The following is a 55,990-nucleotide window of genomic DNA, read 5'->3' as shown; positions in this document are numbered from 1 at the left end:
CGCGTGCGCGGCGGCGGGGGCGACGGGCGGCGGGGGCATCATCGCCGGTGCCGTCGCTGTCAGAGGAGAAGCCGCCGATCTCGGCTGCGATCTGTTCCAGCGTCGGGACAGGGCCGCGCGGGGTGCTTTCCAGCGCCGCCTTCATCGCGCGCAGGTGGTCGGTCTGGGTGCCGCAGCAGCCGCCGATGATCTTGGCCCCGGCATCACGCGCCAGCACGGCATATTTCGCCATCAGCTCGGGCGTGCCGTCATAGTGGATATGGCCGTCGTGATACTTGGGAATGCCCGCATTGCCCTTGGCGATGAAGGGAATCTCGGTGCCCGAGGCGCGGAAGCCCAGAACCGTGCGCAGCAGGTCCGACGCGCCAACACCGCAATTGGCACCAAAGGCCAGAGGCTGCGGGTCGAGCTTTTCGGCCATTGCCGCCATGTCGGCAGAGGTGAAGCCCATCATCGTGCGCCCTGCGGTGTCAAAGCTCATGGTGCCGCACCAGGGCATGTCGGCCAGCTTCGCGGCCTCTGCGAAGGCCTTGAATTCCTCGGCGGCGGAAATGGTCTCGACCCAGAGCACATCGACGCCGCCGGCTTTCAGACCCTCGGCCTGCTCATGGAACATCTCGACCGCGCTTTCATGGGTCAGCGATCCCATGGGCACCATGATTTCGCCGGTTGGCCCGACAGAGCCCGCCACCACGACCGGGCGACCGGCTTTGTCCGCAACCTCGCGGCCGATCTCGGCGGCCAGTTTCGACAGCTCGAACGCCCGATCCTGCGCGTTGTGCAGTTTGAGCCGCGCGCGGGTGCCGCCGAAGGAATTGGTCAGGAAGATATCAGACCCCGCATCGACCGCACCCTGATAAAGCTTGGCGATCCGGTCGGGGTGATCGGCGTTCCACAGCTCGGGCGCGTCGCCAGAGGACAGCCCCATGTTGAAAAGGGTCGTCCCGGTGGCGCCGTCGGCCATCAGCCAGTCGCGGTCTGCCAGAAGCTTGGACAGAAGGTTGGTCATGTGAGTCGTCTTTCAGATATCTGCGCAGGGCCTAGATGCGCCGGGCAGGGGAGTTGAGGCAACTGCATAATCTGCATAAAGATTATGAATTGCCTTTTGTTCAAAAAGAAAAGACCGCCCGCAACACGCGCGGACGGCCCTTTTTCGTCTTGGCGCGTGCGATCAGGCTTCGTTGATCAGCTGGCCCTTGGCCACGATCAGCAGCTCGGCCATCTTGGCGCGGATTTCGTCGGCACTGGCCTTGCCGTCCAGATCGGCGGCAACCTTGCGCACCACATCCTCATGCCCGGCTTCCTCGAAATCCGATTTCACGACCTCGATCGCATAGGCATCGGCGTCGGACCCGGTCTTGCCGAGCAGTTCGGCAGCCCAGAGGCCAACCAGCTTGTTGCGGCGGGCTTCGGCGCGGAACACCATTTCGGCGTCATGTGCGAACTTGTTCTCGAACGCGGATTCGCGGTCATCGAAGGTGGTCATCTTGGGCTCTCCTGACTCAGATGCATTCGTCGCTGTTCAAATAGGCCGGTCCGGGCAGGTCGCACAAGGGTGGATTGTGCGGCTGGAGGACGCTGTGACGGGGAATTGCCGGGAATTCTGGACCGAATCGGGCCAACTGCCACATAGTGGACCTATTGAACGACCCGATTTCACAAATGATCAGACAGGAGCATATCGCATGTTCAGAACCGCCTTTGCCGCCCTTTCGACCGCAATCCTGCTATCGGCAACGCCCATTCTTGCCCAGGAAACGGTGGAACCTGTCCTTGGCGAATACCTTCAGCCGCTTGGCCTTGGACCGTTTCAGGATGCCACCTGGACCGGATATGAACAGGATGGCTGGTTCGTTCTGCAAAACACGACGCAGCCGACGGCAATCCGCTATTACGAAATGCCGCTGATGAATGCCGATGGCACCCTGACCCTGCGGGCCAATGTCTATGCCCGGAACGATGACGGCGAGGGCGTGGCAGCCACCGGCCTGCTCTATGATTTCGGGGATGAGCACAGCACCTATATCGCCTTCCTGCTGACCGCCGATAACCAGTTGATGGCGATCAATCGCGATGTCGAGGAGATGGACGTGATCTATGGCGACGCGGATGACCCTGTGGGCCGTGGCGACGGATCGGATGTGCTGGAAGTGCGGATTTCGGGAACGCAGGCGCGGATGTATCTCAATGATCAGCATTTCCGGAATTACGACCTGTCGCATCGCCCGTTCCACGACCGTGCCGGGATCATCGCCGTTGGAACCGGACGGCTCGGCTTCTGGGGTCTGAGCGCCCAGTAACGCCGCTTCCCTTTCGCGGTCCTTGGGCGTATACGCCCCTCAAACGGTGCCCCGGCGCCGCGTGATGGATTCGGAGAACACAGGCACATGGCACGGCGCAAGAAGGTCTACGAAGGCAAGGCGAAAATCCTGTATGAAGGCCCGGAACCGGGCACGCTCGTGCAGTATTTCAAGGATGACGCCACCGCCTTCAACGCTGAAAAGAAGGCGACCATCGAAGGCAAGGGCGTTCTGAACAACCGCCTGTCGGAATTCTTCATGACCGGGCTGAACAATATCGGCGTGCCGACCCATTTCATCCGCCGCATCAACATGCGCGAACAGCTGATCCGCGCGGTCGAGATCATTCCGCTGGAAGTGATCGTGCGGAACTTCGCCGCGGGGTCCATGGCCAAGCGGCTCGGGCTGGAGGAGGGCACGCAGCTGCCGCGGCCGATCATCGAGTTTTCCTACAAGAACGACGATTTGGGCGATCCGCTGGTGCCCGAGGAATACATCATCGCCTTCGGTTGGGCCTCGCAGCAGGATCTCGATGATATCGTGGCGCTGGCGCTTCGGGTCAACGATTTCATGTCCGGCATGATGATGGGCGTCGGCATTCGGCTGGTGGATTTCAAGATCGAGATCGGCCGGGTCTGGGACGGTGATTTCATGCGCCTGATCGTGGCCGACGAAATCAGCCCCGACAGCTGCCGCCTGTGGGATATCGAGACCGGCCAGAAGCTGGACAAGGACGTGTTCCGCCGTGACCTGGGCAACCTGACCGACGCCTATACAGAGGTGGCCCGCCGCCTTGGCGTGATGCCTGCGAATTCCGGTTTCGGCGGCAAGCCGACGCTGGTGAACTGAACCGATGCGCGCGCGGGTAGCGGGCGCAGATTGAGTATTTGGACCAAGAAGAAAAGGGCAGGTGCGATGCGCGCAACCGTGACCGTGATGCTGAAACAGGGCGTTCTGGACCCGCAGGGCGAGGCCGTGCGCCATGCGCTTGGCGCTTTGGGTTTTGACGGCGTCGAGGGCGTTCGTCAGGGCAAGGTGATCGAGCTCGATCTGGCCGATGGCACCTCCGAGGAGACGGTCAAGGCGATGTGCGAGAAGCTGCTCGCCAATACGGTGATCGAGAGCTACTCGATTTCCATGGGCTGACCCGATGCGGGCGGCGCTGCTGACTGGCCCCCGAGCGGAGTTGCAGATCACCGATCTGCCCGATCCTGACTGTCCGCCCGATGGCGTGGTTCTGGATGTACTGGCCTGCGGCATCTGCCGGTCGGACTGGCATCTGTGGACCGGGTCCGACCCCGACGCCGATCTGCCGATCATTCCGGGGCATGAGTTCTGCGGCGTGGTCCGGGCTGTGGGGCGGGACGTGACCCAGTGGCACGAGGGCGACCGGGTGATTGCGCCCTTCATCCTTGCCTGTGGCCAATGCCCCGATTGCAGCGCCGGTCATCAGACCGTCTGCGCCACGCAGATCGTTCCCGGCTTCACTGCCCCCGGCGCATTTGCCGAGCGTATCACGGTGCCGCGTGCCGATGCCAATCTGACGCGCCTGCCCGAGGGCATGGACCCCGCCCTTGCCGCGGCCCTCGGCTGCCGGGTGACAACCGCCTGGCATGCGCTGACGGGACGTGCGGCACTGCGTCCCGGTGAATGGCTGGCCGTTTGGGGGGCGGGGGGCATCGGTCTGGCCGCGGCACTGATCGGCAAGGCGCTTGGGGCGCGGGTCGTGATGGCCGATGTGGTGCAGGAGAAGCTGGACCATGCGCTGACACTCGGGATCGACGCGGTTGTGAATGCCACCAATGCCGACCCTGTGGGAGAGATGCGCGAGATCACCAAAGGCGGGGCCGATCTGGCCCTAGAGGCGCTTGGGTTCGAGGTCACAACGATCAACGCCATGAAAAGCTTGCGAAAACTGGGCCGGATGGTGCAGGTGGGCATGCCCGCAGGCGACCACGTCAACATGACCCTGCCCTGGGATGCGGTCTATTCCGGCCAATTGGCGATCTATGGCACGCGCGGCATGCCGTCGTGGCGCTATCCGTCGCTTCTGTCGCTGATTGAAGGCGGTACGCTGGACCTGACCCCGATGATTGCCCGCCGCGTGGCCCTGTCGGATGCCAGCGCGGAACTGGCGGCCTTCGACGGACCAACCCCGCCGGGCGTCGCCGTGATCACCGATTTCACCCGCTAGGCCCCTTTGCCCCCGGTCGCATTTGCGCTAAGTGGCTGGCCAAGATCGTCACCCAAGGAAAGGTGCCCCCATGAAAGCCGCTGTCATCGTCTTCCCCGGCTCCAACTGCGACCGTGATCTGGCCGTGGCCTTTCGCAAGGCGGGGTTCCAGGTCGATATGGTCTGGCACAAGGATCAGGGCCTGCCCGAGGGGGTGGATATCGTGGGCATTCCCGGCGGGTTTTCCTTCGGCGACTACCTGCGCTGCGGCGCCATCGCGGGCCAGTCCCCGGTGATGAAGGGGGTGGCGGCCCATGTGGAACGCGGGGGCTATGCGCTTGGCATCTGCAACGGGTTCCAGGTGCTGTGCGAAACCGGTCTGCTGCCCGGCGCGCTGATGCGCAATGCGGGGCTGAAATTCATCTGCCGGATGCAGACCCTGTCAGTTGAAACCACGAACAGCGTCTTTACCCAAAACTACGACAAGGGCCAGCAGATCGACATTCCGTTGGCGCATCACGATGGGAACTACGTAATTGGTGCCGAGGGGCTGGCCGCGCTGAAGGCCGAGGATCGCATCGCGTTCCGCTATGTGGGCAACCCCAATGGTGCGATTGACGATATCGCCGGGGTGCTGTCGGAAAACCGCCGGGTGCTTGGCATGATGCCGCATCCCGAGCGGGTGATCGACGCGAACCATGGCGGCACCGACGGGTGGGCGATGTTCACTGGGCTGACGCAGGCGCTTGTGGCGGCCTGACGGGCTTGAGGCGCTGCCGCCAAACCCCTAGAATTGTTTCATGAACAGGCCCACGCGCTCTGATGTGGCCCTGCGAGGATCGGCAGGGCGCCGTGCATGGATTTTGCGCGGTCTGCTGGTCGTGTTCCTGGCGGTTGCCGGGGTCGTGGTCTGGGTGTCCAACATCTGGCTGACCGACCGCTTCACCGAAACCACCCGCAACCGCGCGGAACTGCGGCTGGCGCTTTATTCCGGGTCAATCATATCCGAGCTTCAGCGCAATTCCGTGGTGCCGCTGTTGCTGTCGCGCGACCCGACGCTGGTGCGGGCGCTGTCGGTGGGGGAGTATTCCACCACATCGCAGCGGCTGATCTCCTACCGCGAAGAAATCGGCGCGGCCTCCATCGAATTGCTGGACCGCGACGGGCGCGTTGTGGCGGCAACGGACCGGCACCAGATCGGGGAACAGCACGCAAATCAGGCTTATTTCGTTGAGGCGCAGAGGTCGAACGACACGGTGTTCACCACCACGGAACTGGATACCGGGGCCTTCAACTTCACCTTCTCGCGCCGGGTTGAGGATGACTCGCTGCTGCTTGGGGTGATCCTTGTGCGCGTCGATCTGGGACGATTGGCGGATCGCTGGCGGGGGACATCCGAGGCGGTGTTCGTGGCCAATTCCGAAGGCCGTATCATCCTGTCGACGGAACCGCGGTGGCGGGGTCGGAACGAAGCGGATGCCGTCGCGGTGCAATCGCCCGACAGCGCCATCGAACGCGCCATCGAGGCGGCGGGGGACTGGGCCTTCGCCAATCCCGGCCCCTATTTCGGCGGCTCGTCCACCCTGCGGCTGGAATCGCGTATTCCGTTCCGGGGCTGGATGCTGGTGTCGTTCACCGCCTATGATTCCGTGCGCGAGCGGGTGAACGGCGTTCTGGCGCTCGAGATCATGGGATTCGCGCTGCTTCTGGCGGCGGCCTTCTATCTTCTGAGCCGCCGGGCCCGGCTGCAATCGGTTGTCTTTCAACGGGAATCGGCGGAGCTTCGCCGGTTGAACGACAGGCTACAGCGGGAAATCGCCGAACGTCAGAAGGTCGAAAAGACCCTCGAAGAGGCGGAACAAAGCCTTGCCCAAAGCTCCAAACTGGCGGCCCTGGGCGAGATGTCGGCCGCCGTCAGCCACGAGCTGAACCAGCCGCTGGCCGCGATGAAGACCTACCTCGCCGGGGCCAAGCTGCTGTTGCAACGCCGGCGCAGCGAAGAGGCGCTGTCCTCGTTCCAGCGGATCGACGATCTGATCGACCGGATGGGAGCCATCACGCGGCAGCTGAAATCCTATGCCAGAAAGGGCGGAGAGGCGTTCCAAGAGGTCGATATGCGCGAGGCGCTGAGCTCGGCCCTGACCATGATGGAACCGCAGCTGCGACAGATGACGGTCGAGATCGCGCAGAGCATCCCGCGCCAGCCGGTGCTGGTCATGGCCGACAGGCTGCGGCTGGAACAGGTGATCATCAACCTGCTTAGGAACGCGCTCGATGCGATGAAGGGCGAGGATCTGCGAGAGCTGGACCTGATCATTGCGGAAGGCGACGAGGTGGTGCTGACCGTGCGCGACAACGGGCGGGGGATTGACGATCTCGACGCTTTGTTCGAGCCATTCTACACGACAAAGAAACCCGGCGACGGGGTGGGCCTCGGGCTCGCCATTTCGTCGGGCATCGTCAAGGACCTGGGCGGGCGTCTGACCGCGCGCAACGGGGACCAGGGCGGTGCCGTGTTCGAGGTGCGCCTGCCACGGGCCGATCGGGGCAGCGCCGCCGCCGAATGAGTAAAGCAGAGGAAGAGCCATGCGGATTGCAATCGTCGATGACGAACAGGACATGCGCCAGTCGATCAGCCAATGGCTGGCGCTGTCGGGCTTTCAGACCGAGACCTATGGCAGCGCCGAAGAGGCCCTGAAGAATATCGGCCCGGATTTTTCCGGCGTGGTGGTGACCGACATCAAGATGCCGGGCATGGACGGCATGGCTTTCCTCAAACGTCTGATGGGCATGGATAGCAGCCTGCCGGTGATCATGATCACCGGTCATGGCGACGTGCCCATGGCGGTGGAGGCGATGCGCCTTGGCGCCTATGACTTCCTCGAAAAGCCGTTCAACCCCGACCGCATGACCGAACTGGCCAAGCGGGCAGGGCAGACGCGCCGCCTGACGCTGGACAACCGCGCGCTGCGCAAGGAACTGTCGGATGGCACCGTGCTTATGCGCAAGCTCATCGGCTCGTCGCCCGTCATGGAACGGCTGCGCGAGGATATCCTCGATCTGGGGCAGGCCGACGGGCATGTGCTGATCACCGGCGAAACCGGCACCGGCAAGACGCTGGTGGCCCATGCACTGCACGCGGTCGGGCCGCGCGCGGGCAAGCCTCTTGTCTCGGTTGCCTGCGCGGCCCATGACGAGACGGCTCTTGGCGCGATGTTGTTTGGCCCCGTGGGCGAGGGGCAGGATCTGCCGCTTATCGAACAGGCCCGCGGGGGGTCTTTGCTGCTGGAAGGGGTGGAGGCGCTGCCGCAGGCCCTGCAGGCGCGCTTGCTGAAAACCATCGAGGATATGGGCACGCCCGCCGAGACGCGGATCGTCGCGATCTGCAATGCGCCGGACCCGGATACCGGCTGCGAACAGGCGCTGCGCCCAGATCTGTTCTACCGGCTGGCCGCCATGCGCATCGACCTGCCGCCCTTGCGGGCGCGCGGCGAGGACATCCTGACGCTGTTCAACAGGTTCGGCGAACAGTTCGCCGAAGAATATGGCACTGACGCGCCGCAGGTCACGGCCCAGGAAGCGGCACAGCTGTTGCAGGCACCCTGGCCCGGGAATGTGCGCCAGCTGATCAACATCTCGGAACGCGCGATCCTGCAGCAACGGCGCGGCTCCGGCTCCATCGCCTCGCTTCTGATGAGCGAAGGCGAGGAAACAGGGTCGCAGATGAGCAGCGAGGGCAAGCCGCTGAAGGAATATGTGGAAGCCTTCGAGCGGATGCTGATCGACAACACCATGCGCCGCCATCGCGGATCCATCGCCAGCGTCATGGAAGAGCTGTGCCTGCCACGCCGGACCCTGAACGAGAAGATGGCCAAATACGGTCTGAGCCGGTCGGACTACCTCTGATTTGCGCCAGCAGGCTGGCGGACCGGGGGAGCGCCGGTCTCAACCGCCCCCGCAAGGGGGGCGGCCTCGTCCGGCGCTTGGGTGTCAAATGGCGAGGGCATGCGCAATCTCGGGGGTGGGGCTCTGTGTGGGCCGGTCGATGCCTCCGGCGGGAGTATTTGGCCCAAGAAGAAAAGGGGATCGCCGCGGCTTCACCCGCAAATGCCGCGCGCAGTGCAACCGTCAGGTGACGAATTGCCATTGTAATCCCCCCGGAAGTGCCCTTAATGTCACAATTGCAGGCTCTCAATTTCGGGGCCTTGCGAAAAGTTTCTCTGACCGATCTCCGGCGCGCGGGAAAGCGGCGCGGTTTTCGTGAAGATCACCGGGGCCGGGATGGCCCTGTTACAGGAATTGCCCGGGTTTCGGGCGACAGAACGGATGGCAGGCGCAGACCCGCCATCGGAGATAAACCGCGATGCAACGCGTGCGCAGAGTTGAGGGACGGCAAGGCAGGGCAGATGCCCGCGCCCCGTCCGGGTGCGCCGCCGCCGTCGCCCTTTCAGGACAGCTTGAATTCACGGAAAGCGCACCGCCTGGTGCGTCTGTTCGGGGTTCATGTGCAAGGAACACATGGCAAAGAAGATGCTTATCGACGCCACGCACGCGGAAGAAACCCGCGTCGTCGTGGCTGACGGAAACAAGGTCGAGGAATTCGATTTCGAGTCGCTGAACAAGCGGCAACTGGCAGGAAACATATATCTGGCAAAGGTCACGCGGGTCGAACCCTCGTTGCAGGCCGCGTTTGTCGATTACGGCGGCAACCGCCACGGCTTCCTCGCCTTCTCGGAAATTCACCCCGATTACTACCAGATCCCGACCGCCGATCGCGAAGCGCTGCTGGCCGAGGAACAGGAATATGCCCGCGCTCTGGCCGAGGCCGAGGCGGATGCGGAAAACAAGCCCAAGCGCTCTCGTCGCCGCCGTCGCAAGCCGTCGAACGGGTCCGAGACCCAGGCCGCAGACAGCCGCAGCGATGCGGTGATCTCTGGCGAGGTTGAAGGCGGCAAGCGCAATTCCCCCTCTGGCATGGATGTCGTCGACCTGACGCCGGAAGACGAGGACTCGACGCTTTTGGCATCGGGCATGGATGAAACCGAGGGCAACGACGCGGCAGCGGAGGCGGCGTCACCGGACAGCGACAGCGTCGCGGACGACGCGGGCGCGACCGTTGCCGAAGAGGAAGCCCCGGCTGTCGACGCGCCGCAAGCTGACAACCGGTCTGACGACGCTGCGTCCGAGGACGGGGAGGATGACGCATCGGATGCGGATGACGCGGATGATGAAGAGGATGCGGGCGATGACACCATCGCCGATGCAGCCGAGGTCGACCCCAATATCTCGACCGTCGCCGACGATGACGATCAGGAAGACATTCGTCCGGTGCGCAAGCCGCGCCCGCGCCGCTACAAGATTCAGGAAGTGGTCAAGGTGCGCCAGATCCTGCTGGTGCAGGTCGTCAAGGAAGAACGCGGCAACAAGGGCGCCGCGCTGACCACCTATCTGTCGCTGGCCGGTCGCTACTGCGTTCTGATGCCCAACACCGCCCGTGGCGGCGGCATTTCCCGCAAGATCACCAACGCGGTAGACCGCAAGAAGCTCAAGGAAATCGCGGTTTCGCTCGATGTGCCGCAAGGTGCCGGGCTGATCGTGCGGACCGCCGGGGCCAAGCGCACCAAATCCGAGATCAAGCGCGATTATGAATATCTGCAACGCCAGTGGGAACAGATCCGCGATCTGACCCTGCGCTCCACCGCGCCCGCGCCGATCTATCAGGAAGGCGACCTGATTCACCGGTCGATCCGCGATCTCTATAACCGCGACATCGACGAGGTTCTGGTCGAGGGCGAGCGTGGCTACCGCCATGCCAAGGACTTCATGAAGATGATCATGCCGTCCCACGCCAAGAACGTGAAACATTACAACGAGCCGATGCCGCTCTTTGCCCGTTTCCAGGTCGAGGGCTACCTGGCTGACATGTTCAACCCGGTGGTGCAGCTGCGTTCGGGCGGCTACATCGTTATCGGCGTGACCGAGGCGCTTGTGGCCATCGACGTGAACTCTGGCCGCGCCACCAAGGAAGGCTCGATCGAGGAAACCGCGACCAAGACCAACCTTGAAGCCGCCGAAGAGGTCGCTCGCCAATTGCGCCTGCGCGACCTGGCCGGCCTGATCGTGATCGACTTCATCGACATGGACGAACGGCGCAACAACGCCGCCGTGGAAAAGCGTCTGAAGGACAAGCTCAAGACCGACCGGGCGCGCATCCAGGTCGGTCGCATCTCGGGCTTTGGACTGATGGAGATGTCGCGCCAGCGCCTGCGCCCCGGCATGCTGGAGGCGACGACACAGCCTTGCCACGCCTGCCATGGCACCGGGCTTGTGCGCTCTGATGACAGCCTCGCGCTGTCGATCCTGCGCCAGTTGGAGGAGGAAGGCACCCGCCGCCGCAGCCGCGAGGTTCTGGTCACCGCGCCCGTGGGCATCGTGAACTTCATCATGAACGCCAAGCGCGAATACCTGGCCGAGATCGAGGCGCGTTATGGCATGTCGATCCGGATCGAGGCCGATCCGATGCTGGTCTCGCCCGATTTCAAGATCGAGAAGTTCAAGACCGCCACCCGTCGTGTGGCGGCGGTGACGCCGGTGATCTCGATGGACAGCGCGCTGATGGACAGCATTGTCGAGGAGGCCGAAGCCGAGGAAGCCGCCGAGAGCGCGCCGGAGGTGTCCGAAGCCACCGATGAGCAGCCGAAGAAGAAGCGCCGCCGCCGCAGGGGCGGGCGTGGCCGCCGCAAGTCGGAGAATGGCGAAAACGGCGAGAATGGCGATACGCAGGACACCAACGGCGAAGAGGGCAATTCCGAGGAGACCCCGTCGGACGCGCCTGCCGAGGGTTCCGCCGCGGTAGCAGAGGCCGCCCCGGAAGCCCCGACGGAAGAGGCAGCGCCGGAGACCGAGGAAAAACCCAAGCGCAAGACCCGCAGCCGCCGCAAGAAGAAGGTAGAGGAACCGGCAGAGACGGACGCCCCTGCCGCAGAGGCGGACGCAGTTGCAGAGGCCGAATCCGCCCCGGCGGAGGAGGCCCCGGCAGAGGTGGCTGTGACGGAAGAGCCGGAAGCGGCCCCCGTGGAAGCGCCGGCTGCCGAAGCAGAGCCGCAGGGCGCCCCGGCCGAGGAACCGGCGGCAGAGAGTGCCCCGGCCGAGGAACCGGTGGCGGAGGCGGAACCAGAAGCGCCCGTAGTGGAAGAGCCTGCCGCAGAGGGTGTCTCTGATCCAGAGCCCGCGCCAGAGGAAGAGACGGCAGAAGCACCCACGCCCGAGCCGGAACCGGCGGCCGCCGTGGCAGAGGAAGCGCCCGCCGACGATCGCCCGAAGAAACGCGGCTGGTGGTCGATGGGCTAAGCCCTGCTGCCTGATATCAAAAGAAAAAGCCCCGGAGACGATCCGGGGCTTTTTTGTTCCAGCAGCGAAGAGCTTAGTTGGTCTGTGCCCGGATCTCGGCTGCCAGTGCCGCCATGCCCTCATAGGGCAGGTAGCCGCGCAGCAGTTGGTCGTTCATCACGAATGTGGGCGTTCCCGAGATTTGCAGCACCCCGGCCAACGCGTGATTGGCGGCAATCACCTGATCCACTTCCGGCGCGTTCATGCCCGCGAGGATCACGTCGGCGTCAAGCTCCAGACCCTCGGCCAGGCGGCGCAGGCTGTCTTCGGTGACGTCCCCGCGCATCTGCATCAGCGCCACATGAACCAGTTCATAGGCATCGTCGCCGATATTCTGGCGGGTCGAGATGGCAAAGCGCGAGGCCATCACGGATTCGTCTCCGAGAATGGGGAATTCCTTGACGATGTAGCGGATATTGCCGTCCGAGGAGATCAGCCGCTCCACATCGGGCTGCGCGCGGCGGCAATACCCGCAACGGTAGTCCATGAACTCGACCAGCACGATATCGCCATCGGGGTTGCCGCCTTCCCAGTCGAACTGGCTGTTGAACAGCGCCTCGGCATTGGCCAGCACCATGGCCTGATCCTGAACGGTCTCGGCCTGCGCCTGGCGTTCTTCCAGAACGGCGATGGCTTCCAGCAGCACCTCGGGGTGTTCCAGCAGGTAATCGCGGATCTCGGCGCGGAAGGTGGCGCGCTCGGCATCGCTCATGTCGGCGATCCCGTCAGCGGCCAGCGGTGCGGCGGTCAGCGCCGCTGCAAAGGCAAGCGCGGCGGGGGCAAATCTCTTCATGTCTATCTCCGGTTCAAGACGGTTTGGGCAACACCTAGCACATCCTGCGCGCGCAGAAACCCCGGGCTGCCCTGCGGCAGAAGGCCCGAGGCGCGGTTGGCGTGGATCTGGGCATCTTCGAAACGCCCCTGAAGGGCATAGCGTTCGGCAGTGGCGACCGAGGCCATGCCGTTCTGGCCAAGACGGGCATGGGCAAGGCCGAGGTCGCGCAAGAGGCGCGGGTTGAACGGGTCGCGGGCGCGGGCGCGGTTCAGCACCTCCAGCGCCTGACGGTTGCCCGATGCGGTATCTGCGGCCAGCAGCGCCCGGCCATATCCGGCAAGGATCAGCGGTTCGCGCGGGGCCAGTTCCACCGCGCGGGCATAGGCGCTGACCGCATGGGCATAGAGCCGCGATTCATACAGGATCTGGCCCCGAAGCTCGTGGTAATAGGCGTCATCGGGGCGCATGGCGACCAGCGCATCCACCTCGGCCATCGCCCGGTCGGTATCGGGCTGGCGGTGATAGGCGATGGCCCGGCGCAGGCGGGCGATCTCGGAATTGTCATTGCGCCCCACTCGTCGCAGGGTCCAGCTTGGCGCGCGCAGGAAGGCGGTCAGCTTGCCCTGCATCCGTTGATACCAATAAAGGGTGCTGTTGTCGGGGTCGACGGCGTCCAGCCCGGCCACAAGCGCCCTGACGGAACGCAGGCGTTCCCGTGTCAGCGGGTGGGTCAGCAGGTAGGGGTCCTGGCGACCGACCGACAGCGCCTCCTGTCCGCGAAAGATGTCCAGAACGTCGAGCATCGCCGTGGCATCGACCCCGGCCGAGATCATGTATCGGATACCCGCGGTGTCGGCGCTGGCCTCCTCGGCGCGGGTATGGGCGAACAGCACCCGTTGAGCAGAGGAGGCCGTACCAGCCAGAACCCCGAACCCGGTAGAGGAATCCCCCGACGCAACGCCCGCCGCGACCCCAAGCAGCAACCCGATCCGTGCCACCGTGTTGGCATGACCCACATTTGCAGCGCGGCGGGTGAAATGGCCGCCGGCGATATGGGCGGCTTCATGGGCGATGACCGCCTGCACCTGGGCAGGGTCTTCCAGCCGCATCAGAAGGCCCGAGTGGATGAAGATGTGATTGGTGTCCACGACGAAGGCGTTCAGGGAACTGTCATCGACCACGATGATCCGCACCGAACTGGGCAGGCCCGCTGCCCGCAGGATCGGGGCGGCCAGCGCCTGCAAGCCGCGTTCGATCTCGGCGTCGCGAATGATTGTCTGCGCCTGCGCCGAAAATGTGGACAGGAGCAGGACAAGCGCCGTCAGGCGGGCGAGAAGTGACATTGACCTTCCTGTCTTTGACTGCTTCAACCGGGCACAGCTTAAGGAGAGGTCAATGCGATATTCAAGGCGCTCGGGCGTTGATCCCTTTATCGTGATGGATGTGATGGAGCAGGCGCGCGCGGCGGAAGAGGCCGGGCGCCATGTTATCCATATGGAAGTGGGTCAACCGGGGTCGGGCGCACCTGCTGCTGCCAGTGCGCGTCTTTCCGCCGAGATGGAGGCGGGGCCGCTCGGCTACACGGTGGCGCTTGGCAGGCCCGACCTGCGCGCGGGAATCGCGGCGCTTTATGACGAGTGGTATGGCGTCGATCTGGACCCGGCGCGCGTGGTGCTGACGGCGGGGGCTTCGGGGGCTTTCATCCTTGCCTTCACGGCGCTTTTCGACGCGGGTGAAAAGGTGGGCCTGGGCGAGCCGGGCTACCCCAGCTACCGCCAGATCCTCAAGGCGCTGAGCCTGGAGCCGGTCGGGTTCCAGACCACGCCCGAGAACCGCTATCAGCCGGTGCCGGGCGATCTGACCGATGACATGGCCGGGCTGATCGTGGCCTCGCCCGCCAACCCCTCGGGCACGATGCTGGACAAACCCGCGCTTGGGGCGCTGGTCGGGGCCTGCGCGGATCGCGGCATGGCGCTGATTTCCGACGAGATCTACCACGGGCTGCAATACGAGGGCCGGGCGGTCAGCGCGCTGGAATGTTCCGATGATCTTTACGTGGTCAATTCCTTTTCCAAGTATTTCTCGATGACCGGCTGGCGGCTTGGCTGGCTGGTGGTGCCCGAGGATCACGTGCGCATCGTCGAACGGCTGGCGCAGAACATGTTCATCTGCCCGCCCCATGCGGCGCAGGTCGCCGCGCTTGGCGCGCTCTCGCCCGAAGGCCGGGCGGAGCTTGACGCGCATCGCGACGTCTACACGGTCAATCGGCGGCTGATGCTGGAGGGGCTGGCGAAGGCCGGTTTCGACAAGGTCGCGCCCGCTGACGGGGCCTTCTACGTCTATGCGGACGTGTCAGAACATACGGATGACTCGCTGGCCTTCTGTGCCGAGATCCTGCGCGAGGCGGGGGTCGCGGTCACTCCGGGGCTGGATTTCGACCCGGTGCGCGGCGCGACGACGCTGCGCTTTTCCTATGCCCGCTCGACAGCGGATATCGAAGAAGGCATCAGTCGGCTTCAGGGCTTCATGGCGTCCCGGTCGTCTTGAACAGGCGCGACAGGATCGACAGGGGGCTGCGCTGGCGCTGATTGTAGATGGCCAGCGAGGGAACCCCCTCGGCGGCATCCAGATAGGCCAGCGCATGATCGGCGCCGAAATCGTTGATCCAGAAGCCGATCGCGGTCAGCAGGTTGAAATGGTCGTGCATCTCGACCAGGGTGTATAGTGTCCCGCCTTCAACCGGTTCGAGCCTTTCGAAGATTTCCGACCGGCTCTTGCGGCCTTCCAGCCGAACGACGGCCTCCGATTGCCGGGTCAGGCGGTCTTCGTGCAGGATGCGATAGCGATAGCTGTGGGCCTGCCGCGCGATGGCAAAGCTTTCGCCGCTGGGGGCATCTGCCTCGTAGCGAACCGGAAAGAACCCGTCCGCCTCCTCGGGTCCGCAGACCCGACCGGCAACCGAAGTGCCTGGAAGCGGGCACAGTGCCCGGCGCACCCGGTCTGGCGAGGCGGGGCAGAACACGCGCGTGTGGTGGGTGCGTTTGCCCATCGGCAGGTTCTGGCCCGCATAGACGAGCACGGCCATCACCAGCAACCAGACCATGAACCATGCCAGCGACATAAGCAGGATCGCCATGTGGTCGCTGATCCCGCCCGCGACGACGGACGCGCCCGTTACGGCAAGTTGCAGATAGGGCGTTGCCAACAATAGCAATGCGAATGCAATCGACGCGGTCAGCGTGTCGATCCAGCCACCGGGAAAGGCAACCGCCGCGCTGGACACGATTCCCCCCCAGACCAGCATCAGCAGGAACAGGTTCAGCGGATCCCGAAACAGGTTGTCCGCCGGAGAGACCACAAGAGACAGGCAGGCCCCCGCCACAACCACCAGAACTGACAGGGAAATCAGACGGCGCAGCCGGTAGATCCGGTAGGCGGCATGGTGCAGAAGTGTCGGTTTCATGAGGCTCTCGACAGTGGTGGGTTGAGGTTGAGACAAGCCTGCCGCCGCTTTGCGGGAAGAATATGGCAGGTCCCGCGCGATTTCATGAAACTTGCGGTCTTGCGTGGCTTGGGGCAGGCGCAGGGACCTGTTATCCTGCCCAGTACAATAACCTTCAGCAGGCCGCAGATGATCCGTTTAGTCCTTGTATTAATGTCATTTTTAATGGTTTCCCTACCCGCTGCGGCACAGGACTTGCGGGCGCTTGCGCGGGTTCTTGCCGAAGGCAGCCGTTTGGAAGATGACGGGCGCGAGGTGGTGCTTGACCTCGCGCTGACCCAGGCCGTGCCGTACCGGGTTTTCGTGCTGGATGACCCCGCCCGCGTCGTGCTGGATTTCCGGGAGGTCAACTGGGCCGCTCTTGGCCCCGAACTTGACGCCTCCAGCCATGTCACCGGCCTTGCCATGGGCCGCGGCGATGCGGGTTGGTCGCGCATGGTCCTGACGCTCGATCGCCCGATGGAAATCGCCCAGGCCGGGATGCAGACCGATGACACAGACGGCACGGCGCAGGTGCAATTGCGGCTTTCGCCGGTATCGCAGGCCGTGTTCACCGAGCTTGCCGCCCACACCCCGCCGGGTGTCCGCCTGCCGCCGGTTCCGGTGGCCGACAGCGCCTTGCCGGTCCGTGTCGAGGGTGGACCGATCATGATCGCACTCGATCCCGGCCATGGCGGTGTCGATCCCGGCGCGCAACGGCGCGGGCAGGACGAGGCGGATCTGATGCTGATCTTCGCCATAGAACTGCGCGAAGTGCTGTTGCGGTCCGGGCTCTTTGACGTGGTGCTGACGCGCGAGGGCGACTGGTTCGTGTCGCTGCCCGAGCGGGTCACAATCGCGCGCAGCGCCGGTGCTCGGGCCTTCCTGTCGCTGCATGCCGATGCGCTGGAAGCGGGCAGGGCGCGTGGGGCGACTGTCTATACCCTATCCGAAACCGCCTCCGACGCCGCGTCGGAAGCATTGGCCGAGGCCCATGACCGCGCTGACCTGCTGGCGGGGGTCGACCTTGCGGGCAGCGATGATGAGGTCGCAGGTGTGCTGCTGGACCTTGCAAGGCTGGAAACCGCCCCCCGGTCCGCGGCTTTGGCCGATCACATCGTTGCCGGGCTGGACCGGGCGGGCGCAAACCTGCACCGTCATCCTCGGCTGGAGGCGGGGTTTTCGGTGCTCAAGGCCGCCGATATCCCGTCGGTTCTGGTCGAGCTCGGGTTCATTTCCGACCCCGAGGATCTGGCGAATCTTCTGGATGCCGATTGGCGCGCGCGGGTACAGGAGGCGATCCGCGATGCGCTGGTGGCCTGGGCCGCGGAAGATCAGGCCCAGAACGCCCTCTTACGCCAGTAACCCCGCCCTGAAGGCCGGTGCTACGAGGGCGCAGACGCTTTCGCGATCAGTCTTTCAGGACCACCAGAGCGTGACGCTTCTTGCCCGCTGACAGCTTGATCGGCTGGCCGAGGTCGGATGCGCTGACGATCAGGCCGGTATCGGTGATCAGCTGGTCATTGAGCCGCGCACCATTGTCGGTGATCAGGCGCCGCGCCTCCTTGCCCGACCTGGTCAGGCCCGAGCGGGTGATCAGCTGCACCACCGGCAACCCTTCGCCCAGATCCGCCGCCGTCAGGGTCAGGGTGGGCAGGTCGTCGCCCATGCCGCCCTTCTCGAACACCTCGCGCGCGGTGGCTTCCGCCGCCCGGGCCGCTTCGGCCCCGTGCAGCAGCGTCGTCACCTCATTGGCCAGCGCGATCTTGGCTTCGTTGATCTCGGAGCCTTCCAGCGCGCCAAGCCGGTCGCACTCCTCCACGGGCAGCTCGGTATAGAGCTTCAGGAACCGGCCCACATCCGCATCGGTCGTGTTGCGCCAGAACTGCCAGAACTCGTAAGGGCTGCGCATCTCGGCATTGAGCCACACCGCGCCATCGGCTGTCTTGCCCATCTTCTTGCCGTCCGAGGTGGTCAGCAGCGGCGAGGTCAGCCCGTAGATTTCATGGTCCAGCACCCGGCGCGTCAGGTCGATGCCGTTCACGATATTGCCCCACTGGTCCGACCCGCCCATCTGCAACAGGCAGCCGTAGCGGCGGTTGAGTTCCAGGAAGTCGTAGGCCTGCAGGATCATGTAGTTGAATTCGAGGAAGCTGAGGCTTTGTTCCCGGTCGATCCGCGATTTCACGGACTCGAAAGACAGCATCCGATTGACCGAGAAATGCCGCCCGATGTCGCGCAGGAAATCGAGGTAGTTGAGCTCGGCCAGCCACTCGTCATTGTTCAGCATCAGCGCATCACTCGGCCCGTCCCCATAGGTGACGTATTGTGCAAAGACCTGCTTGATCCCGGCGATATTGTCGTCGATCTGGGCGGGGCTCAGCAGCGGGCGTTCATCGGCCCGGAAGCTGGGGTCGCCCACCTTCGTCGTTCCGCCGCCCATCAGGGTAATGGGCTTGTGGCCGGTCTTCTGCAGCCAGCGCAGCATCATGATCTGGATGAGCGAGCCCACATGCAGCGACTTCGCCGTCGCGTCAAAGCCGATATAGGCCGGCACCACGCCCTTGATCAGAGCTTCGTCAAGGCCCTGATAATCGGTGCAGTCGGCCAGGAAGCCGCGCTCGATCATCACGCGCATGAAGTCGGATTTGGGGTGGTAGGTCATGTCTCGTCCGTCCAATGATAGGAATGGCGGCGTGATAGCGGGAAGGACGCGATGATGGAAGGGCCGATATGGGTTGCGGGTGCAATGTCTGGCACGTCGCTTGACGGCGTCGACGCGGCGTTGCTGAAGACCGACGGGCGGCGCATCTTCGACTTCGGCGAGACGCGCTTTCGCCCCTACCGGGACGAGGAACGCGAGGTGATCCGCGCCGCCTTGGGCCGATGGCCGGGGGATGATGGCGTTGAAGCGGCGGCGGAGGTGGTCGAAACCGCCCATGCCGCCGTGCTGTCGCGGCTATCTGGGGCCGAGATGATCGGCTTTCACGGCCAGACGCTCGCCCATGACCCGCGCGGGCGGGGCACCCATCAGGCGGGCGACGGGCAGGTGCTGGCCGATGTGCTGGGGCTGCCGGTGGTCTGGGATTTCCGGTCGTCCGACGTGCAGCTTGGCGGCGAGGGTGCGCCTCTGGCACCCTATTACCACTTCGCCTGTGCGCAATGGATCGGGGCGGAGGAGCCGCTGGTGTTCCTCAACCTGGGCGGCGTAGGCAACCTGACCTGGGTCGATCCGCGCCTGGACGGGCCCGAAAAGGATGGCGCGGTTCTGGCCTTCGATACCGGGCCGGGGAATGCGCCGCTTGACGATCTCTTGCGTGCCCGGCGTGGTGCGGCGCGGGACGAGGGCGGCGCACTTGCGCTCTCCGGTGTGGTGGATGAGGGGATCGTCGCAGCGGCCCTGACGCGGCCGTTCCTGTCAAGAATGCCACCGAAGTCCTTCGACCGGAACGATTTTGCCGATCTGGCAGGCCGTGTGTCGGGCTTAAGCGACGCCGATGCCGCCGCGACCCTCGTGGCCGTGACGGTGGCTTGTGTTGCCGACGGGATCACGCTGTGCCCGACGCCGCCCGCGCGGGTACTGGTCTGCGGCGGCGGGCGGCACAATGCGGCGATGATGCAGGGGCTGTCGCGGTCGCTGTCCTGCCCGGTCGAATCCGTGGAAACGGTCGGCCTCGATGGCGACATGCTGGAGGCGCAGGCTTTCGCCTTCCTCGCCGTTCGCGTCGCGCGGAAGATGTCCACCTCTGGTCCGATGACGACAGGTGTCGCCGCGCAAGTGGGGGGCGGGCGGATCAGCAGGCCACGTTCAGCCCCGTAAACTCTCGGTGTAGTCCTTCGCGAAGGCCGGGTAGCCGGGCGATGTGCTTTTCAGCAGCGGTGCCAGATCGCGGTTCAGCTCCGGCAGCTTGTGGAAGGGCACGTTCGGGAAGCTGTGGTGTTCCGCATGGAAAGGCATGTTCCAGGCGATGAAGCGCACCGGCCAGCCCGCATAGGTGGTGCGGGAGTTCTCCAGCATGTTGGTGACGGCCGGGCAGCGGCCATGTTCCGCCAGCAGGTAGAGCCTGAGGAATGGCTGACCGATCAGCACCGGCAGGATCCAAAGCCAGAGCGCCAGCGGCGACCAGATCAGGCTGAGGGCGATCAGGGCATAGAGCGCCAGCAACACCCGCGCCTCGCGCCGCATCGCGCCATGCTGGCGGGCGGGCAGGTAGGGGGCGTCGATGGGGCCGAAGGCATTGCGCCAGATCGTCCCCGCCATTCCGCGCCAATAACCCCAGCCACTGAGGTAGATCAGGAATTGCGGCCATGTCTCGGGCCTCGGCCCGTGCTCCAGTTCCGGGTCGCGCTCGGGGTCGTTTGTGTGTTTGTGGTGGGCAAGGTGGAAATAGCGGAACCAGATGAAGGGCAGCATCAGGGGCAGGCTGGTGGCATGGCCCACGGCATCGTTCAGCAATCGTGTCCTGAACGGCGTGTAATGGGTGCATTCATGGCTGAGGGTGAAGAGAAACACCGTCAGAATGCCAAGCGGCAGCAGCGCCAGCCACCAGCCGGGCCAGCCCATGACGATTGGCCATGCGCAACTGCCCATAGCCGCAAGATGCCCGGCCAGATGCAGCAGGCCCCGAAGGTCTGATCGTTCCTGCAACGCCTCTTTCCGGGCGGCGGGCAGGGCGGCGAGGGCGGCTTTGTGATCCATCTCAGCCCCTCGGGATGTCGAAACCGGGGGCGGCGAGTTCGAAGCCTTCGAAGCGGAAGGCCGGTGAAACCGTGCAGCTGACCAGCGTGTAATCGCCCGTCGTCCGCGCCGCCTGCCAGTGATGCGGCGGCACGAGGATCTGCGGGCGGCCTTGGGTCAGATCGGGCGTCAGCAGGTGGTCGGTCGCGGGACCGTCATCGGTTTCGCTGATCGACAGGACCAAAGGCGCGCCCGAATGGTAAAGCCAGATCTCGGCGGCATCGACCTTGTGCCAGTGGCTCGCCTCACCCGCTTTCAGCAGGAAATAGATGCAGGTGCCGGTGGGGCGGCCCTCGGTTTCCGCCACCCAGGTCTGCCGGTAATGCCCGCCCTCGGGGTGCGGGTCCAGCGAAAGCGTGGCGATGATCTCGTCTGCGGTCATGGGGCCCCCTTGGTTTTGGGTGAGCCTATTCGAACGTCGCAAAGAGGCAAGGGGCAGGGGGGCGGAGGTGGGCAAACTGCCCACCCTACGCGGGGTGGCTCAGTCGAACCCCGGTGTCCCCCGATCCTCGGGGTGGCGTTGCAGGTGGCTCGCCTTGATCCCTTCGGAGGTCTGGCGGCTGCCATCATGGCTCCAGCCCGGGGGCGCGACGGCATACATGAGCCGCTCGCGCAAGGTCAGGCCGCGCTGCGTCATGTCCTTGAAGATGCCCACCCATTCGTGGAAGGCCACGCGCAGCGGGTTGAAGGTGCCCAAGTTGTGGACAAGGCCGTAATCCACGCGTTCCTCCTCCAGCTCTGGCACGAAAGTGCCGAACATGCGGTCCCAGATGATGAAGACGCCCGCGTAGTTGCAATCGAGATAGCGCGCGTTGCGGCCATGGTGGACGCGGTGGTGCGAGGGCGTGTTCATCACGGCCTCGACCCACCGGGGCAGTCTGCCGATCGCCTCGGTATGAATCCAGAACTGGTAGATCAGGTTCAGGCCACCGACGAAGAGCACCATGGCGGGGTGGAACCCCAGAAGGATCAGCGGCGCGCGGACGACCATCATGAAGGTGAAAGTATAGGTCCATGTCTGGCGCAGCGCCGTGGTCAGGTTGTAATGCTGGCTGGAATGATGGTTCACATGGCTCGCCCAGACCCACCGGATCCGGTGCCCGAACCGGTGCACCCAGTAATAGCGCAGGTCATCCAGCACGAAGCAGAGCGCCACGACCCACCAGGATGTGCCCAGGTCCAGCGGCGTGATCTGCCACAGCACCATGAAGAAGCCCCAGGCGATGAAGCCGAGCGCAATGCCGCTGGCCACATTGCCCGCCCCCATGATCAGCGAAGTTACCGCGTCGCGGGTTTCATAGCGCCCGCCCTTGCCCTTGAGGACGATCCACAGAAGCTCCACCAGAATGGCGGCGATGAAGAAGGGGACGGCGTATTGCACGACATCGGGATAGGTCAGTTGGTCGGTCATGGTTTCTCCGACAGGATCTGGTGCCAGTGGGCGCGCGCGGCGGGGTCGAGCGCCACATCGAGGCGCGGCGCGGCGAAATCGTGGAAGAGGATGCGCAGGCCGCCGGGGGTGTCTCGGATCTCGGCCCCCTGCAATCGGTGGGCGCAGCTATCGGCGCCAAGGGCGAAGACGATGCCGGGGCCGTGGTCGGTTTCAATGAGGGCTGCGGTGCCATCGGGGGAGAGATGCGCGGCGGTGACGGTATCCTCCGGCCAGATGCGCAGCCAGGCGGTTCTGGCCTCGGCGTCTGAAGTCAGGTGCAGCGGGCGCGAAAGGCCCAGAAGATGGGTCAGCAGGGCGATCAGGCCGATGCCGCCCACCACCAGAATGATCAAGATATGAAGGGGCATGGCCCGTCTCCTCCTGGCCCGTATCAAACCGGGCAGGGGGCGGGGCTGTCAAACATGGCGTGGCGTCAATTATCGGCGCTGAGGAAGCTGCGGATCTCGGAGAGCACGACCTCGGGCGCGTCATCGACGCTGTCGTGGCCCGTGTCGGGGATCACGGCAAGCCGGGCGTCCGAATAGAGCGCCAGGTGACCGCGCTGGTGATCCTCTCCGATCCACGTGCTGCACTCCCCCGCGATCAGCAGGACCGGCCCGGAAAAGCGGATCGCATTGCCGCCGAGCGCGTCGAAACCGGCCGGCCCGGCGCGGCTGGACACCGCCTGACCCGCGATCCCGCCCGCGCGCCAGCTGGGGCTGTCATAGCTTTCGCCGGGACAGGCATAGCCGGTCAGAGGATCGGAGGCGAAATAGCCCATCATCCGGCCAATCAGATAGTCCTGCGCGGCGGCCTCGTCCGGGCCATCCACATGGGCTGATTCAAACCCGGTGCGCAGCCCGTGCCACAGCATCAGGGGCTGGCGGATGATCTCTTGTGACCGCGCGCCCCAGGCTTCGGCTTCTACTGCCGACAGGAAGCCCGGTTCGATCAGCACGGCGGCGGCGACCCGATCAGGATGCGCGCCAAGGAAGGCGCTGGCCAGCATCGCGCCCCAGCTATGGCCAATGAGGATCGCGGGGGCGTCGGGGCTGACAAGGTCCAGGACGCCTGCCAGTTCCTCCAGATGGGTGTCCAGCGTCAGCGCCTCGGCGGGCACCCGTTCCGACAGGCCCGCGCCGCGCTGGTCGTAGAAGGTCACGTGATAGCTGTCAGCGAGCGCCTGCAGGGGCAGGAGGGACCGGTAATCCGCGCCCGGCCCCCCGTGCAGAACGACAATCGCCGGATTGGCCGGGTCGCCGAAGCTTTCGGAATGGAGCGTGACACCGCCCACCTCGATCCGGGGCAGGGCGGGGTCATCGGTGACGGTGGCGGGCACGGGGTAGTTCCCCATGGTCCCGACATAGAGCGCCCCCACTGCGAAAAGCAGGAGCGCGATCAGAAAGCCTATGCCGCGAAGAACCCGCCGCATCGGTCAGCGCAGGATGGAACGGCCTGCATATTCGGCCGTTTCCCCCAGCATTTCCTCGATACGGATCAGTTGGTTATACTTCGCCAGCCGGTCAGAGCGGGCCAGCGACCCGGTCTTGATCTGCCCGCAATTGGTGGCAACGGCGAGATCGGCGATGGTGGCGTCCTCGGTCTCGCCCGAACGGTGGCTCATGACATTGGTCATGCGGTTGCGATGCGCCAGATCGACGGCTTTCAGCGTCTCGGACAGGGTGCCGATCTGGTTGACCTTTACCAGCATGGAATTGGCACAGCCGCGCTCGATGCCCATGGCCAGACGCTTCGGGTTGGTGACGAAAAGGTCATCGCCCACCAGTTGCACACTGTCACCAAGCCGGTCGGTCAGCAGTTTCCAGCCCTCCCAGTCATCCTCGGAACAGCCGTCTTCGATGGAGAGGATCGGGTAATCGGCACAAAGCGCGGCGAGGTAGTCGACATTTTCGGCGGGGGTCAGGCTGATGCCTTCACCGGCCATCTCGTACTTGCCATCCTTGAAGTATTCCGTCGCGGCGCAATCCAGCGCCAGCATGATGTCATCGCCGGCCTTGTAGCCCGCTTTCTCAATGGATTTCAGAATGAAATCAAGCGCGTCGCGGGTCGAGGACAGGTTCGGCGCAAAGCCGCCCTCATCGCCCACGCCTGTTGCCAGCCCCGCTGCGGACAGCTCTTTCTTCAGCGTGTGGAACACTTCCGAGCCCATGCGCACCGCGTCGCGGATGTTGCCCGCGCTCACTGGCATGATCATGAATTCCTGGATGTCGATCGGGTTATCCGCATGCTCGCCGCCATTGATGATGTTCATCATCGGCACCGGCAGCACGCGGGCCGAGGTGCCGCCGACATAGCGGAAAAGCGGCTGGCCGGTATACTCGGCGGCGGCTTTGGCAACGGCCAGCGACACGCCCAGAATGGCGTTCGCCCCAAGACGGCCCTTGTTCTCGGTTCCGTCGATCTCGATCATAGCGGTGTCGATGGCGGCCTGTTCGGTGGCGTCGAAGCCCAGGAGGTTTTCAGCCAGTTCACCATTCACGGCGGCCACGGCCTCCAGCACGCCCTTGCCCATGTAGCGCGCCTTGTCGCCGTCGCGCTTTTCCACGGCCTCATGCACGCCGGTTGAGGCGCCGGAAGGCACGGCAGCGCGGCCCATGGTGCCGTCTTCCAGGGTCACGTCGACCTCAACGGTCGGGTTTCCGCGGCTGTCGAGGATTTCGCGGGCGTGGATGTCGATGATGGTGCTCATGGGGATCTATCCTCAAACGAACAGGAATGGGGTCGCGCAGAGCTATAGCAGGGGCGTGGCGAAAGTAAACCGTGTATGATAGCGCTAACGGTCCTTGTTTTGCGGGGTGTGCCGAGTGTTTGCGCCAACATGGCAAAAAAAACTTCATAGACACTGAGTGAACAGAAGATGCACTGCTTGATCAGCTTTCAGTGTTCTGGTTTTTGCAGGTTTGCGCCTGCTTGTCCTTGTCCGTCAGCAATTGCCAGATCGGCAGATACGGGTTGTCGCGCCCGCCGAGCGGGGTCAGGTCCGGCTCCAGGATGGCATGAAACGCCCTTGCGTTCTTGGTGCCAAAGCGCTCGTCGTCCAGTAGAATGATCCGGCGGCGGACCCGTCCGCAACCGGGATAGAGCTCCCACATCTTCAGACCGATCTTCGCGCCATGGGCATCGAGCAAATAGCCCGCAAGCACACCGGAATGGGTTGTGTTGTTTTTACTTATCCCGAGCCCTTCTCCACCGTCCCAACGGTCGCTCGGGCGACCATCGCGATGCATGAAACTGGCCACGGGCGTTCCCGGCGGCAAGGTGACGGACATGGCATTGTGGCCGCGACGCCAATTTCCCACCGTGCGCATAGCGTTTACCGCCACCTTGGGAAGCACCACGCATTCATAGCAGTTCCAATACGCCACATGCGCATCCAGCCAAGCCTGCAGGTCCGGGTCGAACCATCTGACAGGAGAGCCGGGCTTGGCCAATGGCGGACGGGGCGGGAAAGGATGATCGCTCATCGTTTTAGCGCTGCTGATCGATGCCGCCGATAAGCAGCGAAAGCTGTCGGACCTGATGCTCAAGCACACTCATGCCCAGGCCCTTGAGATGTGGATTTGCCGCCATATAGGCCTTGGAATCCATGCCGGGGGCCGGTTCTCTGCCCTCAAACGAACCATAGCGCAGGTAGTGGTCCAGCGGGTCCATCCGGGTTTTCCCGACATCGGGGTAGGTCAGCACATACCAATCCGGGTCGAAAAGCCCGGACTTGCGAATTGCCTCGCGCAGGTTCTCGGGTGACGGATCTTCAGCAAGCCCTTCGGTCATCCCGCTTTTGCGCAAGAGGAGTTCCAACAGTTCACGAACGCGACGTTCATTTGCGGCGGCTTCACGGTGCAGTCGGGCGTTTTCCTCGCGCAACCGTTCCAGTTCGGCGCTGTCTTCGTTCGACTGATGCCACATGGCGTCGGCATCCACCGCGAGGCCTTCAAGATAGCGATCAAGGCCGCAATCTGCCGGGGATGCCTGCGCGACGGCATCGGCATAGGTGCGAAGAAATGCGTCGATGGCGCGTGGCAGGTCGAATTCCCTGCGAACCTGATCTGTGACAGAGGTGATGTCCTCCTGGGACCACGCCTTCAGCTCGGACGCGAGCCATTCGCGATCGAACCGGTCACTTGACGTGAAATATCTGGGACTGAAATTGGCCGCGACCCAGTCTTTCAGGCTGCGCCTGGTGATCAGATGACCGGCCAGCTGAGGGACGATCGGGATCACGGCACACCCGGCGGCCATTGCCTCAAGCGCCGACCGCCCGACGGCAAACGCGATATCGTAGTCGGGCAGGAAGTATTCTGGCCGCGGCCGCGGGTTGTTGAACGCATAGCCAACCTTGGTAAGGCTGAGCCCGTTCGCGTCGCAGGCATCTTCTAGCGTTTTTAACTCTTCCGGGTAGAATCCGCCCTGTCCATAAAGCACGGCCCGCGTCGGCCGGCTGCTCACTTTACGGACAAACGAGAAGCGCTCGCAGTCAACGAAGTTGGGAATGACCACGACCCGTTCGACCGGGATGTCGCGTTCGCTTGCCAGACGCGGCGCCAGTCGCTGCGAGGTTACAACATAAGCCCGGATGCGATCATGCCGTGGAACCTGTTCCACCCAGGGGCGCGCGCCGTGCCAGCAATAGACCATCGGAACGCCGCTGAACTTGGCAAGGGCCGCCATTGCAGGCAGATGATGCTGGCCATGGATGACGTCGGGCCACCACGGCAGATCGTCAAGCTTGTCCTTGACCGGAATACCGCTCGGCGTGATCAGTTTAGCGATACGGCCTGGACGCGGACAATAGACCGCGACTTCGTGCCCGCGGGCGGCAAGAGACCGGGCAAGCTCTGCCGTGAAGAGTTCCGAGCCTCCGAAGCGTTCCAGGGCGCGTTGAGTTATGAGTATCTTCATAAAAAATTCCCCACTTCAGAATGAGAGTGGAAGCGGGTGAAAATGTAAACAAATTTTGTGTTTTGGGGCGACCGTGGCCGCTCAGGCCATGCGCGCGGCGCTGCCTATTTGCCGTTCGCGCAGGAAGGTGTAGATCCCGGTTGCGATGACCAGGGCCGCACCGGTCAGCGTCAGCGTGTCGGGCTGCTCGCCAAAAAACAGAACGCCCGCCAGGATTGAAAAGACCAGCCGCGTATAGCGAAAGGGTTGTACGGCCGAGGCATCGGCGACCCGCATCGCCTGCACGATGGCGTAGTAGCCGCCGACCGAGAACACCAGCGTCGCCGCGATCAGCGCATAGTGTCGGGGTTCCGGCGCAACCATCCTGTCGCCTTGCAGCCAAAGCAGCAGCAGGCCCGAGAAGATGACCGACGCGAAGCCCTGAAACGAAATGACCAGAGAGCTGACCTCGGGCACGATGAAACGGGTGGACAAATCCCGCACCGCGATGGCGGCCACCGCGACCAGAACGAAGAGCGAGGCAGGCTCGAACCCGTCGAGTCCGGGCCGGATGATCAGCAGCACACCGCAGAACCCGACCAGAATGGCGCTCCACCTCCGCCAGCCGACCTGTTCGCCCAAAAACAGGGCCGCCCCCATGGTGATGGCCAGCGGCGTGGCCTGAAAGACGGCGGCCACGGTCGAGATGTCGATCAGCGCCAATGCGGTGACGAAGGCGGTGGCGGCAATGGCTTCCGACAGGGCGCGGATCAGCGGAGCGGCCCGCCACGCCGCGCGCGCGAACAGCGACTGCCGGCGGGCGGTGGCCAGGGCGGCAAAGACCAGGCTGGCCGCGATCCCAAGCGCCATCAGGATCTGCCCGGTCGGAAACCAGGTGGACAGGTGCTTGATCAGCGCGTCTTCGGCGCTGAAGGCGGCCATGGCGGCGATGACCAGCAGAATGCCGTTGATGTTGTTCATGGGGTGCGGTCCGAATGGGGTGCAATCGCCTTCGCGCGTTCTGCACATCTTCGCAAGCCCGATCGCACCGGTTGGGCATGAATTTCCCTGATACCGGAATTCAGCGGCGGGAATGCAGCCTTTCGCGCCATGCGGAATAAAGCCCCGCCGCAAGGATCAATGCGGTCCCGACATAGGACAGGGCGTCGGGCCGTTCGTGAAAAATGATCAGGCCAAGCACCAGCCCGAAGACCAACCGCGAATAGCGAAACGGGGTCACGGCAGAGATGTCACCGACCCGCATGGCCGCCGTTATGGCGTAGTAGCCCGCGATGGTGGCGAAGATGGCAAGACCGAGGGTGGCCCAATCACCAATTGTGGGCCAGAGCGGAGGGGTTCCAAAGGCGATCAGCAAGGCGCCGGTGGGGACAAGTGCGAAAAAGCCGATGGTTGCCACTTGCAGATTGTCCAGTGAGGCCGGGGCCGCCCGTGTCGCCAGATCGCGGATTGAAAGCCCCATAAGCGCCACGATGATCCACAGCGCCTGCGGCGAAAAACCCTCGAATCCGGGGCGCAGGATGATCAGAACCCCGCTGAGCCCGACAAAGATCGACAGCCAGCGGCGCGGGCCGACCTGCTCGCCAAAGACATAGGCCGCGCCCATGGTCACCACCAGCGGCCCGGCCTGAAGGATCGCGGTGACCAGAGACAGGGGATTGAGCGTCAGCGACAGGACCATGCCGACACCGGCCATGATCTCGGCCACGAAGCGCAGGGCGATGGCGGGATGCCAGATGGCGCGCGGCAGAAGCGGCAATCCACGCGCCCGCGTCCAGATCGCAAAGACGATTGTTCCCACAATCCCCATGGTGCCCATGATCTGCCCCGGCGGCACTGCGCCCGACAGCAGTTTGATGCCCACATCACCCAGGGCAAAGGTGGCCATGGCCAGCAGCATCAGGGCAATGCCGCGCAGGTTGTCGGAGGCGAGGGGCATGGGGGCGTTTCCGTTGTGATGGCTCACTGGTTACGCGTCCTGCCGGGCGGGCACCAGCCGAAAGACACCACCTGGGAAGGATCGTCAGGTCCAGCGCCATGACAGGGAGTCCAACCGGTGCCCATGCCAGCAGCCCGACAGCGGCGCGCCCGAGAACCCGAGCAGCTGTTTCTGATTAGGGTTAAGCGGCGCGGGATACTTCTTGGACATCAGCCGTGGCGGATCGGCACGCCATAAAGCTCCAGCTTGTGGCCCTTCAGCCGATAGCCGAGCTTTTCCGCGATCTTTTCCTGAAGCGCCTCGATCTCGGGATCGACGAATTCGATCACCTCGCCCGAATGCATGTCGATCAGGTGGTCGTGGTGATCACGCTCTGCATCTTCATAGCGGGCCCGGCCATCGCCGAATTCCAGTTTCTCCAGAATGCCCGCCTCTTCGAACAGCTTGACCGTGCGATAGACCGTGGCGATGGAGATATTCGGATCCTGCCCGCTGGCGCGGTTATAAAGCTCTTCCACGTCTGGATGGTCCGAGGACTCCTCCAGCACCTGCGCGATCACCCGCCTTTGTCCGGTCATGCGCAGGCCCTTGGCCTCGCAGCGCTGTTCGATGGTCTCAGGCATCGGCGGTCCCTCTGGGTCGTCTTGGGGGTGGGGTCTATCCGATCCGGGCATGGGTCGGAAAGCCTTTTTGAAGGTGCTGCGTCAGGAAATCCTGTGCCAGCGCATCGTCTTGAGGGTCAGCGCAAAGCGGTCTGGGTTGGCGCGAAAGCCCGGCTCGGTACAACCGCCCGAGACGATGATCTGCCCGTCCACCAGTTCCGCCCGGTGGCGGTGAATCCAGCCGGGGTTGTCGCCTGTCGTGTCGACCGGCGTCACGCGCCAGGTTTCAAGGTCGAGCCGCAGGACGGGCGCCACACCGTCCTGCCGCTGCGTCCGGTAGCCAAGGCAGCCAATGATCAGGATGTGATCGTCCAGCAGCGTCGCGCTGTGAAAATCCGTCGGGGGGAAATCCTCAACCGGGTAAAGGAAATAGTCCACATTGCCGTCACCATCCAGCACGCAGACATCGTTGTAGATGCAGAAATCGCTGTCGTAGGAATCCTCGTGCTCTCCCGCGATCAGCACGAAGCGGCCATCGGGCAGGCGGGTAACGGTACGCCCGAAGCGATCGAAGCTGAAGATCGGGTGAATGCCACGCCGGTCGGCAGGGTCCCGGCCGGCGCTCTTTGCCCCCCAATAGGCGGTGTGAAACGTCCGGATCTGGTTAAGGAAAAAGGGGTTGTCGCAGGGTTGCGGATTGCGGGTGCCGCGCTGCGCCGTGAAATACCTGTCGGGCATGTCGGGGGGCACCGGCGTTTCGGGGATCCGGTCGGTGCCAAGCGCCGCCGGCAGGTCGTCGCGGTCGAAGAGCGTGGCGTCTGCGCCATGCTCCATCAGCAGGCGGATCATCTGAGGTTGATCGAAGGCTGCTTCGTAGGCACCGATGTGGCCGGTCAGCGGATCGGTCGGCGCGGCGCCATGGGCCAGCAGCAGTTTGGCGATATCATAGCACTGCCAGCCAATGGCACGCGCCAGCAGGCTGCCCGTCGAACCGTAGTCATCGGTAAGGACGCCGTTCACCTCGGCCCCTGCCGCAAGCCTGTCGTGAATCTCATCCCAGGCCAGTTGCAGGATCTCTCGATCCTCCGGGGAGGTGAATCTCTCATCGGTTTCCAGCACCACCAGAAGAGCGCTGGCCAGCATCGGGTCGGGGGCGGTCATGGATCCGGCTCAAGCTCCGCTTCGTGGGCTGTGCGAGAGGCCAGCGGGTGACTCTCCGCTCCGACGGACCCGGCCAGCAAGTCGAGGGGGCTGATCTGCAAGGGTGGCATGGCTACGTTTCCTGACGGTGCGAATGGCAACTTTGAATATCATGGGCAAGCGGCGCTTGACACTGACCATGGGTCGGGTCTTGTGGGCGGATGGTTCACTTGTGAAGGACAAGGCATGGAGCGCAAGACCTCGCTGGACATGTTCGGGATCCTGTCCCTGACCGGGTTCGCGGTGCTGCTGGGCGTCAATCAGGTGGCGATCAAGCTGGGCAATGGCGGGTTTCAACCGGTCTTCATGGCCGGGATCCGATCGCTTGGGGCGCTTTGCGTCCTGCTGCTGTGGATGCGTCTGCGCGGGGTGGAGTTCCGCATCCGCCCCGGCACCGTGCCGTCCGGGATTTTGCTGGGTGTTCTCTTTGCCATCGAGTTTTCCTGCATTTTCTTCGCGCTTGACCTGACAACGGTGGCGCGTACCTCGATCCTTTTCTACACCATGCCGGTCTGGCTGGGCTTCGCCGGGCATTTCCTGTTGGAGGGCGAACGCCTGTCCCCGATGAAGCTGGCCGGGCAGGTGTTGGCGGTGCTGGGTGTGGCCATTGCGGTGCTCGACCGGGGTGGCCCCGGCGAGGCGTCGCTGTTGGGGGACGCATTGGCCCTGTTGGCCGCAATGTGTTGGGCGGGGATTGCGCTGCTGGCCCGTGGGGCGCCGGTCAGCAAGACCCGGCCCGAAATGCAGCTGTTCTGGCAATTGGCGATCTCGGCCCCGCTGCTGCTGATCCTGTCGCTGTGGTTCGGGCCATTCATCCGCGATTTCGAGATCTATCACCTCGGGCTGCTGGTCTTTCAGATCGTCTGCATCGCCTCATTGGGGTTTCTGTTCTGGTTCTGGCTTTTGTCGATCTATCCGGCCTCCAGCGTTGCCTCGTTCAGCTTTCTGACACCCATTCTGGGGGTGATCCTGGGATGGGCGCTGCTGAGAGAGGAACTGGGGGCAAGCATCATCATGTCCCTGACGCTCGTCTGCCTTGGGCTGATCCTGATCAACCGTCCCGCGAAAGATCGGCCCAGATAGGCAGATGGTCCGAGGCACGCCCGGCCTCGCCAGACCGGCACACGCCCATATGTCGGACACGAAGCCCCGGTCCCGTTGCGATCCGGTCCAGCGCGGCGACGGGGCGGCGGGCGTGAAAGCTGCGGCCGGGATTGTGGACGGTGAAATAGGGGTCGAGCGGGGCAAAGCCTTCATGCGCGGCCCATTCGTTCAGATCGCCAAGCAGCACCGTTGGTCCGTGATGGCGGAGATTCAGAGCCGCCATGATCTGCGTCATCTGCCGCTGCCGGTCACGGCGGCGCAGGCCAAGATGGGTTGCCACCACACGCAGCGGCCCCGATGGCCCGGTCAGATCCGCAATCAGCGCGCCACGGGGTTCCAGCCCCGCAAGCGGCAGGCGATGCAGATGCACCATCCGCCAGGGAGGGGCCAACAACAGCCCATTGCCATGCCAGCCAAGGCTGACCCTCGTGTCCGCGACCGGGGCGGGAGACAAGCCCGCCTCTCGCTCGATCACCTCGCGGGGGAGGGAGGTGGGGCGCGGCGGCAGGCGCTTGTCGATTTCCTGCACTGCGATCACATCCGCTCCAAGCCCCGCCACTACCCGCGCCACCCGATGCGGATCGCGCCGCCGGTCGAGACCGACGCATTTATGCAGGTTGTAGCTGGCCACGCGGATCAGGCCGGGGGGTGTCTTGGGCGGATAGGGCATGTCCATAGTTTGCGCGGCTCATCGCCCTGTGCAAGCCCTGCCATTGCACCGGCGCGGCAAGCGTCTATCTTGAGACGCAAGAGGGGAGTGCACCCGATGCAGGCGTTCAGGAACCAAAGCCGGCTGACCTACCTGATCTGGGGCGGGCTGGCGCTGGAAATCATCGCGGCGCTGATCACCGGGCGCTGGACGGCGGCCTTTGTCGCGTTCGGAACGCTTGGTCTGTCGATGACGCCGCTCTTCCTGGCCTCGCGTCTGCACATCCACCTGCCGAAAAGCATCGTGGCCGTGGCGGTCGCCTTCGTCTTTGCGACACTCTTTCTGGGCGAGGTCTTCGATTTCTACGAACGGCTCTGGTGGTGGGACATTGCATTGCACGGGCTTTCCGCCGTGGGCTTCGGCATCGCCGGGTTTCTCTTCGTCTTCATCCTGTTCGAAGGCGACCGCTATGCCGCGCCGCCCTGGGCCATGGGGCTGCTGGCGGCCTCGATCGGGATCATGATCGGTGTCCTGTGGGAGATTTTCGAGTTCGCCATGGACCAGGCCTTTGGCCTCAACATGCAGAAATCCGGCCTGCCAGACACGATGGGCGACCTGATCGTAGACGTGATCGGCGCGAGTTTTGGCGGCACCATGGGCGGGCTTTACCTGCGCGGTCAGGCGCTCGGGTCCGTCTCGGCGCTGGTTGACGAATTCGTCGCGCTCAACAGCCGCTTCTTCAGCCGCTTCCGCCGCAAGCGCTAGGTGCCGCAGAACGTGGCCTGAACGACCTCTTCGGGGGCGGGGGCGGCCATCAGCTCGGCATGGTCGGGCTGATCGTCATAGGGCCGGGCGAGCACGGTTGTCAGCCGCTCGAACGGCGCGTAATCGCCGGACACCGCGGCTGCAATGGCTTCTTCCACCCGGTGATTGCGCGGGATGAAGGCGGGGTTCGCGGCCTTCATCCGCGCGACGCGCCCCTCTGCCATGGTGCGGGCCTGCCAGCGGGGCAGCCATGCGTCGAACTGGGTGGGATCGGTGAATTCTGTGCGTGCATCTTCCGGGGTGTCGCTGGATAACCCCCTGAAAAAACGCGTGAAATCGGCCTTGCCCTTGGCCATGCGCATCAGCAGGTCATAGGTCAGCGCGACATCTTCCTCCTCTCTCTGCGCGAGCCCGAGCTTGGCGGCAAACTCCGCCTCCCAGGCCGCGCCGAAAAGGTCGGCGAACCCCTCGATCACCCGCGTCGCGACTTCAATCGCCTCTTTATGGGCCATGCCCATGATCGGCAGCAGCGCCGTGGCGAATTGCGCAAGGTTCCAGACCGCAATCTCGGGCTGTTTGCGGTAGGCATAGCGCCCCATCCGGTCGATGGAGGAAAACACCCTATCGGGGTGATAGGCATCCATGAAAGCACAGGGGCCATAGTCGATGGTCTCGCCCGCGATGGACATATTGTCGGTATTCATCACCCCGTGGATGAAGCCAACGCCCATCCATTTCGCAATCAGCCGCGCTTGCGCCTCGACCACTGCCGCCAGCAGGTCGAGCGGTGTTTCCGCATCCGGGTAATGGCGGGCGATGACGTGATCGGTCAGCGCCCGCAGCGCTTCCTCATCGCCACGCGCGGCGAAGAACTGGAAGGTGCCCACGCGGATATGGGAACTGGCCACGCGGGTCAGAACGGCACCGGGCAGAACCCGTTCGCGGTGGACCTCTTCGCCCGTTTCCACCGCCGCCAGCGCCCGCGTAGTGGGGATGCCGAGCGCATGCATCGCCTCGCTGACGATATATTCCCGCAGCACGGGACCAAGCCAGGCGCGCCCGTCGCCCCGCCGGGAAAACGGAGTGGGGCCGGAGCCCTTGAGCTGAATATCGCGGCGAATGCCCGCGCGGTCGATCACCTCGCCAAGCAGCACCGCCCGCCCGTCACCCAGTTGCGGCACCCATCCGCCGAACTGGTGGCCCGCATAGGCTTGCGCCAATGGTGCGGCACCGTCCGGCACGGTGTTTCCGGCCAGAATTGCGACCCCTTCAGGCGTGGTTAACGTTGCCGGATCGAGACCGAGGTCGCGGGCCAGATCCTCATTAACCTTAATGAGAGATGGGGACCGCACCGGGGTGGGCGCAAGCGCCGCGAAGAAGCGGTCGGGCAGGCGGGCATAGGAGTTGTCGAAGGCGATCTGCATGGGCTGTCCTCTCCCCCCTCACCTAATCGTTCCGCGCGCCTTTGCCAGAGGTCACAGCCGTCCGATCCGTTCGGTCAGGAGGGCAAAGAACCCGTCGGCATCGAGATCGCCCATGAACATCGCATTCGGGGCGCGGTCGGTGACCCGCCACCAGTCCGCGACGGTCATGCCGCGGGTGAGGTTGGACTGGGTTTCGATCTCCACGTTGACGTGACGGCCTGTGAACAGCTCGGGCCGGATCAGGTAGGCGATCACCGTGGGGTCGTGCAGCGGCGCCCCGGCGGAGCCGTATTTTTCCTTGTCGAACCGTTCGAAGAAATCGGTCCATTCCGCGACCACGGTTCCCGGATGGGTGCCCAGGCTGCGGAAGGCCTCGTTTCGCGGTGCCGTGACCAGCGCCTTGTGGGTGACGTCCAGCGGCATCACCACGATGGGAATGCCGGATTTGAACACGATTTCAGCGGCTTCCGGGTCGACGTAAATGTTGAACTCCGCCGCCGGGGTGATGTTGCCCACCTCGAAATAGGCACCGCCCATGAGCACGATTTCCTGCACCTTCTCGGCGATATCTGGGGCCTTTTGCAGCGCCGTGGCAATGTTCGTCAACGGCCCGAGGGGGCAGAGCGTGACGGTGCCAGGGGGTTCCGCGCGTAACGTCTCGATGATGAAATCGACCCCGTGCTGGTCCTGCAGGGGCATCTGAGGCTCTGGCAGATCGGGGCCATCGAGACCGGTCTTGCCGTGCACATGCTCGGCCGTCACCAATGTGTGCGCCAAGGGCCGGTCGCAACCCGCGTAGACCTTGACGTCAGACCGCCCCGCGACCTCGCAGACCTTGCGGGCGTTCCTGGCGGTCAGTGCCAGCGGCACGTTGCCCGCGACGGCGGTGATGCCCAGAATTTCGATCTCCTCGGGGCTCGCCAGAGCCAGAAGGATGGCAACCGCGTCGTCCTGTCCGGGATCGGTGTCGATGATGATCTTGCGGGGCATGGAACCTCCTGTTCTGCGCATTGCGCCAGACTATCCACGGATGCGCGCATTGCAACGCCTCCGGCGGGAGTATTTGGGCCAAGAAGAAGGGGGCAGGGCGCGCGTTAAGGTTAACGGGGGATGATAATGGATTTGTTAACCCGTCAGAGCATGCCCAGTTGCCACAAGGTAAAGAGCGTCAGTGCCAGCGTGATCGCCCCGCGCAGGGCCAGTTCGCGCCAGTTCGGGCGGTGGAGGTCAGAGAGCCCCTTGTGAAAGCCGAAGGCAAGGCCGCCAGCGATCAGCAGGGTGGCCAGCGGGATGTAGTCGAACAGCCCCAGGAAACCGCCCGCGATCAGCAGGATCAGCCCGGCAACAGCCGGTGGGACAGCCCGACGCGCGAGGTTCAGCATCATCCCCTTGCGCCGCGCGGCCATGCGTTCGCCGATCAGGCGGCGAAGCCAGCTGAGGCCGGTGATGACGGCATAGAAGCTGAGCAGAGTGGCAAGCGGCAGAAGAAGGGCAAACACGTCCATGGGCGGCATCCTTGTGGCTGGCCTTGACCTATGCCCGATCCGGTCCAGCCGCCAGAGGTCAGGTCAGCGCACCGCCTCGATCGGGCCCTCGGCGGACCCGGTGATGAACTGGCTGAGGTACGGGTCATCGGCGCTGTCCATCTCGGCCACCGGGCCTTCCCACCGGATCACACCCCCGTGCAGCATGGCGACCCGGTCGGCGATGGCGCGCACGGAGGACATGTCGTGGGTGATGGTCATGGCGGTCGCGCCCATCTCGACCACAATCTCGCGGATCAGCTCGTTGATGACGCCCGCCATGATCGGGTCAAGCCCGGTCGTGGGTTCGTCGAAGAAGATCACCTGCGGTTCGGCGGCGATGGCGCGGGCGAGACCGACGCGTTTCTGCATCCCGCCCGACAGCTCCGCCGGGAATTTCTCGGCCACATCCGGCGTCAGCCCCACGCGGCGCAGCTTTTCGATGGCGATCTCTCGGGCTTCGGCAGCGGGCCGTTTCAGGGACCCGCGCAGCAGGCGAAAGGCCACGTTCTGCCAGACCGGCATGGAATCAAAGAGCGCGCCGCCCTGAAAGAGCATGCCGAACCGGGCAAGGAAGGCGTCGCGCTCGGCCTTGGCCACGTCCTCACCGTCCAGCAGGATCGTGCCGCTATCGGGTTTCACCAGCCCCAGAATGCATTTCAGCAGCACCGACTTGCCGGTGCCGGAACCGCCGATGATGACCGTGGATGTGCCGCTTTCTACATTCAGATCAACGCCTTGCAGGACGTTGTTCATGCCGAATGACTTGTGAAGGCTGCGGATCTCGATCATGACGTGAAGAACAGCCCCGTCAGCAGGTAGTTGGCGGCAAGGATCAGGATCGAGGCGGAGACGACGGCGTTCGTCGTGGCCTTGCCCACGCCGCGCGCACCGCGGCCCGAATTCATCCCGTGAAAGCAGCCCATCAGCGCCACGATGAAGCCAAAGACCGCGCCCTTGATCAGGCCGGAAACCACGTCCCATGTCTCAAGGAAATCGGCGGTGTTGTGCAGGTAATTGGCCGGGTTGAAGCCAAGCCGGGTGGTGCCCACGAGGTAGCCGCCGAAAATGCCGATGGAATCGCCTACGGCGACCAGAATGGGCAGGGTCAGCGTGGCGGCCAGCACGCGCGGCACGGTCAGGTATTTCATCGGGTTGGTGGAGAGCGTGACCAGCGCGTCGATCTGCTCGGTCACCTTCATCGTTCCGATCTCGGCGGCAATGGCGGCGGCGACCCGGCCTGCCACCATGAGGCCCCCCAAAACCGGGCCAAGCTCGCGCGCGATGCCAATGGCGACGATCGAGGGCACCACGGTTTCGGCGTTGAAGCGCGAGCCACCCGCGTAGATCTGCAAGGCCAGCGCGCCCCCGGTGAAGAGCGCGGTCAGGCCGACGACGGGCAGCGACAGCCAGCCGATCTGCAGGATCTGCACCAGCAATTCGCGCGGATACCAGGGCGGCGTCAGCATGTGGCGCAAAAGCTGCGCGGCATAGATTGCCACCCGCCCGATGGAGGCCAACAGCCCGAGGGTGGAGCGGCCGAGCGCCGCGAGGGGGGCGGTCAGGATCACGCCGCGTCTCCGCTGTAGCAGCGCGCGTAGCGGGGGCCGAGCGAGGTCAGGATTTCATAGCCGATGGTTGCGGCCTCGTCGGCCAGCTGGTCCACGGTCTGATGCGGGCCGAGAATGTCGAGATGGTCGGGCACCACATCGAGGGCGGACACATCGACGGTCAGCAGGTCCATTGAGACGCGGCCCGCCAGCTTGCAGGGGGTGTCGTCCGCCCAAAGCAGGGCCTTGTCGCTCATGTATCGGATCAGCCCGTCCGCGTAGCCTGCGGAAAGAGTCGCGATTTTTGAGGGCGCATCTGCTACCCAACCGGCACCGTAGCCAACGGATTCCCCCGCCTCCACATCCCGAACCTGAATGACCGGCAGCGACAGGCGCACCACCGGGCGGGCATCGGCAAAGGGGAAGCCGCCGTAAAGGCCCACGCCGGGACGGCAAAGATCGAAATGGTAGGCGGGGCCGAGCAGCGTTCCACCGGTTGCTGCAAGGCTGCGGGGGGCCGTCACGCCCTGGGTGATCTCGGTGAAACACGCCAACTGGGCCGCATTCTGCGGGTGGGAGGGTTCATCGGCGCAGGCGAGGTGGCTCATGACCAGAGTCAGCGGCCCGGTTTCCAGATCTGCACGCAGGGTGGCCCAGTCCGTGGGCTCCATACCAAGCCGGTTCATGCCGCTGTCAAGCTGCACCCCATAGGCGGCGCCGGGCAGGGCCGACATATGACGCGCGACCTGTTCGCCGCTGTTCAGCATCGGGATCAGGCCCGCCTCGCGGATCAGGGCTGTATCGCCCGCCATGTGGCCGGAAAAGACGTTGATCTCTGGCCCGTCCCCAAGCGCCGCGCGCAGGCTGGCGCCTTCCTCGGCTGTGGCGACGAAGAACCGCCGCACGCCCGCGCGGGCCAGTCGCCGTCCGACCTTGTCGGCACGCAGCCCATAGCCGTCGGCCTTCACCACGGCAGCGGTTTCCACGTTGGTTTTCGCGTCCAGCGCGGCCCAGTTGGCGGCGAGGGCGTCAAGGTCGATATGAAGCGTTCCGGTTCCCATGGCGCCTTGTTCCGCGCGGGGGCCGACGGGTCAAGCCCCCTTGGCGTCCTTATGGGCGTCATAGCCCGCTTCCAGCTCGCTGCGTAGGAAATCGGCGAAGCGGAGCGGCGGAAACTTCGGCGTGCCGGTGCCGGGTAGGGGGGCGATGTCGGTGTTGACGTTCGGATCGTAGAAGAAGGGGCAGGAATAGCGCTCTCGGCCCGAGCGGTTGATCACCCGATGCGGTGTGGACAGAAGCCGCCCGTTCGACATCCGGTGCAGCATGTCGCCCACATTGACCACGAAGGCCCCCTTCATGGGCGGGGCATCCACCCAGTGGCCCGCGGGCGTCATCACCTGCAGCCCGCCCACATCGTCCTGCGCCAGAAGGGTCAGGCAGCCGAAATCCTTGTGCGGGGCAGAGCCGTAGAGGTCTTCCGGGGCCTGCGGCGGCATCGGCGGGTAGTGCAGCAGCCTGAGCCAGATCGTGGGCGTGTCGAAGGCGCGCAGGATTGTGTCGTCCTCCACCCCGATCGCCTGCAGGGCCAGCCGCATCAGGCGTTCTCCAAGGCCGCTCATCGCGCTTGCATAGGCTTCGCAGGTGGCGCGGAAGCCGGGCAGGTCGGGCCACTGGTTGGGACCGGAGAGGTAGACGGCGGGATCATGCGCTGCATCCTCGCGCATCATCATGAAGCTGGCGGACTGGTTGGGCTTGGTCACCTTGGCCAGTTCGGTCGTCACATCGGTCGAGGTGTTGATTGCGATATAGCCCCGGTGGTTCTGGTCGACCGCAATCGCCTGTTTCGCGGCCATGGGCAGGGCGTGAAAGCGGCGGGAGGCCTCGAAAATACCCTCGCACAGCTCCTCTGGGATGCCGTGATTGACCACATAGCCGAAGCCCGTTTCGCCATAGGCGCGGGCAAAGGCGCGGGCCAGATCGGTGATGTCGCGCCCCTCGGTCAGGGGGGCGAGGTCCAGAACCGGGATATCGGTGAACTCGGCCAACGCCCGCTGCCTCAAAAACCCTGATCGCCGCCCTGTTGCCAGGGTTTCACGAGGTTGCCGAACTTGGTGAAGCGGCCATCGAAGCTGAGATCGACCGAGCCGACGGGGCCGTGCCGCTGCTTGCCGATGATGACCTCGGCCTTGCCGTGCAGCTGTTCCATATCCTGCTGCCATTGCGCCATGGCCTCCAGGTTCTCCTCGCCCGGTTTCTCGCGTTCCTTGTAGTATTCGCCCCGGTAGACGAACATCACCACGTCGGCATCCTGCTCGATCGAGCCGGATTCGCGCAGGTCGGACAGCTGCGGGCGCTTGTCTTCGCGGGCCTCCACCTGGCGGGAAAGCTGCGACAGCGCGATCACGGGGATATTCAGTTCCTTGGCGATGGCCTTCAGGCCTTGGGTGATCTCGGAGACCTCGTTCACCCGGTTGTCGGCTTTGCCCGAGCCGCGCAGAAGCTGAAGGTAATCCACGATGATCAGATCCAGCCCAAGGCGCGAGCGTTTGAGCCGCCGCGACCGGGCCGCGACCTGGGAGATCGGCAGCGCGGGCGTGTCGTCGATATAGAGCGGGCAGCTTTCCAGCTCCTGCGCGGCGCGCAGGTAGCGCTGGAATTCCTGTTCGTTAAGGTCACCCTTGCGGATCAGTTCCGAAGGCACCTCGGCCGCCTCGGACAGAATCCTCTGCGCGAGCTGAGCCGCCGACATCTCCAGGCTGAAAAAGCCCACGACCCCGCCGGAAAGCGTGCCTTCCGTTCCATCCGGTTTGGGGCCGCGCTTGAACGCCTTGGCGACGTTGAAGGCGATGTTGGTGGCCAGCGACGTCTTGCCCATCGACGGACGCCCGGCGAGGATCAGCAGGTCGGAATGGTGCAGGCCCCCAAGCATCTTGTCCATATCGGCCAGACCGGTGGACAGTCCCGCCAGCCCGCCGCCGCGATTATAGGCGGCATTGGCAATCTCGACCGCATCGGTCAGCGCGCGCAGGAAGCTCTGGAAGCCCTTGGAGGCGGTGCCGGAGGAGGCCAGTTGGAAGAGCTGCGCCTCGGCATCGACGATCTGATCGTCGGGCGAGCTGTCATCGCGGACTGTCGTGGCCTGGTCGGCGATGTTCTTGCCCAGTTTGATGAGCGAGCGGCGCAGGGCGAGGTCATGAATGAGCTGCGCATAGTCGCGGGCCGCCGTGGTGGCGATGGCAGAAAGCTGCAGGCGCAAAAGGTATTCCACCCCGCCAAGCGCCTTCAGGCCCTGATGATCTGCCATGAAATTCTTGAGCGTCGTGGCATCGGTCTGCATGCCCGATGTGATGCGTTTCGAGGCAAGCTCGAAGATATCGGCATGGACGGGATCATAGAAATGATCGGGTTTCACCAGGTCTTCGATGCGATCCAGAACGTCGTTGGAGGACAGAATCGCCCCCAGAAGCTGCTGCTCCGCCTCGACGTTCTGAGGAAGGTCAGCGGTTTCAGCAGCTTGCGGAAGATTGCCCGCCACATTGCTGATCTCGTTCATCGCTGATCCCCTGTTTTTTGGCTGCCCCTGAGGCCCGTGTCATAGCAAATCGCCCTGCGGGCGGGCAATCTGGATATCCTGTGGACAGGCTGTGGAGAAGCGCGCCCGCCACGTGAACTGCGCCCCTGAATGAGGGGCTGTCGCGTAACACGGGCGCGGGGAAGGGCCTTGCAAGGCCCTTGTTAAAAGGCGTTTGCAAACGCCTTGGCGCTAGCCCCGCGCGGCGCGCCAGGCTTCCGGATCCTTGAGAAATCGTTCAACCGAATCGAGTGTCGCGTCATCGAAGTCACCCGCGCGGCGTGCCTCGGCCAGCACGTCCCACCACGTGCACAGGTAGTGCAGCTCTACCCCATGGGCGCGCAGGGTCGGGATCGTCTCTTCAAAGATGCCGTAGTAGAAAATGACTGCCGTATGCCCGCATTCCGCCCCGGTGTTGCGGATCGCATCGACGAATTTCAGCTTCGATCCGCCATCGGTGGTCAGATCCTCGATCAGCACCACGCGCTGACCCTCGCTCATGTCGCCTTCGATCTGGGCATTGCGCCCGTGGCCCTTGGGCTTCTTCCGAACATAGGTCATCGGCAGCGCCATGCGTTCGGCCACGAGGGCGGCAAACGGGATGCCCGCCGTCTCGCCACCGGCCACATTGTCAAACGCTTCCAGCCCGGCATTGCGCATCAGGGTGCAGGTCAGGAAATCCATCAGCGTGGCGCGGATGCGCGGGTAGCTGATCAGCTTGCGGCAGTCGACATAGGTGGGGGCCTCTTTGCCATTGGAATGCACAAAGGGCGTTTCGGCGTTGAAATGCACCGCCTTGATGTCGAGCAGCATGCGCGCGGTCAGTTGGGCGATGGTGGCCTGATCGGGGTAGCTTGCGGGGATCATCTGTCACCTCTCGTGGTGGGCCGGGGATGCCTCCGGCGGGAGTATTTGGTCCAAGAAGAAGGGGTTACACCACGCGCCAATAGAGCGGATGGCCCGGGTCGAAGACGGTCACGGGGCCGTCGCCCGTGTCGATCCTGGCGGGGTAGGCGACGGGATCGGGCTCTTTCACCAGCGTGATCGTGTCTTCGTTCGGGGGCAGGCCGTAGCGGACCGGGCCGAACATGGAGGCGAAGCCTTCCAGCTTGTCGAGCGCGCCTTCCTCTTCGAAGACATGGGCCAGGCAGGCCATGGTGTTCGTTGCGGTGAAACAGCCCGCGCAGCCGCAGGCGCTTTCCTTGTTCGCATCATTGTGGGGCGCGCTGTCGGTGCCGAGGAAGAAGCGCGGGTTGCCGGAGGTCGCGGCCTTGCGAAGCGCCTCCATATGCTCGCGCCGCTTGGCGACGGGCAGGCAGTAGTAATGCGGCTTGATTCCGCCCACGAGGATGTGGTTGCGGTTGATCATCAGGTGATGGGTGGTGATCGTTCCGGCGATGTCACCCTCGGCCCCCGCCACATAGTCGATCCCGTGCGAGGTGGTGATATGTTCCAGCGTCACTTTCAGGCCGGGCGTGCGTTCCCTGAGCGGATGCAGGACGGTTTCGAGGAACACCTGTTCGCGGTCGAAGATATCGACGTCATGGGTCGTCACCTCGCCATGGATGCAGAGCGGCAGGCCGATCTCGGCCATCTTTTCCAGAACGGGGCGGACCTTGTCGAAATCGGTGACGCCAGAGGCGGAGTTCGTCGTCGCGCCTGCCGGGTAGAGCTTGACCGCTGTCACCAGCCCGCTGGCATGGGCGGCGGCGACATCTTCGGGATCCGTTTCCTCGGTCAGATAGAGCGTCATCAGCGGCTGGAACGACATGTCCTCTGGCAGCGCGGTCATGATCCGGTCGCGATAGGCGGCGGCCTGGGCGCCGGTTACCACCGGCGGCACCAGGTTCGGCATGATGATCGCGCGGGCGAAATGGCGCGCGGTTTCGGGAAGGACACCGGCCAGCATCGCGCCGTCGCGCAGGTGCAGGTGCCAGTCATCGGGGCGGCGGATCGTCAGGCTTTGGGTCATGGCGCTTGCGCTACACCGGATTGCTGGTCCATGCAAAGGGGAAAGCGCCGCAGGAGGCTTGAAGTGCAGAGGCTCAGCTATCGTCCCGGGTTGCTTCGGGCACCTGTCTCGTTGGAGATCGGAGAGACGGGAATACGCCACGCCGGGGGAACGCTGCATCACTGGGCAGATCTGACCGGCCTTCACTATGCGTCCTGGCGCAGCGGGCGCGTTCAGGGGGTTAAGCTGGTTCTGACCTTCCACAGCGGGCAGGAAGTGATCGCCGCAGGCTTTGCCCCCGATAACCCGGCCATACCGGACCTGATCAAGACCGTTCTGACAGTCCTGGCGTCGGCACGGCCCGGAATGAGTGTGCAGGTCGGGGCGGGTAAGGGCGTGGCATGGGCGATGTTCGCCATTGGCGTCGTCAGCGCGTTGCTTGGCCTTGGCATCCTGGGGGCGGCGCTGGCGTCGGGCGTTTCGGTCGGGCGGCTTATGGGGGCGGCCCTACCGATCCTTTTGCTTGGTCTCGTGGGGTATTTTCTGATCGTGGCCTACAGGCCGTGGCGAAAGGCGCCGCCGGTGCCGGTCGAGCAGCTGATTGCCGATCTGTGATCCCTTGCGACATGCCGCAGTGCACCATATCTGCGGCTCGGGCTATGCTGCCCCAGCACAGTGATTTCTCTGGATGGACCCTGCCATGTTGCTTTCCTTTCTCCTCGGTCTTCTGGCCGGATATGCCGAACCCTATGCCGAGCCGCATGTGAAGAAAGCGGTCGAGGACGTGTTCGACCTGTCCATCCCGGTGGAGAAATCCGAGTTCGACATGCTGACCTTGCTGCTCTTGCTGGCGGTGGCGGCGCTGATCGCGGCGCTTCTGGCGACCGCAATGCTGTGGCCGCTGCTGATCGGGGCCTTTCTGGGGCTGTTTGGCAAGCGGCTTTACGCGGCCGCAAACGAAGTTCATATCCGCCCAGGGCCGCGAGACGACACCTGACAGACGGGCAGGATCTTTGAACCATTTGTCGCCGACTGTCGTCTAAAACATGGGCAGGTGGCGCGGTTTCGTTCCACAGTGACTGCCTTTTGTTTCACAACAGGGGCTGGCCAAGACGGATATTGCAGTCAAATATGGATCAAGGACTGGCCCACTCGGGTCCGTCTCAATTCCACGATCCCCGGCCAAACGGGGGCGATTCAAATCTTCGCACCAGCAGACATTTCGGAGGTCCACGTCATGATCCAAAAAACCCTTCTCACGCTTGCCATTCTGAGTGCCGGGACGGCAGCGCTGGCAGAATGCCCGCAGAACATGGCCGATACTGGCGACGGTGTTTACGTCAGCTTCACCGATTTCTACGTGCGTTACGACCGTCAGGCCGATGGCTCGGTGCTGGAGCAGGAGGTCTATTTGGAAGATGGCGGCGGGTTCCGCGTGCACAGCATCTCCGGCGCCTTCGTGCTGCAAAGCTGGGATACGCGCTATGGGGCGCTGATCGGCAACACGTCCGAGGTCACGACCTATGCCGTCGGTGTTGAAAACCTGCCCACGCTCTTTCCCGGCCTGACATGGCAGGGCAGCACCGTGCGTCGGCATGATGACGGGACCACCAATGTCGAAACGGTCGATGTGCTGATGGAGCCGGAAACCACGCTGTCGCTTGGCGCGTGCAGCTATACCTCCTGGCCGATCCGGGTCACGACGACCGGTGAGGATGGCGGCGCCTATGTGGACCGCCTGACCTACCTGCCAAGCCTCGGATTCGCGATTTACCATGGTGGCGCGGATGCGGGCGAAGGCTTTGTGCCGGACATGCCGGTCGCGATCTCGACCGAGCCGCCGACCGTCAATGGCGATGGCCAGATGACAGGTGCGGCAGCCGGTAATCCGACCCCTGCACCGGCCCCCACTGCACCGCAGCCGTCCAAGTAAACTGATCGGACGGCCTCGCCGCGTCGGCCCGGTCGGGTGGGCGCGGCCATGGCCCTCAGGCGGTGTTCAGGCGCTCTGCTTCGATGGTCATCATGCGGCGCGCGAAATGGGCGTCACCGGTGGCGGCAAGCCCGTGCCGCGCCACGGTATAGGGCAGTTTCGTGCCGCCGCGTTCCGCCGCCCGGTCCAGCAGTCGCTTGAGGTAGTCGGGATTTGTCTTTCTCAGCGTCCGCGTGATCTGTGAAAAGCGCAGCGACGACATGCGGCCATTGCCGGTGGCCTTCAGCAGACGGTCGAGCGTCGAATTCGGCTCCAGCAGCTTCAGCAGGTTTGGCCCTGCGCCGCGACACCGGATGCGGGTGACGGATTTGCCCCGGAACTGCGCCGCGTGGGCGGCGTCCAGCAGTTCCAGCGGGTCGTAGAGGACAAAGGCCTGTTCCGCCGCGTCCAGCATGGCGGGGGCAAAGCCGTAGCGGCTGGTGAAATCCTTGCGCCACGCCTTGCGAAACCGCAGCTCGAAAGGGGCGGCATCCCGGTTCAGGCTGGCGGCAGGCGACAGGGCCAGAACCCGTGCCCCGGGCGCGGCCACGGAATAGGCGCAGGCCGCATGGCCGCACATCGGCCCCGCGCCCAGGAAAATCACCTGGTCGAAACTGTCGAAAAAATCCTCGTCGATCAGCCGGTCGAAAAAGCGGTAAAGCGCCTCGTCGCGAAACCAGGTGTCGCCCTCCGCCATGAGGCTGAGAAAGGACCATTCCCGTTTGCTGACCGCGTCGAACCCCACCGGCAGGGCATCGCGCCCCTGGCTCATGATGCGGCCGACCTCGTCGAAGGTGACCAGAAGCGTGTCGCCTTCCTGGACGTAAAGCGCCCGGTGATGGGCGCCGATCCGGTCGAAAAAACCGTGCATGTTTCCGATCTGGTCCATCCGGGCCAGCCAATCGGCGCGTGTCGGTCGTTCACCTTGCATGGGCATCTGCATGTCGTTCATGGAGGTCTCTCTACATCGGCACTTGTTAACTTAATGCAAATCTGACCGGAGAGTAAGGCACCGCCATGGGCTCGGCGGGAAATTACCGTGGGATTTCTGACGGGATTCTGGCGGCATGTTCCGCGTCCCGGCAACAATGCCTGTAGGATGACTTGAATTGATCGCCGAGCGCGCAAGGTTAAGGTTCGGTTCACCTGTTGGGCGACGATCCGACCGGCGAGAGGCAGGCAGGGATTCGAGCGTCACGTCTTGACCCGGACCCCAAGGCCGGGGCTTGATGGGCACCAAAGAGGGAGAGGTCATGCAGTCCATCGACGAGGTCCAGAGCGCGCTTGCCGAACAGAACTATGTTTGCGGACGGGCGCTGGCCACCGTTGTGTTCCTCTCCCTCCGCCTTGGGCGGCCGCTGTTCCTGGAGGGCGAGGCCGGCACCGGCAAAACCGAGATCGCCAAGGCCATCGCCGCGGCGCTTGGACGGCGGCTGATCCGGCTGCAATGCTACGAGGGGCTCGATGCCGCCAGTGCCGTCTATGAATGGAACTTCGCCGAACAGATGATCGCCATCCGCGCCGCAGAGGCTGCGGGCGGGGCGGATCGGGATGTTCTGAAAGGCGAGCTCTTCACCGAGGAATTCCTGATCGAACGCCCGCTGCTGCAAGCGATGCGCCCGCAACCCGGCGGCGCGCCGGTGCTGCTGATCGACGAGATCGACCGCACCGATGAGCCTTTCGAGGCCTTCCTGCTGGAGGCCCTGTCGGATTTTCAGGTCACGATCCCGGAACTGGGCACCATCAAGGCCCCGGAACCCCCGATTGTCATCCTGACCTCGAACCGCACGCGAGAGGTTCATGACGCGCTGAAACGCCGGTGCCTGTATCACTGGGTCGACTATCCGAGTTTCGACCGGGAGATGGAGATCCTGCAGGCCCGCGCCCCCGAGGCCGCCGCGCAGCTCAGCCGCGAGGTGGTCGCGTTCGTGCAGCGCCTGCGCACCGAGGATCTGTTCAAGCGCCCCGGCGTGGCGGAAACCATCGACTGGGCCAAATGCCTGCTCGCGCTCGACGTGCTGGAACTGTCCCCCGATGTCATCGCCGACACAATCGGGGCGATCCTGAAATATCAGGATGACATCCAGAAGTTGCAGGGGTCCGAGGCCAAGCGGCTGCTGGATGAGGTGCGGGCCGAGGCAGTCGGGTAATCGACTTGCGCGAATTATGCGCTTGCCGCCTCAAACCACGGGACTCGCAAGCTTTTCTCTGGTAAGCATTGATCAGCAGGGACGCCGGGGGACGGCCCGGCATGTTCCTGAAACGTTCAGACACAGGGAGCATTTGCCATGATAAAACGTTTCTTCGCGCTTGCGACTTTGATCGCGGGCCTTCTGGGCGCCAGCCAGACATTGGCCTGCCCGAACTGGAACAATCCCACCGTTTTCGGCCAGGCGACGTTGAACGCCGGCTTTCTGCCGGATCCCTATGTGCGCAACATCACGGCAGGCGGGCGGGTGAATCTGGCCAATTGCTACCCCTATCTCGGGCCGGGCTGGGTCGTCTCGCGGCCTGACTTCCGGCTGCATTACTACGGCCAGTCCCCGACCGGGCGCATGACCATCGCCTTGCAGGCCCGGTCCAACGTGGACCCGATCCTGGTGGTGAATGCACCGGATGGATCGTGGCATTACAATGACGATTATCGCGGCTATGACCCTGCCATCGTCTTCTTCAACCCGATGTCGGGCCAGTACGATATCTGGGCGGGCAGCTATCACCGCAGTTCCAACAACCCGGCGGTGCTGATCGTGACGGAATACAATTACTGATCAAAACAATTCTCCGGGCCGGTGATCGGCCCGGAGTTGTCAGTCTATCCCTAGCACTGGCTCATCGGCCAGCCAGAGGGAAGGATGCAGATCGCCCGATCGTTCTGGATGTCGTCGTTGCGACCGTAGATCATGGCCATTCCCGGCGCGGGGGGCGAATACATGATCAGGCTGGCATCGGTCCTGAAACTGAGAGACCCCATCGAGGACGCCGCCGCGAGATAGCGCTGATCCGGCATGACGCTGATGCCAAAGGTCTGGATGTTCTGGATCTGACCACCTCTCACGATACCCGTAAACACGGTGTAGGCGCCGGGCTGGTAGTACATGCCCCCATTTGGAGAAAGCGGGGTGGAGTTGGCGGGTTGGGCTGCGAATTGCCCCATCTGGCGCGTGAAGGTCCGCCATGGGTAGTAGGTGGATATTGCACCTCCACCGGCACCGCCCCCGGCTGTCGCGCCGCCACCCGCCGTGCTGCCGCCGTGACCGGAATAGCCCGATCCGCCGCCGAAGTTCGAGTTGGGGTTGGAACAATCGGCGGTATCGGTGCCCCAGGCGCAGAAGCCAAGCCCGTTGGGTTCGTCGCAATCCCCGTCATTGGTATAGGGGCAAGGGTTCATCAGGCCGCCCCCGCCAGATGATCCTCCCCCGGCGGATGAGCTGCCATAGCCGCTGCCGCTGCCGAAATTGGAATTGGGGTTCGAACAGTCGGCGGTATCGGTGCCCCAGGCGCAGTAGCCCAGGCCATTCGGCTCGTCGCAATCGCCGTCATTGGTATAGGGGCAGGGGTTGTAGAGCTGTGCATGGGCAGGGGCAGGGGACTGGGAAAGACCAGCCAGCGCACCGAACACGAAAACGGTCGCAATCCTAAGTGTTTGTTGCATCGAACATGTCTCCTTGAAGCGTCTCATGGCACGTCAGACGACGCGCCCGAATTGTTGCAATAGATGGCAACTGCAACTATGACTTGGATCAATATTAGCGCTAACGCATGGCCTGATCCGTGGTCGCTGACGTAACGGAAGCCAAGCCGGACACGCGACGCAGAGACAGCTGGCGTCCGGCAGTCAGGCCGCGCGGGTCGCACCCGCTCCGCCTGTCCGGGGCTTGACGTCTCAGCACAGAGCGCGTCTTCTCATGACATGGCCGAACAGATCCCGCTGGAGCTGCCGGATACCCCGCAGCTCACCGCCAATATCACTCATTTCGCCCGTGCGCTTCGGGCCGGGGGGCTCAAGGCCGGGCCGGGCCGGGTGCTGGACGCGGTGCGCGCAGTCGAAGCGGCGGGGTTTTCGGAACGGACCGATTTCTACCATGTGCTACAGGCCTGTTTCGTCAGTCGCCCCGAGGAACGCGCCACCTTCGATCAGATCTTCCGGCTCTATTGGCGCGATCCCCGTTATATCGAGCATATGATGGCGATGATGCTGCCTGCGATCCGGGGTGTGGCCGAGGATCGGCAGGCGAAACCCGCCGAGAAACGCGCGGCGGAGGCGCTGTTGGAGGGCGTCACCCGTGACCTGCCAGAGGGGGGCGATCAGCCCGAAGAGGGCACCGAGATCGAGGTCGATGCGACCCTGACAATGTCGCGGGAGGAACGGCTGCGCACGCTCGATTTCGAACAGATGAGCAATGCGGAAATGGCCGAGGCCAAGCGGATCATCGCGGGGCTTTCGCTGCCGGTGACCCCCCTGCAAAGCCGCCGGACCAAGGCCGCCACGCGCGGACGCCTGCCAGACTGGCGGCGCACCATGCGCAGCGCCATGCGGCAGGGCGGCGAAATCACCGGGTTCGACATGAAGGCGCGGCGCATTCGCTGGCCCAACCTCGTGGTGCTCTGCGATATTTCCGGCTCCATGTCCTCCTACAGTCGCGCGGTGCTGCATTTCCTCCATGCGGTTGCGAACCGCAAAGGGCAGGGATGGGCCAAGGTCCATGCGTTTACCTTCGGCACGCGGCTGACCAATATCACCCGCCACATGGGCGCGCGCGATGTGGATGCGGCACTGGCCGCCGCCGGGGCCGAGGCGCAGGATTGGGAAGGCGGCACGCGGATCGGCCAGTGCCTGACCGCGTTCAACCGCGACTGGTCGCGCCGGGTTCTGGGGCAGGGGGCGGTGGTGCTGCTGATCACCGACGGGCTGGACCGCGACGACCCGGATGCGCTGGCCGCGCAGATGGAGCGGCTGCATCTGTCGTCACGTAAACTCATTTGGCTGAACCCGCTGCTCCGGTGGGACGGCTTCGCGCCCAGGGCCGCCGGGATCAAGGCAATGCTGCCCCATGTGGACAGTTTTCGCGCAGGCCACAACATCGCCGCCCTGCAAGGGCTGGCCGATGCCCTGTCGCGCCCCGACGACATGGGCGAGAAAGCGCGGCTGATGCGGATGTTATGAGAGTTTCGTGATTGACGCTGCCACGGGGCAGGGCTAGACCATCCCCGCGTTGCCCGTGTGGCGGAATTGGTAGACGCAGCGGATTCAAAATCCGCCGCCGCAAGGCTTGCCGGTTCGAGTCCGGCCACGGGTACCATTTCAATGAACTGTTCAGGTCTGCAGGCCTCCCCCCTTGGCGTCTCGGGAATCCGACGCGCTTGCTTCTGCCGCATGTGAATGGCCGTAACCGGGGATCAGGTCATGTCCGAAGCCCTTGAGACCGAGCCATCGTCAATCTGGTGCCGCACGCACGCGATCCGGCCGGGTCGTTGTGAGGGTGGCGTTCGGGGTATTCTTATGGATAGGTCATTATCCAATTGAACAGGTGCAATTGGCTCTCTTTCGAATTATCGAAGGGGAAGAGTATATTGTCCGAGATCATACAGACAGACCAGAGACGGAGATCACGATGCCTGTTGCATTCCATCCGCCTAGCCTTGTTCAGCGGTTCCTTCCGATGCTGTGTAGTCTTATGATATTGGCAAGCGGAGCGCAATCTCGGGCCGATACGACCGAGGACATCCTTCTCAGCGTCACGGGCCCGGACATCTCTCACGACCTGACCCGCACGGATCTTGAAGAGATCGGGATCGCCAGCTTTCAGACAAGCACGATCTGGACAGACGGTCTTCAGGAATTCACCGGAACGCCCCTGAATGCCTTCGTTGCAGCGCTAGGGCTGAACGACGAGCTGGCCTTGCAGGCCATCGCCGCCAATGACTATGCCGTCGAGGTTCCATTGTCCGACGCGGTCGAGGATGGGCCGATCATCGCCTTCCTGCGCAACGGGGAACCGATGACGCTTCGCGATAATGGGCCGCTCTGGCTGGTCTATCCCTATGACCACAATTCCGACTATCAGTCCGAGATCATCTATGCGCGCAGCATCTGGCAGCTGGAACGCATTGTCGTAATCGTGCCCTAACGGGAATAGCCCTTGCCCTGATGCCAGCGCCACGCATCCGCGATCATCCGGTTCAGGGTGGAACGCTCGGGGCTCCAGCCAAGATCCTCGATGGCGCGGGCACTGCCGGACACCAGCTTGGTGCAATCGCCGGGGCGTCGTTCGCCCAGGGTCATCGGCACGTCGCGATTGGTGACGGCCCGGCTGGCATCGACGACCTCGCGCACGGAAAAGCCCGACCCGGTGCCAAGGTTGAACACCCGAGACCCCTTGTCGGCCTGAAGCCATTTCAGGCCCAGAACATGCGCATCCACAAGATCCATCACATGCACATAATCGCGAATGCAGGTGCCGTCGGGTGTGTCGTAGTCGGTGCCGAAAATCGTCAGCGCCGGGCGCTTGCCGTCAATTGCGTCCAGCATCAGCGGGATCAGGTGTGTTTCCGGTTGGTGGAACTCGCCGACCTCTGCCTCGGGGTCGGCGCCGGCCACGTTGAAATAGCGGAAGATCACCGTTTCCAGATCATGGCGGGCGGAAAAGTCGCGCAGCATCCCCTCGATCGCCAGTTTCGAGCCGCCATAGGCGTTGATCGGTTGTTGCGGCGTGTCCTCGGTCAGCGTGACCTGATCCTGATCGCCATAGGTCGCGCAGGTCGAGGAGAAGACAAAATGACGGCAGCCCGCCGCCACGGTGGCCTCGATCAGGTTGAGCGCGCCCACCACGTTTTCGCGCCAGTAGCGTCCGGGGTCCTGCATGGACTCGCCGACCTGGCTGAGCGCCGCGAAATGCATGACGGCAACGGGTTGGTGGGTCGCAAACACCTCGTCCAGCCGGGCACGGTCCAGCAGGTCGCCTTCTTCGAACGGTCCGAAGCGCACCGCATCGCGCCAGCCGGTGGACAGGTTGTCGAAGGTGATGGGGGTGTAGCCGGCGGCCTTCAGGGCCTTGCAGGCATGGGCGCCAATGTAACCGGCCCCACCTGTGATAAGTACGTTCATACTGCTATCCATAAAATCGGTTGCGTGTCGCGAATTGCCACCTTTGCCGGGGCGTTGCAGGTCGATCCCGCGGCGGTCTCGCCTGACTTGTCCTGTCGTTCCGGCTGCACGCCGGTCCTGCGTTCGGAAAACGGGTCTGAAGTTCTGGGTTCGTGGTTTGGTACGGTCTGAAAGGCCAGCGGTCTACCCTCAAGAACGCCGCTGAGCCAGAAAAAGTGACCACAGGCACCGGGGAAGGGACGGGGGCCGGTTTGCCGGCCGCATTTCGGGCATCCCTCCCGAAAAAGCGGGCGGGCCTCGTGGCGCAGTCGATATGCGGGTCTGCCGCCTGTCTTGGCGGCGGCGGCTATCCGTATGCTCTATGCCGTGACATCGGCGGGAAGGTATGATGGACTTGGCCGCCTCGGGAAGACGGTGATGGAGCAGGGGCAAAGGCGATGCATAGAGACAAGCGACGGTTTTTCGTGCCGACGATCGTCCTTGCGGTCATCGGGGCCTGTGTTGTCGGGATCTGGTTTCTCAGCGCCGATGCGCGGCGAGAGATTGACGCGCTGGCGACCGCGAATGCCGACAGCACCCAGTGGAGCATCGCGCAGACCGAGGTCGAGTTGCTGACGCTGGAAACCGCCGTCCTGACCGCAATGCACGACAACTCGCAGGCCGCTCTCAGGGAAGTGCGCCGTCGCTTTGACGTGTTCTATTCCCGCATCCGCGTTCTGCAAAGATCACAACAGCTTGAACGCGTCCGCGAAGAGCCGGAAGTCGCCGAAACCCTCGAACATGCCATCATGGTTCTCGACAACGCTCTGCCGTTGATCGACGGGCCTGATGCGGAGCTGCGCGCGGGGTTGGATGATCTTGAGGAACAGATCGCCGATCTTCGAAACGATCTCAGGTTCGTCACGCTGGAATCCGTCCGCGTCTTCGCCGGACTGGCAGGGCAGCAGCGAGAGCGGGTCGCCAGTGCGCTGCTCGACCTTGCAGCTCTGATCGTTGTCCTGATTCTGGTCCTGTCGACCACCGTCTTCGCCCTGGTCTGGTCGCTGCGTTTGGGGCAGCGCAGAACGGCGGAAATCGCGCTTGCGCAAAGCCGTCAGCGCACGATCGTGGGCACCTCCATCGACGGGGTTCTGGTGGTTGGCCGCGACGGGCGCGTCCTTGATTGCAACCCGGCGGCGGAGCGGATCTTCGGCTATGCCCGAGAAGAGGCGCTTGGTGCCCGCATGGCCGATCTGATCATCCCCGATCACCTTCAGAAAGCGCATCGGCAAGCCATGGACGAACATCTCAGCACCGGGCGCAGGCGGATCCTGGGAAAAGGTCTTGTCCAGCTGGAAGCCAAGGACAAGTCGGGCCGGATCTTTCCCGTCGAACTGTCCATCGACACCGCCGAGAGCACCGAGGGAGAAATCTTCGTTTCCTTCATCCGCGACATCTCGGATCGCCAGCATGCCGAGCGGGAACTGGTGGAGGCCCGTGACAAGGCGCTGGCGGGCGAAGAGGCGAAGGCGGAGTTTCTGGCCGTCATGAGCCATGAGATGCGCACGCCGCTCGGCGGTATTCTGGGCGGGCTGGAATTGCTGTCGGGCACCGATCTGACCGGGCGTCAGAAAGGATTTGTCGACATGATGAGCCGCTCTGGCCAGCTGCTTCTGCATCATGTCAACAGTGTGCTCGACATCTCGCGCGATGATGCCGGCAAGACGGTTCTGCGGCCTGAGCTTTTTGATCCGGTCGAGCTTCTGTTGGATGTGGTGAACAGTCAGGGGGTCGCTGCCGAGGCCAAGGGAAACAGGTTGCACGTATCGACCGATGACGATCTGGGGCCTGTGATCGGTGACAGGACCCGGCTCATGCAGGTGATCGTCAATCTGGTGGCGAATGCGATCAAGTTCACCCGCGACGGGCAGATCACCCTGTCTGCCAGGCGCGACCCCGGCGGCACCGGCGGCACCGATGTCGAATTCCGCGTGGCAGATACCGGCATCGGCATCGCCGCCGAGGACCAGGCACGCGTGTTCGACGATTTCGTCACCCTCGACACCCGCTACGCCCGCGAGGTCGAGGGCACCGGACTGGGGCTTGGCATTGCCCGCCGGCTGGTCGTTGCCATGGGCGGCGAGATCGGGGTCGTCAGCCAGCCCGGTTCGGGCTCAGAATTCTGGTTTCGGGTGCCCCTGCCGACGGGTGACGCCATCGCCCTGGACCAGGACGAAGCTGCCGCAGATGGCCCCGAGGCCGGTTCGGTCCCCTCGACGTCCGGCCTGACGGTTCTGATTGTCGAGGATAACGAGATCAACCGGGCCGTTGCGGTGGAGATGCTGACAGGGATCGGATGCGAAACGGTTCAGGCCAGCGATGGCGCAGAAGCGCAACGGCTGGCCGGGCAGCGGCGGTTCGACCTGATCCTGATGGATATCAGCATGCCGCGCATTGACGGGATCTCGGCCACCCGGCAGATCCGCGAGACCTCCGGGCCGAACAGCCTGACCCCGATCATCGCCGTGACCGCCCATGCGCTGCCCAAGGATATCGAGCGCTTCCAGCAGGCGGGCATGACGGGCGTTCTGATCAAGCCACTGACCCGAAAATCCCTTGTCGATAGTGTCGAGCAGCATTGTTCGCGGCGGGTGGAGCTTCAAGACACAGGCGGCGAGCCGGCAATCTCCGCCGAGCTTGTGCATCGCGCGGTGGCGGAGATCGCAGAACACCTTTCCCACATGGAAAACATGATCAAAGAGGGGCACGCGTTCCACGATCTGGCCGACCGTGCCCATATGGCGGCCGGTCTGGCGGCCGTGTCCGGTCTGGCGGCGCTTCAGGAGGCGTTCGTGACGCTGGAACTGGCGGTAGCGGAACTGGAGGGCGAAGAGGGGGAGGCCGACGCGCTTGCCGAGCTGCTGGCCGAGGCAAGGGGCCTGTTTCGGCGCGAAGGGCAGGCAGGCTGAACTTCCTGCGGCAGGCTGACCACCGGCACGCGTGATCCGCACAAAGAAAAACCGCGCCCTCCGTTATGGCCGGAGGACGCGGGTGTTGACCGGTCGCGGGGCTGGGTCCAGGAAAAACCCCGGCCCGATCGAACCTCATTTCGGGCTCAGTCGAGTCCGAACTGGAAGAGGAGTCCTGTCTGGCATCCGTTTCCTTGTGCGACGTTTGCGTTTGCGCCGTTTCCGAACTGGAAGATGCCGTAGCTGTCGCAGCCGTTCTGGGCGAGGGTTCCGTGGTGGCCGTTGCCTTCCTGGTGGATGACACCGGTGTTGCCGCCGCCGGACTGGCCGATGCCTGCGCCGTTGCCGTTGCCGTTCTGGTAGACATGGGCGGGGTCTGCGCCATTGGCGATCTGGTAGAGGGCGAGGCCGAAGCGGATGGCGTTGGCTTCATCGGCGTTCGAAGGGTTCACCTCGAAGGAGATGGTGCCTCCGGCCAT

The 55,990-nt window shown here is 64.0% G+C and carries 54 protein-coding genes and 1 tRNA gene (1 of these 55 cut by a window edge); 22 read left to right on the top strand and 33 right to left on the bottom strand.

The features are described from left to right. Both bmt and RBB16_RS11990 read right to left on the bottom strand, forming a co-directional pair. Nucleotides 1–1,009 carry the 5' portion of a betaine--homocysteine S-methyltransferase gene (bmt, locus tag RBB16_RS11995; protein ID WP_306046397.1) on the bottom strand. The gene continues 5 nt to the left of window position 1, outside the view, so 1,009 of the gene's 1,014 nt are visible here — the first part of the coding sequence; it begins with the start codon at nucleotides 1,007–1,009; its stop codon lies beyond the left edge, outside the window. 162 nt (nucleotides 1,010–1,171) lie between these two features. After that, on the bottom strand, nucleotides 1,172–1,486 hold the full coding sequence (locus RBB16_RS11990; protein WP_071691625.1) for a DUF1476 domain-containing protein: 315 nt from the start codon (nucleotides 1,484–1,486) through the stop codon (nucleotides 1,172–1,174). A gap of 199 nt (nucleotides 1,487–1,685) precedes the next feature. Between RBB16_RS11990 and RBB16_RS11985 the strand changes: the two genes are divergently transcribed. The 8 genes from RBB16_RS11985 (at nucleotide 1,686) to RBB16_RS11950 (ending at nucleotide 11,823) form a co-directional block, all read left to right on the top strand. Then, entirely contained in the window at nucleotides 1,686–2,300 is a 615-nt protein-coding gene (locus RBB16_RS11985; protein ID WP_306046396.1) for a hypothetical protein, read from the top strand. Nucleotides 2,301–2,387: 87 nt separating this feature from the next. Then, the gene (gene purC / locus RBB16_RS11980) at nucleotides 2,388–3,149 is read left to right on the top strand and encodes a phosphoribosylaminoimidazolesuccinocarboxamide synthase (RefSeq protein ID WP_071691623.1); all 762 of its coding nucleotides are present in this window, start codon (nucleotides 2,388–2,390) and stop codon (nucleotides 3,147–3,149) included. Between the two features lie 66 nt (nucleotides 3,150–3,215). Then, a complete protein-coding gene (gene purS, locus RBB16_RS11975) occupies nucleotides 3,216–3,446 on the top strand; it encodes a phosphoribosylformylglycinamidine synthase subunit PurS (RefSeq protein ID WP_071691622.1) in 231 nt (76 codons plus the stop codon). 4 nt (nucleotides 3,447–3,450) lie between these two features. Then, nucleotides 3,451–4,494, top strand: coding sequence for an alcohol dehydrogenase catalytic domain-containing protein (locus RBB16_RS11970; RefSeq protein WP_306046395.1), 1,044 nt, complete (start codon nucleotides 3,451–3,453; stop codon nucleotides 4,492–4,494). A gap of 70 nt (nucleotides 4,495–4,564) precedes the next feature. Next, nucleotides 4,565–5,233, top strand: coding sequence for a phosphoribosylformylglycinamidine synthase subunit PurQ (gene purQ, locus RBB16_RS11965; RefSeq protein WP_306046394.1), 669 nt, complete (start codon nucleotides 4,565–4,567; stop codon nucleotides 5,231–5,233). A 40-nt stretch (nucleotides 5,234–5,273) separates the two neighbouring features. Beyond that, nucleotides 5,274–7,040: an ATP-binding protein gene (locus RBB16_RS11960; RefSeq protein WP_306046393.1), complete on the top strand. Its 1,767-nt coding sequence runs from the start codon at nucleotides 5,274–5,276 to the stop codon at nucleotides 7,038–7,040. Nucleotides 7,041–7,059: 19 nt separating this feature from the next. Beyond that, on the top strand, nucleotides 7,060–8,379 hold the full coding sequence (locus RBB16_RS11955) for a sigma-54 dependent transcriptional regulator (RefSeq protein WP_306046392.1): 1,320 nt from the start codon (nucleotides 7,060–7,062) through the stop codon (nucleotides 8,377–8,379). A 612-nt stretch (nucleotides 8,380–8,991) separates the two neighbouring features. Next, nucleotides 8,992–11,823 (top strand): ribonuclease E/G, encoded by a 2,832-nt coding sequence (locus RBB16_RS11950; protein ID WP_306046391.1) that lies wholly within the window; start codon nucleotides 8,992–8,994, stop codon nucleotides 11,821–11,823. 73 nt (nucleotides 11,824–11,896) lie between these two features. Here the strand turns inward: RBB16_RS11950 and RBB16_RS11945 are convergent, their stop codons facing one another. Continuing rightward, the gene (locus tag RBB16_RS11945; protein ID WP_306046390.1) at nucleotides 11,897–12,655 is read right to left on the bottom strand and encodes a DsbA family protein; all 759 of its coding nucleotides are present in this window, start codon (nucleotides 12,653–12,655) and stop codon (nucleotides 11,897–11,899) included. A 2-nt stretch (nucleotides 12,656–12,657) separates the two neighbouring features. Continuing rightward, on the bottom strand, nucleotides 12,658–13,980 hold the full coding sequence (locus RBB16_RS11940) for a M48 family metalloprotease (RefSeq protein ID WP_306046389.1): 1,323 nt from the start codon (nucleotides 13,978–13,980) through the stop codon (nucleotides 12,658–12,660). Nucleotides 13,981–14,032: 52 nt separating this feature from the next. Here RBB16_RS11940 and RBB16_RS11935 point away from each other — a divergent pair, with 52 nt between their 5' ends. After that, on the top strand, nucleotides 14,033–15,184 hold the full coding sequence (locus tag RBB16_RS11935; RefSeq protein WP_306046388.1) for an aminotransferase class I/II-fold pyridoxal phosphate-dependent enzyme: 1,152 nt from the start codon (nucleotides 14,033–14,035) through the stop codon (nucleotides 15,182–15,184). On the opposite strand, the gene RBB16_RS11930 is transcribed toward RBB16_RS11935, so the two are convergent. Then, entirely contained in the window at nucleotides 15,162–16,100 is a 939-nt protein-coding gene (locus RBB16_RS11930) for a hypothetical protein (RefSeq protein WP_071691613.1), read from the bottom strand. The two genes, RBB16_RS11935 and RBB16_RS11930, sit on opposite strands and share 23 nt — an antisense overlap. A 204-nt stretch (nucleotides 16,101–16,304) precedes the next feature. Between RBB16_RS11930 and RBB16_RS11925 the strand changes: the two genes are divergently transcribed. Then, complete coding sequence (locus tag RBB16_RS11925) at nucleotides 16,305–17,483, top strand: N-acetylmuramoyl-L-alanine amidase (RefSeq protein WP_306046387.1); 1,179 nt, start codon at nucleotides 16,305–16,307, stop codon at nucleotides 17,481–17,483. A gap of 46 nt (nucleotides 17,484–17,529) precedes the next feature. Here RBB16_RS11925 and tyrS read toward each other — a convergent pair whose 3' ends face one another. Continuing rightward, a complete protein-coding gene (gene tyrS / locus RBB16_RS11920; RefSeq protein ID WP_306046386.1) occupies nucleotides 17,530–18,783 on the bottom strand; it encodes a tyrosine--tRNA ligase in 1,254 nt (417 codons plus the stop codon). Between the two features lie 54 nt (nucleotides 18,784–18,837). Here tyrS and RBB16_RS11915 point away from each other — a divergent pair, with 54 nt between their 5' ends. Next, nucleotides 18,838–19,938, top strand: coding sequence for an anhydro-N-acetylmuramic acid kinase (locus RBB16_RS11915; RefSeq protein ID WP_306046385.1), 1,101 nt, complete (start codon nucleotides 18,838–18,840; stop codon nucleotides 19,936–19,938). On the opposite strand, the gene RBB16_RS11910 is transcribed toward RBB16_RS11915, so the two are convergent. From RBB16_RS11910 to RBB16_RS11855, 12 genes are all read right to left on the bottom strand, one after another. Beyond that, a complete protein-coding gene (locus tag RBB16_RS11910) occupies nucleotides 19,927–20,817 on the bottom strand; it encodes a fatty acid desaturase (protein WP_306046384.1) in 891 nt (296 codons plus the stop codon). The two genes, RBB16_RS11915 and RBB16_RS11910, sit on opposite strands and share 12 nt — an antisense overlap. A 1-nt stretch (nucleotide 20,818) precedes the next feature. Continuing rightward, nucleotides 20,819–21,238, bottom strand: a complete 420-nt coding sequence (locus RBB16_RS11905; RefSeq protein WP_306046383.1) for a cupin domain-containing protein — start codon at nucleotides 21,236–21,238, stop codon at nucleotides 20,819–20,821. Between the two features lie 99 nt (nucleotides 21,239–21,337). Beyond that, nucleotides 21,338–22,267: a sterol desaturase family protein gene (locus RBB16_RS11900; protein ID WP_306046382.1), complete on the bottom strand. Its 930-nt coding sequence runs from the start codon at nucleotides 22,265–22,267 to the stop codon at nucleotides 21,338–21,340. Next, nucleotides 22,264–22,656 (bottom strand): hypothetical protein, encoded by a 393-nt coding sequence (locus RBB16_RS11895; protein ID WP_306046381.1) that lies wholly within the window; start codon nucleotides 22,654–22,656, stop codon nucleotides 22,264–22,266. Before RBB16_RS11895 ends, RBB16_RS11900 begins: the two co-directional genes overlap by 4 nt. 65 nt (nucleotides 22,657–22,721) lie before the next feature. Then, a complete protein-coding gene (locus tag RBB16_RS11890; RefSeq protein WP_306046380.1) occupies nucleotides 22,722–23,720 on the bottom strand; it encodes an alpha/beta hydrolase in 999 nt (332 codons plus the stop codon). A gap of 3 nt (nucleotides 23,721–23,723) precedes the next feature. Further along, entirely contained in the window at nucleotides 23,724–24,998 is a 1,275-nt protein-coding gene (gene eno, locus RBB16_RS11885) for a phosphopyruvate hydratase (protein ID WP_306046379.1), read from the bottom strand. A 181-nt stretch (nucleotides 24,999–25,179) separates the two neighbouring features. Further along, nucleotides 25,180–25,773 carry a hypothetical protein gene (locus RBB16_RS11880; RefSeq protein ID WP_306046378.1) on the bottom strand — a complete coding sequence of 198 codons (594 nt, stop codon included), beginning with the start codon at nucleotides 25,771–25,773 and terminating at the stop codon, nucleotides 25,180–25,182. A 4-nt stretch (nucleotides 25,774–25,777) separates the two neighbouring features. After that, entirely contained in the window at nucleotides 25,778–27,208 is a 1,431-nt protein-coding gene (locus RBB16_RS11875) for a glycosyltransferase family 4 protein (protein WP_306046377.1), read from the bottom strand. Nucleotides 27,209–27,289: 81 nt separating this feature from the next. Continuing rightward, a complete protein-coding gene (locus RBB16_RS11870) occupies nucleotides 27,290–28,168 on the bottom strand; it encodes a DMT family transporter (RefSeq protein ID WP_306046376.1) in 879 nt (292 codons plus the stop codon). Nucleotides 28,169–28,268: 100 nt separating this feature from the next. Next, entirely contained in the window at nucleotides 28,269–29,144 is an 876-nt protein-coding gene (locus RBB16_RS11865; RefSeq protein ID WP_306046375.1) for a DMT family transporter, read from the bottom strand. 209 nt (nucleotides 29,145–29,353) lie between these two features. Beyond that, nucleotides 29,354–29,767, bottom strand: a complete 414-nt coding sequence (locus tag RBB16_RS11860) for a Fur family transcriptional regulator (RefSeq protein WP_071691598.1) — start codon at nucleotides 29,765–29,767, stop codon at nucleotides 29,354–29,356. A gap of 81 nt (nucleotides 29,768–29,848) precedes the next feature. Next, entirely contained in the window at nucleotides 29,849–30,907 is a 1,059-nt protein-coding gene (locus RBB16_RS11855; RefSeq protein WP_306046374.1) for a hypothetical protein, read from the bottom strand. 225 nt (nucleotides 30,908–31,132) lie between these two features. Between RBB16_RS11855 and RBB16_RS11850 the strand changes: the two genes are divergently transcribed. After that, nucleotides 31,133–32,029, top strand: a complete 897-nt coding sequence (locus RBB16_RS11850; protein WP_306046373.1) for a DMT family transporter — start codon at nucleotides 31,133–31,135, stop codon at nucleotides 32,027–32,029. Here the strand turns inward: RBB16_RS11850 and RBB16_RS11845 are convergent. Further along, a complete protein-coding gene (locus tag RBB16_RS11845) occupies nucleotides 31,998–32,726 on the bottom strand; it encodes an endonuclease/exonuclease/phosphatase family protein (RefSeq protein WP_306046372.1) in 729 nt (242 codons plus the stop codon). The genes RBB16_RS11850 and RBB16_RS11845 overlap by 32 nt on opposite strands. Before the next feature lie 90 nt (nucleotides 32,727–32,816). On the opposite strand from RBB16_RS11845, the gene RBB16_RS11840 reads away from it, so the two are divergent. Further along, nucleotides 32,817–33,464, top strand: a complete 648-nt coding sequence (locus RBB16_RS11840) for a hypothetical protein (protein WP_306046371.1) — start codon at nucleotides 32,817–32,819, stop codon at nucleotides 33,462–33,464. On the opposite strand, the gene RBB16_RS11835 is transcribed toward RBB16_RS11840, so the two are convergent. From RBB16_RS11835 to pyrC, 10 genes are all read right to left on the bottom strand, one after another. Further along, nucleotides 33,461–34,888: a protein adenylyltransferase SelO family protein gene (locus RBB16_RS11835; protein WP_306046370.1), complete on the bottom strand. Its 1,428-nt coding sequence runs from the start codon at nucleotides 34,886–34,888 to the stop codon at nucleotides 33,461–33,463. The two genes, RBB16_RS11840 and RBB16_RS11835, sit on opposite strands and share 4 nt — an antisense overlap. A gap of 51 nt (nucleotides 34,889–34,939) precedes the next feature. Then, nucleotides 34,940–35,878 (bottom strand): nucleoside hydrolase, encoded by a 939-nt coding sequence (locus RBB16_RS11830; RefSeq protein ID WP_306046369.1) that lies wholly within the window; start codon nucleotides 35,876–35,878, stop codon nucleotides 34,940–34,942. 143 nt (nucleotides 35,879–36,021) lie between these two features. Next, entirely contained in the window at nucleotides 36,022–36,393 is a 372-nt protein-coding gene (locus RBB16_RS11825) for a hypothetical protein (RefSeq protein ID WP_306046368.1), read from the bottom strand. Between the two features lie 63 nt (nucleotides 36,394–36,456). Further along, nucleotides 36,457–37,203 (bottom strand): ABC transporter ATP-binding protein, encoded by a 747-nt coding sequence (locus RBB16_RS11820; RefSeq protein WP_306046367.1) that lies wholly within the window; start codon nucleotides 37,201–37,203, stop codon nucleotides 36,457–36,459. Next, nucleotides 37,200–37,982, bottom strand: a complete 783-nt coding sequence (locus RBB16_RS11815) for an ABC transporter permease (protein ID WP_306046366.1) — start codon at nucleotides 37,980–37,982, stop codon at nucleotides 37,200–37,202. Before RBB16_RS11815 ends, RBB16_RS11820 begins: the two co-directional genes overlap by 4 nt. Continuing rightward, nucleotides 37,979–39,022, bottom strand: coding sequence for an alanine racemase (alr, locus tag RBB16_RS11810; RefSeq protein ID WP_306046365.1), 1,044 nt, complete (start codon nucleotides 39,020–39,022; stop codon nucleotides 37,979–37,981). The genes RBB16_RS11815 and alr overlap by 4 nt, the downstream gene beginning before the upstream one ends. A gap of 30 nt (nucleotides 39,023–39,052) precedes the next feature. Next, nucleotides 39,053–40,006 (bottom strand): isopenicillin N synthase family oxygenase, encoded by a 954-nt coding sequence (locus RBB16_RS11805; protein WP_306046364.1) that lies wholly within the window; start codon nucleotides 40,004–40,006, stop codon nucleotides 39,053–39,055. An 11-nt stretch (nucleotides 40,007–40,017) separates the two neighbouring features. Then, a complete protein-coding gene (locus RBB16_RS11800; RefSeq protein WP_306046363.1) occupies nucleotides 40,018–41,514 on the bottom strand; it encodes a replicative DNA helicase in 1,497 nt (498 codons plus the stop codon). A 210-nt stretch (nucleotides 41,515–41,724) separates the two neighbouring features. Beyond that, nucleotides 41,725–42,399: an orotate phosphoribosyltransferase gene (locus tag RBB16_RS11795; protein WP_306046362.1), complete on the bottom strand. Its 675-nt coding sequence runs from the start codon at nucleotides 42,397–42,399 to the stop codon at nucleotides 41,725–41,727. A 64-nt stretch (nucleotides 42,400–42,463) separates the two neighbouring features. Then, nucleotides 42,464–43,504, bottom strand: a complete 1,041-nt coding sequence (gene pyrC, locus RBB16_RS11790; protein WP_306046361.1) for a dihydroorotase — start codon at nucleotides 43,502–43,504, stop codon at nucleotides 42,464–42,466. 63 nt (nucleotides 43,505–43,567) lie between these two features. Between pyrC and RBB16_RS11785 the strand changes: the two genes are divergently transcribed. From RBB16_RS11785 to RBB16_RS11775, 3 genes are all read left to right on the top strand, one after another. Beyond that, a complete protein-coding gene (locus tag RBB16_RS11785) occupies nucleotides 43,568–44,098 on the top strand; it encodes a hypothetical protein (protein WP_306046360.1) in 531 nt (176 codons plus the stop codon). 85 nt (nucleotides 44,099–44,183) lie between these two features. Further along, nucleotides 44,184–44,480, top strand: coding sequence for a hypothetical protein (locus tag RBB16_RS11780; RefSeq protein WP_306046359.1), 297 nt, complete (start codon nucleotides 44,184–44,186; stop codon nucleotides 44,478–44,480). A 240-nt stretch (nucleotides 44,481–44,720) separates the two neighbouring features. Continuing rightward, complete coding sequence (locus RBB16_RS11775) at nucleotides 44,721–45,416, top strand: hypothetical protein (protein WP_306046358.1); 696 nt, start codon at nucleotides 44,721–44,723, stop codon at nucleotides 45,414–45,416. Nucleotides 45,417–45,471: 55 nt separating this feature from the next. Here RBB16_RS11775 and RBB16_RS11770 read toward each other — a convergent pair whose 3' ends face one another. Then, a complete protein-coding gene (locus tag RBB16_RS11770; RefSeq protein WP_306046357.1) occupies nucleotides 45,472–46,407 on the bottom strand; it encodes a phosphoadenosine phosphosulfate reductase in 936 nt (311 codons plus the stop codon). A 301-nt stretch (nucleotides 46,408–46,708) separates the two neighbouring features. Here RBB16_RS11770 and RBB16_RS11765 point away from each other — a divergent pair, with 301 nt between their 5' ends. Then, nucleotides 46,709–47,605, top strand: coding sequence for a MoxR family ATPase (locus RBB16_RS11765; protein ID WP_306046400.1), 897 nt, complete (start codon nucleotides 46,709–46,711; stop codon nucleotides 47,603–47,605). A 138-nt stretch (nucleotides 47,606–47,743) separates the two neighbouring features. Further along, nucleotides 47,744–48,226 (top strand): peptidase S1, encoded by a 483-nt coding sequence (locus RBB16_RS11760; RefSeq protein ID WP_306046356.1) that lies wholly within the window; start codon nucleotides 47,744–47,746, stop codon nucleotides 48,224–48,226. A 50-nt stretch (nucleotides 48,227–48,276) separates the two neighbouring features. Here RBB16_RS11760 and RBB16_RS11755 read toward each other — a convergent pair whose 3' ends face one another. Continuing rightward, entirely contained in the window at nucleotides 48,277–49,110 is an 834-nt protein-coding gene (locus tag RBB16_RS11755; protein ID WP_306046355.1) for a hypothetical protein, read from the bottom strand. 258 nt (nucleotides 49,111–49,368) lie between these two features. Between RBB16_RS11755 and RBB16_RS11750 the strand changes: the two genes are divergently transcribed. The 3 genes from RBB16_RS11750 (at nucleotide 49,369) to RBB16_RS11740 (ending at nucleotide 51,586) form a co-directional block, all read left to right on the top strand. Beyond that, nucleotides 49,369–50,622, top strand: a complete 1,254-nt coding sequence (locus RBB16_RS11750; RefSeq protein WP_306046354.1) for a VWA domain-containing protein — start codon at nucleotides 49,369–49,371, stop codon at nucleotides 50,620–50,622. A gap of 51 nt (nucleotides 50,623–50,673) precedes the next feature. Further along, a tRNA-Leu gene (locus RBB16_RS11745) sits at nucleotides 50,674–50,758 on the top strand. Nucleotides 50,759–51,070: 312 nt separating this feature from the next. Continuing rightward, nucleotides 51,071–51,586, top strand: coding sequence for a molybdopterin-dependent oxidoreductase (locus tag RBB16_RS11740; RefSeq protein WP_306046353.1), 516 nt, complete (start codon nucleotides 51,071–51,073; stop codon nucleotides 51,584–51,586). Here RBB16_RS11740 and galE read toward each other — a convergent pair. Next, nucleotides 51,583–52,563, bottom strand: coding sequence for a UDP-glucose 4-epimerase GalE (gene galE, locus RBB16_RS11735; protein WP_306046352.1), 981 nt, complete (start codon nucleotides 52,561–52,563; stop codon nucleotides 51,583–51,585). The genes RBB16_RS11740 and galE overlap by 4 nt on opposite strands. A 437-nt stretch (nucleotides 52,564–53,000) precedes the next feature. Between galE and RBB16_RS11730 the strand changes: the two genes are divergently transcribed. Next, nucleotides 53,001–55,511 (top strand): ATP-binding protein, encoded by a 2,511-nt coding sequence (locus RBB16_RS11730; protein ID WP_306046351.1) that lies wholly within the window; start codon nucleotides 53,001–53,003, stop codon nucleotides 55,509–55,511. A gap of 146 nt (nucleotides 55,512–55,657) precedes the next feature. On the opposite strand, the gene RBB16_RS11725 is transcribed toward RBB16_RS11730, so the two are convergent. Then, the coding region (locus tag RBB16_RS11725) for a hypothetical protein (RefSeq protein ID WP_306046350.1) at nucleotides 55,658–55,990 on the bottom strand (333 nt) is incomplete at its 5' end.

Source organism: Nioella sp. MMSF_3534 (assembly GCF_030732985.1).
Lineage (GTDB): Bacteria > Pseudomonadota > Alphaproteobacteria > Rhodobacterales > Rhodobacteraceae > Nioella.
Note: the sequence above shows the minus strand (reverse complement) of the source record. Positions and strands in the feature narration are given on the sequence as shown.

Bases quoted from the DNA above. Each gene is read 5' to 3' on its own strand.
- eno (WP_306046379.1), bottom strand. From the start codon at position 24,998: ATGAGCACCATCATCGACATCCACGCCCGCGAAATCCTCGACAGCCGC.
- RBB16_RS11990 (WP_071691625.1), bottom strand. From the start codon at position 1,486: ATGACCACCTTCGATGACCGCGAATCCGCGTTCGAGAACAAGTTCGCA.
- RBB16_RS11740 (WP_306046353.1), top strand. From the start codon at position 51,071: ATGCCTGTTGCATTCCATCCGCCTAGCCTTGTTCAGCGGTTCCTTCCG.
- RBB16_RS11835 (WP_306046370.1), bottom strand. From the start codon at position 34,888: ATGCAGATCGCCTTCGACAACTCCTATGCCCGCCTGCCCGACCGCTTC.
- RBB16_RS11845 (WP_306046372.1), bottom strand. From the start codon at position 32,726: ATGGACATGCCCTATCCGCCCAAGACACCCCCCGGCCTGATCCGCGTG.
- RBB16_RS11930 (WP_071691613.1), bottom strand. From the start codon at position 16,100: ATGAAACCGACACTTCTGCACCATGCCGCCTACCGGATCTACCGGCTG.
- purC (WP_071691623.1), top strand. From the start codon at position 2,388: ATGGCACGGCGCAAGAAGGTCTACGAAGGCAAGGCGAAAATCCTGTAT.
- RBB16_RS11850 (WP_306046373.1), top strand. From the start codon at position 31,133: ATGGAGCGCAAGACCTCGCTGGACATGTTCGGGATCCTGTCCCTGACC.
- tyrS (WP_306046386.1), bottom strand. From the start codon at position 18,783: ATGACCTACCACCCCAAATCCGACTTCATGCGCGTGATGATCGAGCGC.
- alr (WP_306046365.1), bottom strand. From the start codon at position 39,022: ATGGGAACCGGAACGCTTCATATCGACCTTGACGCCCTCGCCGCCAAC.
- RBB16_RS11915 (WP_306046385.1), top strand. From the start codon at position 18,838: ATGGAAGGGCCGATATGGGTTGCGGGTGCAATGTCTGGCACGTCGCTT.
- RBB16_RS11750 (WP_306046354.1), top strand. From the start codon at position 49,369: ATGGCCGAACAGATCCCGCTGGAGCTGCCGGATACCCCGCAGCTCACC.
- RBB16_RS11860 (WP_071691598.1), bottom strand. From the start codon at position 29,767: ATGCCTGAGACCATCGAACAGCGCTGCGAGGCCAAGGGCCTGCGCATG.
- RBB16_RS11985 (WP_306046396.1), top strand. From the start codon at position 1,686: ATGTTCAGAACCGCCTTTGCCGCCCTTTCGACCGCAATCCTGCTATCG.
- RBB16_RS11775 (WP_306046358.1), top strand. From the start codon at position 44,721: ATGATCCAAAAAACCCTTCTCACGCTTGCCATTCTGAGTGCCGGGACG.
- galE (WP_306046352.1), bottom strand. From the start codon at position 52,563: ATGAACGTACTTATCACAGGTGGGGCCGGTTACATTGGCGCCCATGCC.
- RBB16_RS11890 (WP_306046380.1), bottom strand. From the start codon at position 23,720: ATGCGGCGGGTTCTTCGCGGCATAGGCTTTCTGATCGCGCTCCTGCTT.
- RBB16_RS11940 (WP_306046389.1), bottom strand. From the start codon at position 13,980: ATGTCACTTCTCGCCCGCCTGACGGCGCTTGTCCTGCTCCTGTCCACA.
- RBB16_RS11950 (WP_306046391.1), top strand. From the start codon at position 8,992: ATGGCAAAGAAGATGCTTATCGACGCCACGCACGCGGAAGAAACCCGC.
- pyrC (WP_306046361.1), bottom strand. From the start codon at position 43,504: ATGACCCAAAGCCTGACGATCCGCCGCCCCGATGACTGGCACCTGCAC.
- RBB16_RS11730 (WP_306046351.1), top strand. From the start codon at position 53,001: ATGCATAGAGACAAGCGACGGTTTTTCGTGCCGACGATCGTCCTTGCG.
- RBB16_RS11925 (WP_306046387.1), top strand. From the start codon at position 16,305: ATGGTTTCCCTACCCGCTGCGGCACAGGACTTGCGGGCGCTTGCGCGG.
- RBB16_RS11935 (WP_306046388.1), top strand. From the start codon at position 14,033: ATGCGATATTCAAGGCGCTCGGGCGTTGATCCCTTTATCGTGATGGAT.
- RBB16_RS11900 (WP_306046382.1), bottom strand. From the start codon at position 22,267: ATGACCGACCAACTGACCTATCCCGATGTCGTGCAATACGCCGTCCCC.
- RBB16_RS11795 (WP_306046362.1), bottom strand. From the start codon at position 42,399: ATGATCCCCGCAAGCTACCCCGATCAGGCCACCATCGCCCAACTGACC.
- RBB16_RS11880 (WP_306046378.1), bottom strand. From the start codon at position 25,773: ATGAGCGATCATCCTTTCCCGCCCCGTCCGCCATTGGCCAAGCCCGGC.
- purQ (WP_306046394.1), top strand. From the start codon at position 4,565: ATGAAAGCCGCTGTCATCGTCTTCCCCGGCTCCAACTGCGACCGTGAT.
- RBB16_RS11855 (WP_306046374.1), bottom strand. From the start codon at position 30,907: ATGACCGCCCCCGACCCGATGCTGGCCAGCGCTCTTCTGGTGGTGCTG.
- RBB16_RS11830 (WP_306046369.1), bottom strand. From the start codon at position 35,878: ATGCCCCGCAAGATCATCATCGACACCGATCCCGGACAGGACGACGCG.
- RBB16_RS11800 (WP_306046363.1), bottom strand. From the start codon at position 41,514: ATGAACGAGATCAGCAATGTGGCGGGCAATCTTCCGCAAGCTGCTGAA.
- RBB16_RS11895 (WP_306046381.1), bottom strand. From the start codon at position 22,656: ATGCCCCTTCATATCTTGATCATTCTGGTGGTGGGCGGCATCGGCCTG.
- purS (WP_071691622.1), top strand. From the start codon at position 3,216: ATGCGCGCAACCGTGACCGTGATGCTGAAACAGGGCGTTCTGGACCCG.
- RBB16_RS11875 (WP_306046377.1), bottom strand. From the start codon at position 27,208: ATGAAGATACTCATAACTCAACGCGCCCTGGAACGCTTCGGAGGCTCG.
- RBB16_RS11955 (WP_306046392.1), top strand. From the start codon at position 7,060: ATGCGGATTGCAATCGTCGATGACGAACAGGACATGCGCCAGTCGATC.
- RBB16_RS11765 (WP_306046400.1), top strand. From the start codon at position 46,709: ATGCAGTCCATCGACGAGGTCCAGAGCGCGCTTGCCGAACAGAACTAT.
- RBB16_RS11910 (WP_306046384.1), bottom strand. From the start codon at position 20,817: ATGGATCACAAAGCCGCCCTCGCCGCCCTGCCCGCCGCCCGGAAAGAG.
- RBB16_RS11945 (WP_306046390.1), bottom strand. From the start codon at position 12,655: ATGAAGAGATTTGCCCCCGCCGCGCTTGCCTTTGCAGCGGCGCTGACC.
- RBB16_RS11820 (WP_306046367.1), bottom strand. From the start codon at position 37,203: ATGATCGAGATCCGCAGCCTTCACAAGTCATTCGGCATGAACAACGTC.
- RBB16_RS11755 (WP_306046355.1), bottom strand. From the start codon at position 49,110: ATGCAACAAACACTTAGGATTGCGACCGTTTTCGTGTTCGGTGCGCTG.
- RBB16_RS11840 (WP_306046371.1), top strand. From the start codon at position 32,817: ATGCAGGCGTTCAGGAACCAAAGCCGGCTGACCTACCTGATCTGGGGC.
- RBB16_RS11780 (WP_306046359.1), top strand. From the start codon at position 44,184: ATGTTGCTTTCCTTTCTCCTCGGTCTTCTGGCCGGATATGCCGAACCC.
- RBB16_RS11905 (WP_306046383.1), bottom strand. From the start codon at position 21,238: ATGACCGCAGACGAGATCATCGCCACGCTTTCGCTGGACCCGCACCCC.
- RBB16_RS11870 (WP_306046376.1), bottom strand. From the start codon at position 28,168: ATGAACAACATCAACGGCATTCTGCTGGTCATCGCCGCCATGGCCGCC.
- RBB16_RS11865 (WP_306046375.1), bottom strand. From the start codon at position 29,144: ATGCCCCTCGCCTCCGACAACCTGCGCGGCATTGCCCTGATGCTGCTG.
- RBB16_RS11825 (WP_306046368.1), bottom strand. From the start codon at position 36,393: ATGGACGTGTTTGCCCTTCTTCTGCCGCTTGCCACTCTGCTCAGCTTC.
- RBB16_RS11770 (WP_306046357.1), bottom strand. From the start codon at position 46,407: ATGAACGACATGCAGATGCCCATGCAAGGTGAACGACCGACACGCGCC.
- RBB16_RS11970 (WP_306046395.1), top strand. From the start codon at position 3,451: ATGCGGGCGGCGCTGCTGACTGGCCCCCGAGCGGAGTTGCAGATCACC.
- RBB16_RS11760 (WP_306046356.1), top strand. From the start codon at position 47,744: ATGATAAAACGTTTCTTCGCGCTTGCGACTTTGATCGCGGGCCTTCTG.
- RBB16_RS11960 (WP_306046393.1), top strand. From the start codon at position 5,274: ATGAACAGGCCCACGCGCTCTGATGTGGCCCTGCGAGGATCGGCAGGG.